This window comes from Brevundimonas sp. (genome assembly GCF_016463485.1).
GTDB lineage: Bacteria > Pseudomonadota > Alphaproteobacteria > Caulobacterales > Caulobacteraceae > Brevundimonas.
Window position 1 is genome coordinate 1 of sequence record NZ_JAEMRD010000005.1, and the last position, 57,671, is coordinate 57,671.

The 57,671-nt window shown below is 67.3% G+C and carries 42 protein-coding genes (1 of these 42 running past the window's edge); 21 read left to right on the top strand and 21 right to left on the bottom strand.

What is annotated here, in order from left to right:
* Window positions 1-81 precede the first annotated feature (81 nt).
* Window positions 82-840: an alpha/beta hydrolase gene (locus JHC99_RS01860; RefSeq protein ID WP_292151773.1), complete on the bottom strand. Its 759-nt coding sequence runs from the start codon at window positions 838-840 to the stop codon at window positions 82-84.
* A 62-nt stretch (window positions 841-902) separates the two neighbouring features.
* On the opposite strand from JHC99_RS01860, the gene JHC99_RS01865 reads away from it, so the two are divergent.
* The 5 genes from JHC99_RS01865 to rplT all read left to right on the top strand — a co-directional run bounded on the left by JHC99_RS01865 (window position 903) and on the right by rplT (window position 5,519).
* A complete protein-coding gene (locus JHC99_RS01865; protein WP_292151774.1) occupies window positions 903-1,877 on the top strand; it encodes a glycosyltransferase family 9 protein in 975 nt (324 codons plus the stop codon).
* A 174-nt stretch (window positions 1,878-2,051) separates the two neighbouring features.
* Complete coding sequence (infC, locus tag JHC99_RS01870) at window positions 2,052-2,573, top strand: translation initiation factor IF-3 (RefSeq protein WP_271146351.1); 522 nt, start codon at window positions 2,052-2,054, stop codon at window positions 2,571-2,573.
* 154 nt (window positions 2,574-2,727) lie between these two features.
* Window positions 2,728-4,656 (top strand): S9 family peptidase, encoded by a 1,929-nt coding sequence (locus JHC99_RS01875; RefSeq protein ID WP_292151775.1) that lies wholly within the window; start codon window positions 2,728-2,730, stop codon window positions 4,654-4,656.
* A 176-nt stretch (window positions 4,657-4,832) separates the two neighbouring features.
* Window positions 4,833-5,030 carry a 50S ribosomal protein L35 gene (gene rpmI, locus JHC99_RS01880; protein WP_131250811.1) on the top strand — a complete coding sequence of 66 codons (198 nt, stop codon included), beginning with the start codon at window positions 4,833-4,835 and terminating at the stop codon, window positions 5,028-5,030.
* A gap of 135 nt (window positions 5,031-5,165) precedes the next feature.
* Window positions 5,166-5,519 (top strand): 50S ribosomal protein L20, encoded by a 354-nt coding sequence (gene rplT, locus JHC99_RS01885; protein ID WP_271146349.1) that lies wholly within the window; start codon window positions 5,166-5,168, stop codon window positions 5,517-5,519.
* Between the two features lie 60 nt (window positions 5,520-5,579).
* Here the strand turns inward: rplT and JHC99_RS01890 are convergent, their stop codons facing one another.
* The 5 genes from JHC99_RS01890 to JHC99_RS01910 all read right to left on the bottom strand — a co-directional run bounded on the left by JHC99_RS01890 (window position 5,580) and on the right by JHC99_RS01910 (window position 9,559).
* Entirely contained in the window at window positions 5,580-7,196 is a 1,617-nt protein-coding gene (locus JHC99_RS01890) for an ATP-binding protein (RefSeq protein ID WP_292151776.1), read from the bottom strand.
* A 115-nt stretch (window positions 7,197-7,311) separates the two neighbouring features.
* Window positions 7,312-7,764 carry a PaaI family thioesterase gene (locus JHC99_RS01895; protein ID WP_292151777.1) on the bottom strand — a complete coding sequence of 151 codons (453 nt, stop codon included), beginning with the start codon at window positions 7,762-7,764 and terminating at the stop codon, window positions 7,312-7,314.
* Window positions 7,765-7,893: 129 nt separating this feature from the next.
* Window positions 7,894-8,469, bottom strand: coding sequence for a DUF3035 domain-containing protein (locus tag JHC99_RS01900; RefSeq protein WP_292151778.1), 576 nt, complete (start codon window positions 8,467-8,469; stop codon window positions 7,894-7,896).
* A gap of 69 nt (window positions 8,470-8,538) precedes the next feature.
* Window positions 8,539-9,096, bottom strand: a complete 558-nt coding sequence (gene lspA, locus JHC99_RS01905; RefSeq protein WP_292151779.1) for a signal peptidase II — start codon at window positions 9,094-9,096, stop codon at window positions 8,539-8,541.
* Window positions 9,097-9,139: 43 nt separating this feature from the next.
* Window positions 9,140-9,559 (bottom strand): hypothetical protein, encoded by a 420-nt coding sequence (locus JHC99_RS01910; RefSeq protein WP_292151780.1) that lies wholly within the window; start codon window positions 9,557-9,559, stop codon window positions 9,140-9,142.
* Between the two features lie 136 nt (window positions 9,560-9,695).
* Here JHC99_RS01910 and JHC99_RS01915 point away from each other — a divergent pair, with 136 nt between their 5' ends.
* A complete protein-coding gene (locus tag JHC99_RS01915) occupies window positions 9,696-12,593 on the top strand; it encodes a pitrilysin family protein (protein ID WP_292151781.1) in 2,898 nt (965 codons plus the stop codon).
* 139 nt (window positions 12,594-12,732) lie between these two features.
* Here the strand turns inward: JHC99_RS01915 and mmsB are convergent, their stop codons facing one another.
* The 4 genes from mmsB to JHC99_RS01935 form a co-directional block, all read right to left on the bottom strand.
* Complete coding sequence (mmsB, locus tag JHC99_RS01920; protein ID WP_292151814.1) at window positions 12,733-13,668, bottom strand: 3-hydroxyisobutyrate dehydrogenase; 936 nt, start codon at window positions 13,666-13,668, stop codon at window positions 12,733-12,735.
* 8 nt (window positions 13,669-13,676) lie between these two features.
* Window positions 13,677-14,003, bottom strand: coding sequence for a hypothetical protein (locus JHC99_RS01925; protein WP_292151782.1), 327 nt, complete (start codon window positions 14,001-14,003; stop codon window positions 13,677-13,679).
* Entirely contained in the window at window positions 14,000-15,139 is a 1,140-nt protein-coding gene (locus JHC99_RS01930; protein ID WP_292151783.1) for an isobutyryl-CoA dehydrogenase, read from the bottom strand. The genes JHC99_RS01925 and JHC99_RS01930 overlap by 4 nt, the downstream gene beginning before the upstream one ends.
* Window positions 15,140-15,315: 176 nt before the next feature.
* Entirely contained in the window at window positions 15,316-16,818 is a 1,503-nt protein-coding gene (locus JHC99_RS01935; RefSeq protein WP_292151784.1) for a CoA-acylating methylmalonate-semialdehyde dehydrogenase, read from the bottom strand.
* Between the two features lie 185 nt (window positions 16,819-17,003).
* On the opposite strand from JHC99_RS01935, the gene JHC99_RS01940 reads away from it, so the two are divergent.
* The 4 genes from JHC99_RS01940 to JHC99_RS01955 all read left to right on the top strand — a co-directional run bounded on the left by JHC99_RS01940 (window position 17,004) and on the right by JHC99_RS01955 (window position 21,574).
* Complete coding sequence (locus JHC99_RS01940) at window positions 17,004-18,104, top strand: DUF2855 family protein (RefSeq protein WP_292151785.1); 1,101 nt, start codon at window positions 17,004-17,006, stop codon at window positions 18,102-18,104.
* A gap of 43 nt (window positions 18,105-18,147) precedes the next feature.
* Window positions 18,148-19,023 carry a LysR family transcriptional regulator gene (locus JHC99_RS01945; RefSeq protein ID WP_292151786.1) on the top strand — a complete coding sequence of 292 codons (876 nt, stop codon included), beginning with the start codon at window positions 18,148-18,150 and terminating at the stop codon, window positions 19,021-19,023.
* Window positions 19,024-19,338: 315 nt separating this feature from the next.
* Window positions 19,339-19,962: a TetR family transcriptional regulator gene (locus JHC99_RS01950; protein ID WP_292151787.1), complete on the top strand. Its 624-nt coding sequence runs from the start codon at window positions 19,339-19,341 to the stop codon at window positions 19,960-19,962.
* A 79-nt stretch (window positions 19,963-20,041) separates the two neighbouring features.
* On the top strand, window positions 20,042-21,574 hold the full coding sequence (locus tag JHC99_RS01955) for an acyl-CoA carboxylase subunit beta (protein WP_292151788.1): 1,533 nt from the start codon (window positions 20,042-20,044) through the stop codon (window positions 21,572-21,574).
* Between the two features lie 194 nt (window positions 21,575-21,768).
* On the opposite strand, the gene JHC99_RS01960 is transcribed toward JHC99_RS01955, so the two are convergent.
* Window positions 21,769-22,185, bottom strand: a complete 417-nt coding sequence (locus tag JHC99_RS01960) for a GIY-YIG nuclease family protein (RefSeq protein ID WP_366927698.1) — start codon at window positions 22,183-22,185, stop codon at window positions 21,769-21,771.
* Between the two features lie 150 nt (window positions 22,186-22,335).
* On the opposite strand from JHC99_RS01960, the gene JHC99_RS01965 reads away from it, so the two are divergent.
* The 4 genes from JHC99_RS01965 to mce all read left to right on the top strand — a co-directional run bounded on the left by JHC99_RS01965 (window position 22,336) and on the right by mce (window position 28,460).
* Window positions 22,336-24,330: an acetyl/propionyl/methylcrotonyl-CoA carboxylase subunit alpha gene (locus JHC99_RS01965; protein ID WP_292151789.1), complete on the top strand. Its 1,995-nt coding sequence runs from the start codon at window positions 22,336-22,338 to the stop codon at window positions 24,328-24,330.
* 172 nt (window positions 24,331-24,502) lie between these two features.
* Complete coding sequence (locus JHC99_RS01970; protein ID WP_292151790.1) at window positions 24,503-25,882, top strand: methylmalonyl-CoA mutase family protein; 1,380 nt, start codon at window positions 24,503-24,505, stop codon at window positions 25,880-25,882.
* Window positions 25,882-28,041, top strand: coding sequence for a methylmalonyl-CoA mutase (gene scpA, locus JHC99_RS01975; protein ID WP_292151791.1), 2,160 nt, complete (start codon window positions 25,882-25,884; stop codon window positions 28,039-28,041). The genes JHC99_RS01970 and scpA overlap by 1 nt, the downstream gene beginning before the upstream one ends.
* Window positions 28,038-28,460 carry a methylmalonyl-CoA epimerase gene (gene mce, locus JHC99_RS01980; RefSeq protein WP_292151792.1) on the top strand — a complete coding sequence of 141 codons (423 nt, stop codon included), beginning with the start codon at window positions 28,038-28,040 and terminating at the stop codon, window positions 28,458-28,460. Before scpA ends, mce begins: the two co-directional genes overlap by 4 nt.
* 164 nt (window positions 28,461-28,624) lie before the next feature.
* Here the strand turns inward: mce and JHC99_RS01985 are convergent, their stop codons facing one another.
* Window positions 28,625-29,407: a LytTR family DNA-binding domain-containing protein gene (locus JHC99_RS01985; protein ID WP_292151793.1), complete on the bottom strand. Its 783-nt coding sequence runs from the start codon at window positions 29,405-29,407 to the stop codon at window positions 28,625-28,627.
* A gap of 68 nt (window positions 29,408-29,475) precedes the next feature.
* Between JHC99_RS01985 and JHC99_RS01990 the strand changes: the two genes are divergently transcribed.
* Both JHC99_RS01990 and polA read left to right on the top strand, forming a co-directional pair.
* A complete protein-coding gene (locus tag JHC99_RS01990; RefSeq protein ID WP_292151794.1) occupies window positions 29,476-30,114 on the top strand; it encodes a DUF2141 domain-containing protein in 639 nt (212 codons plus the stop codon).
* A gap of 40 nt (window positions 30,115-30,154) precedes the next feature.
* Window positions 30,155-33,085 (top strand): DNA polymerase I, encoded by a 2,931-nt coding sequence (gene polA / locus JHC99_RS01995; protein WP_292151795.1) that lies wholly within the window; start codon window positions 30,155-30,157, stop codon window positions 33,083-33,085.
* A 12-nt stretch (window positions 33,086-33,097) separates the two neighbouring features.
* Here the strand turns inward: polA and JHC99_RS02000 are convergent, their stop codons facing one another.
* The 4 genes from JHC99_RS02000 to JHC99_RS02015 form a co-directional block, all read right to left on the bottom strand.
* Window positions 33,098-34,171, bottom strand: coding sequence for a 2OG-Fe(II) oxygenase (locus tag JHC99_RS02000; RefSeq protein WP_292151796.1), 1,074 nt, complete (start codon window positions 34,169-34,171; stop codon window positions 33,098-33,100).
* Window positions 34,172-34,225: 54 nt separating this feature from the next.
* Window positions 34,226-37,522 (bottom strand): calcium-binding protein, encoded by a 3,297-nt coding sequence (locus JHC99_RS02005; RefSeq protein WP_292151797.1) that lies wholly within the window; start codon window positions 37,520-37,522, stop codon window positions 34,226-34,228.
* Window positions 37,523-38,029: 507 nt separating this feature from the next.
* The gene (locus JHC99_RS02010; protein WP_292151798.1) at window positions 38,030-39,388 is read right to left on the bottom strand and encodes an HlyD family type I secretion periplasmic adaptor subunit; all 1,359 of its coding nucleotides are present in this window, start codon (window positions 39,386-39,388) and stop codon (window positions 38,030-38,032) included.
* Entirely contained in the window at window positions 39,385-41,121 is a 1,737-nt protein-coding gene (locus tag JHC99_RS02015; protein ID WP_292151799.1) for a type I secretion system permease/ATPase, read from the bottom strand. Before JHC99_RS02015 ends, JHC99_RS02010 begins: the two co-directional genes overlap by 4 nt.
* Window positions 41,122-41,267: 146 nt before the next feature.
* Here JHC99_RS02015 and JHC99_RS02020 point away from each other — a divergent pair, with 146 nt between their 5' ends.
* Window positions 41,268-41,678 (top strand): hypothetical protein, encoded by a 411-nt coding sequence (locus JHC99_RS02020; protein WP_292151800.1) that lies wholly within the window; start codon window positions 41,268-41,270, stop codon window positions 41,676-41,678.
* An 83-nt stretch (window positions 41,679-41,761) separates the two neighbouring features.
* Entirely contained in the window at window positions 41,762-42,646 is an 885-nt protein-coding gene (gene galU / locus JHC99_RS02025) for a UTP--glucose-1-phosphate uridylyltransferase GalU (protein WP_292151801.1), read from the top strand.
* 84 nt (window positions 42,647-42,730) lie between these two features.
* On the opposite strand, the gene JHC99_RS02030 is transcribed toward galU, so the two are convergent.
* The 5 genes from JHC99_RS02030 to JHC99_RS02050 all read right to left on the bottom strand — a co-directional run bounded on the left by JHC99_RS02030 (window position 42,731) and on the right by JHC99_RS02050 (window position 55,276).
* A complete protein-coding gene (locus tag JHC99_RS02030; RefSeq protein WP_292151802.1) occupies window positions 42,731-47,632 on the bottom strand; it encodes a calcium-binding protein in 4,902 nt (1,633 codons plus the stop codon).
* A gap of 118 nt (window positions 47,633-47,750) precedes the next feature.
* Entirely contained in the window at window positions 47,751-48,512 is a 762-nt protein-coding gene (locus tag JHC99_RS02035; RefSeq protein WP_292151803.1) for a tetratricopeptide repeat protein, read from the bottom strand.
* On the bottom strand, window positions 48,509-49,738 hold the full coding sequence (locus JHC99_RS02040; protein ID WP_292151804.1) for a hypothetical protein: 1,230 nt from the start codon (window positions 49,736-49,738) through the stop codon (window positions 48,509-48,511). Before JHC99_RS02040 ends, JHC99_RS02035 begins: the two co-directional genes overlap by 4 nt.
* A complete protein-coding gene (locus JHC99_RS02045; protein ID WP_292151805.1) occupies window positions 49,735-51,129 on the bottom strand; it encodes a glycosyltransferase family 1 protein in 1,395 nt (464 codons plus the stop codon). Before JHC99_RS02045 ends, JHC99_RS02040 begins: the two co-directional genes overlap by 4 nt.
* Before the next feature lie 112 nt (window positions 51,130-51,241).
* Complete coding sequence (locus JHC99_RS02050) at window positions 51,242-55,276, bottom strand: M10 family metallopeptidase C-terminal domain-containing protein (RefSeq protein ID WP_292151806.1); 4,035 nt, start codon at window positions 55,274-55,276, stop codon at window positions 51,242-51,244.
* Between the two features lie 157 nt (window positions 55,277-55,433).
* On the opposite strand from JHC99_RS02050, the gene argB reads away from it, so the two are divergent.
* The 3 genes in view from argB to dapD are tightly spaced (each overlapping or abutting the next) and all read left to right on the top strand, a layout consistent with a single transcriptional unit that may run on beyond the window.
* Window positions 55,434-56,375 (top strand): acetylglutamate kinase, encoded by a 942-nt coding sequence (argB, locus tag JHC99_RS02055; RefSeq protein ID WP_292151815.1) that lies wholly within the window; start codon window positions 55,434-55,436, stop codon window positions 56,373-56,375.
* The gene (locus tag JHC99_RS02060) at window positions 56,372-57,034 is read left to right on the top strand and encodes a pyrimidine 5'-nucleotidase (RefSeq protein WP_292151807.1); all 663 of its coding nucleotides are present in this window, start codon (window positions 56,372-56,374) and stop codon (window positions 57,032-57,034) included. Before argB ends, JHC99_RS02060 begins: the two co-directional genes overlap by 4 nt.
* A protein-coding gene (gene dapD, locus JHC99_RS02065; RefSeq protein ID WP_292151808.1) for a 2,3,4,5-tetrahydropyridine-2,6-dicarboxylate N-succinyltransferase crosses the window boundary here: on the top strand, window positions 57,031-57,671 show its 5' portion. The gene runs 217 nt beyond the window's last position; the window shows 641 of its 858 coding nt (coding positions 1-641); it begins with the start codon at window positions 57,031-57,033; the stop codon falls past the right edge of the window. Before JHC99_RS02060 ends, dapD begins: the two co-directional genes overlap by 4 nt.

A 57,671-nucleotide genomic window follows, 5' to 3' on the forward strand; every position in this document is an offset into this window, starting at 1 on the left:
ACCCGGTCCCGCCCGAAGAAGCCCTGCTGACCATGCGCGTCATCGACGCCGGCCTTCGCAGCGCCCGCGAGCGGCGCGAAGTCATCCTCGGATAGCGTGGACCGCCTCGACCAGCCGGTCGAGATCGGCGGGCGTGGACAGCCGGTGATCCCCGCCCTCGATCAGGTCCAGCCGCACATCGCCGCCCTTCAGCCGCTCGACAAGTTCGATCGCGTGGGTCCAGGGCACGGTCGCATCCGCCCGGCCCTGAAGGATATGGACCGGCGCCGCGATGCCGATGGGCCCGTCCAGCAACATCCAGCCCTTCGCCTCCTCGAACATGGTCCGGGTCAGGGCATAGGCGCCCAGACCCTCTTCGACCACCACCGTTTCCCCGTCTCTCAGGATCGCCTGCCGTTCATGATCCGCCAGCCCCGGCCACATCAGCCGTTCGGTGAAATCCTGGGCCGGATTGACGAGCACCAGCCCGGCCACCGCGTCCGGCCTCGCCAGCGCCGCCAGCAGGGCGATCCACCCGCCCATCGACGACCCGACCAGCACCACCTGCCCCGGGATGCTGTCGATCACCGCCACCGCGTCCTCGCGCCACCGCCCGATGGTGGCCGCCTTCCAGTCCCCGCTGGACCGGCCATGGGCGAAATGATCGTACCTCAGGAAGGCCCACCCCCGCGCCTTCGCCGCCGCCTCCAGCGCCAGGGCCTTGGTCCCCTCCATGTCCGACCGGAAGCCGCCGATCCAGATCACCGTCGGCCCCTCCCCCGACACCTGCTTGTAGGCCAGCGTCTCGCCGTCCGGCCGGCGGATGAAGCGGTGGGCGTCGTCGTTGTCGGCGTCGGTCAAGTCGGGTCCTGTCCAGTTCGGCGCGGTTGGCGATCCGGTCGCGGCTCGCGTATGAGCGCACCATGCCCGCAACGCCCCGCGCACCGATAGTCCTGTTCGTAACCTCCAACCGCATCGGCGACTGTGTGATCTCGTCCGGGATCATCCGCGAGATCAGCCGCCAGTTGCCGGGCGCCCGGATCACCGTCGCGGCCGGTCGCCCCCCCGCCCCCTTCTTCCGCGCCGCGCCCGGCGTGGTCCGCACCATCGTGCTCGACAAGAAGAAGGCCGCCGGCCACTGGCTGGACCTGTGGAAACAGGTCGTCGGGACCCAGTGGGACCTGGTGATCGACATCCGGGGCTCGGCACTCAGCTATCTGATCCCGGCAAAGCGCCGCGTGATCTACAACCGCTCGTGGGAGACCGGCCTGCGCAAGGTCGAGATGGTCTCGCGCCTTATCGGATCGGACGTGCCGCTCGATCCGGAGATCTGGCTGGACGATCAGGCGCGCGCACAGGCTGCCGCCGTCATCGACCCGCAACGGGCGATGGGCCCAGGGCCGGGCCCGATCCTCGCCCTCGCCCCCATCGCCCATCAACCTGGCAAGAGCTGGCCCGCCGAGCGCTGGGGCCAGCTGGTCGCGCGGTTGATGGCCGAGCCGCGTTTCGACGGCTGGCGCTTCATGCCCGTCGGCGGCCCCGGCGACCGGCCGCCCGCGACCCCGGCCCTCGAGACGGCCGGAGACCGCGCCATCGACTTCGTCGGCAAGGGCGACATACTGGCCTCCGCCGCCGCGATCGACCGGGCGGCCCTGTTCGTCGGCAACGATTCCGGCCTGATGCACGTCGCAGCCGCCCTGGGCCGGCCGACACTGGGTCTGTTCGGTCCGACCGAGTGGTGGCTTTACGGCCCGTGGGGCCCGCGCACCCGCACCGTGGCCTCCAACGAGACGCGCGGCCAGTTCGCCCCGATCGAGGACCTGAGCGTCGATCATGTGTTCGACGCCGTCCTGGCCCTGCACGATGACTTCATCGGCGCGGGCGAAGGCGCGAGGTGAGGCCGATCGCCCACCGGTCCGCCTTGTAAATCGGCGTCTTCAAGCGCATATAGCGCCCCTTGGGGAACGCGGCGCCAGACCGCGCGCTGACCCCTGCACGACCGACTTTCAGACTATTCAGACCTTTCAGACCCTTTTCGTCCACACAAGGAAACGACGCTCATTCGCCGTCCGATGAACCAGCCGCCCGTCAAGGATGGCCCCCCCATGAACCACGATATCCGCGCGCCGCGCGTTCTGCTCATCGATCAGAACGGCGAAAAGCAGGGCGTCATGCCGACGTCCGCAGCGCTGGAAGCCGCCGAAGAGGCAGGCATGGACCTGGTTCAGATCGTGTCCACCTCCGAACCGCCGGTGGCCAAGATCCTCGACTACGGCAAGTTCCGTTTCCAGGAGCAGAAGAAGAAGGCCGAGGCCAGGAAGCGCCAGAAGGTCGTCGAGCTCAAGGAAATCAAGCTGCGTCCCAACATCGACGTTCACGACTATGAGGTGAAGGCCAAGGCCATGCACCGCTTCTTCGACGAGGGCGACAAGGTCAAGGTGACGCTTCGCTTCCGCGGCCGCGAGATGGCCCACCCCGAACTGGGCATGAAGCTGTTGAACAAGGTCCAGGCCGACTTCGACGAGATCGCCAAGGTCGAATATGCACCCCGCATGGAAGGCCGCCAGATGATCATGATCCTGGCCCCGAAGTAGGGCCGGATTACCGTCCGAGACCCCAACGCCCCGGCCCACGCCGGGGCGTTTTTCGTTTGCGGGTCACCCGCCGCGCGTTACGGTTGCGCCCGAGTAGCGGGGGAGTTCGGGGATGATGGGTCGGCTGTCGCGAAGGGCTTCGCTGTGTCTGGCGATGGCAGCGATCCTCGGGGCCGGACCCGTCCTGGCACAGCAGCCTGCGCCTCCACCGCTATCGGCCTATGGGGCCCTGCCGGCGACCGAACTGGTGCAACTGTCGCCGTCCGGCGACCGGCTTGCCTTCATCACCGTGGTCGGGGAAGAGCGCCGCTTGGCCACCATCGATCTGACGACGAACCGCGGCCTGGGCGCTATCAGCGTCGGCGCGGCCAAGGTCCGCGACGTGGAGTGGATCGACGAGGAGCGGGTGCTGATCACCACCTCCAGCACCGAAAGCCTACCCCAGATCGGCCTGGACAAGAACGAGTTGTACATGGGCCAGGTCTTCAACCTGCCCAACCGCCGGGTGGTGCGGATGCTGGCTGCCACCCGCACCCTGTTCCCCGCCCTTCTGAGTGCTGTGCGCATACGACCCGGCGAAGACCGGCCCGACCTTTATGTCCGGGCCCATTCGTTCCAGGCACCGGGCGCGCTGGACCTGTATCGCGTCAATCCGGACACGGGCGGGGCTCGCCTGGCCGAGAGCATGACGCGCGACACCGACGACTTCATCCTGGACGACGGTGGCCGCAGCTTGGCCCGCAGTGTCTACAACGAACGGTCCCGAACCTGGAGCCTGCTGCTGCGCCAGGGCAGCCGGTTCAACGAGACCTGGCGCGTCTCCGCGCCGCTGGATCAGCCCGCCCTGATCGGCTTGGGCCTGACCGGCGAGAGCGTGATCGTCGCCGCAGACCGCCCGGACCTGCACCGCGAAGGCCGCGAGGACGCCGAGTTCTTCGACGTGAACATGGCCACCGGCGCCTGGCGGCCCGTAAGGTTCGAGTTCGATCCGGAAGATCTGCTGTTCCACCCGGTGACGCGGCGAATGATAGGGGCCAGTCGGTTGGAGAACACGGGGCGGCGGTATGTCTTCGCCGACGAGGCCGCCGGGCTGCTGTGGGCCAGTATCGAACAGTCCCTGCCAGGGGTCGCGCCCGAGCTGGTGAGCTGGAGCGACGACCTGCGCACCGCCGTGGTCTACACCAATGGGCCCGGGGATGCCGGGGCCTATCGGCTGATTGACCTGGACACGCGGGAGCTCCGATCGGTGGGCCACGCCTACGTTGACATCGCGCCGGAACAGGTGGCTTCGATCCAGCCGATCCAGTTCAAGGCCGCCGACGGCCTCGACCTCCATGGCTACCTGACCACGCCACCCGGCGGAGCAGCGCGCAACCTGCCCCTGGTCGTGCTCGCCCACGGTGGGCCGGCGAGCCGCGATGTCATGGGATTCGACTGGTGGTCCCAGGCCCTGGCTTCGCGCGGTTATGCGGTGCTTCAGGTCAATTTTCGGGGCTCGACCGGATACGGCCAGGCCTTCATGGAGGCCGGTTACGGCGAATGGGGCCGCAAGATGCAGACCGACCTTTCGGACGGGGTGCGCCATCTCGCCGCCCAGGGGATCATCGATCCAGAGCGCGTCTGCATCGTCGGTGCCAGCTACGGCGGCTATGCGGCGCTGGCCGGGGCCACCCTGGACAAAGGCGTCTATCGCTGCGCCGTTTCGGTGGCGGGGGTGGCGGACCTGCGCGACATGGTCGCCTATGCCGCCGAGCGCGGCGAACGACGCGACAACAGTACCGTGCGCTACTGGAACCGGTTCATGGGCGGCGACGGCCCCGGTGACCGGTCGATGGACGCCCGCTCTCCGGCCCGTCAGGCCGCCTCGGCCGACGCGCCGATCCTGCTGATCCATGGTCGCGACGACGTCGTGGTGCCGATCGCCCAGAGCCGGTCCATGGCCAGCGCCCTGCGTCGCGCAGGCAAGCCGCATGAGTTCATCGAACTGGATGGCGAGGATCACTGGCTTTCGCGCGCCGACACCCGCACCCGGATGCTCACCGAGACTGTTCGGTTCCTGGAGGCGAACAATCCGGCGCGCTAGAAACGGGGCCGTGAGCCAGACTCGGCTTGCCTTTGCGGGTGGTTTCGCCTACTAGCCGCGCCTTCGCCTACGAACCGCCGGGCTAATGGCATGCCTTGGCGGTTCTCGAACCGGGAAACTCAACTTTGGGCTCAAGTAGCCCGAAGGGCGGTAGCCCCCTCAAGATGAGAGTGAAAATGCCGAAACTGAAGACGAAGTCGGGCGCCAAGAAGCGCTTTTCTTTCACTGCGACGGGCAAGGTAAAGTCCGGCGTTGCGGGCAAGCGTCACCGCTTGATCAGCCACAACTCCAAATACATCCGTCAGAACCGCGGCACCAAGGTCATGGCCGACGCCGACGCCAAGAAGATCAAGTCCTACATGCCCTACGCGTAAGCGTAGCGCAGCAGCACTGACCTCCACACCGCATCGTCGCACTGAACAGAAATCAGGCGGCCCTCAAGCAGCAAGCGCCCCGCTTTTCAAGATTTGGGTCGCGCGCATCAGGGCCCCTTCCGAAGGAAAAACATCATGGCTCGCGTAAAAAGGGGCGTCGTATCGCACGCCCGCCACAAGAAGGTTCTCGAACAGGCCAAGGGCTTCTCGGGTCGCCGCAAGAACACCATCCGCACGGCCAAGGCCGCCGTCGACCGCGCGGGGCAATACGCCTATCGCGACCGCCGCACGAACAAGCGCAACTTCCGCGCCCTGTGGATCCAGCGCATCAACGCCGCCGCCCGCCAGGAAGGCTTCACCTACTCGCAGTTCATCCATGGCCTGGGCCTGGCCGGCATCGAGCTGGACCGCAAGGTCCTGGCCGCGATCGCCGCCGATGAAACCGGCTTCAAGGCCATCGCCGACAAGGTCCGCGCCGCCCTGGCGTAAGACTGTTCGGTCTACCGATCTGAAACGCCCGTCCCGGTCTCCGGGGCGGGCGTTTTCGATTCAGGCCGCGACCCTGGCCGTGTCGGAGGCCTCGGCGTCGCGCGACAGCGCCCGTCGCATGGCGTCCAGCAACAGGTCGGGCTGGATCGGCTTCTGGACGACCCCGTCCATGCCGGCCGCAAGATAGGTCGAGGCGTCGCGCTCATCGGCGTTGGCCGTCAGGGCGATGATCGGCACGGACGCGACCGGGCCGCCGAGGCTTCGGATGGCCCGGGTCGCGGCGACCCCGTCCATGACGGGCATCTTGATGTCCATCAGGATCAGATCGAATGCTCCGACCCGGGCCGCCTCGACGGCCTCGCGGCCGTTGTGCGCGGTTTCGGCCGTGGCCCCGAACATCTCCAGCAGGTTGCAGGCGACGAACCGGTTGGTGGCGTTGTCGTCGACGACCAGGACATGGACGGTCTCGTGTGGTGTCGGCTCCGCGCGCTCCTCGCGACCGTCGCGGCGGTCCGGGTCGGCGCGGTTCAGGACGACCACCGCCCGGAAGCGCGCGCCGCCGCCGGGCGCCTCTTCCAGCACGATCGAACCGTCCATCGATTCGGCGATCTGGCGACAGATGGCCAGACCCAGTCCGGCACCGGCTCCCGACCGACTGGCGGCTCCGGTGTTAAAGGGCTGGAAGATGTTGGCGGCGGCGCCTTCGGGCACGCCCGGTCCCGTATCGTCCACCGTCATCTCGACCGCGACGCGGCCCGCGACCGTCCGGCCCGCGATGGACACGGTGACGCCCCCCGCCTCGGTGAACTTGAGCGCATTGCCGATCAGATTGTTGAGCATCTGCTTCAGACGCATCCCGTCGGCAATGATCCAGTCGCAATCCTCGACGTCCGTCAGGACCTGGAACCGCAGCGCCTTCTCCTCGGCCCGCGCGCGCCAGAGGCGATCCAGATCCCCGGCAAGGGCGACCAGATCGACCGGTTCGAGATCCAGCGTCATCATCCCGGCCCCGGCGCGCGACATGTCCAGGGCGTCGGTCAGCAGCCGCAGCAGGGATTCGCCTGAGTCGAGAATGGTGCGGACATAGGGCTGCAGCTCCGCCTGTTCCAGCTTGCGCTCCATCAGGGCCGCGACGCCCAGCACCCCGTTCAGAGGCGTGCGGATTTCATGGCTCATGACCGCCAGAAACTCGGACTTGGCGCGGCTGGACGCGGACGCTTCGGATTCCGCCACGGCGAGGTTGTGGTTCAGGGCCTCCATTTCCGCCGCGCGCTGACGATAGAGGGCCGCGCCGGCCCGCATCAGATGCAGGGCCGACCCGACACCGAGATATCGACCGTCCCGAACCACGATGAAGCCGCCCAGCAGGGCACCCAGCTCGGCGTCGTCCAGGGTCTGGAAGAAGATGTCGGCGCTGGTGTCCGCTTCGGCCACCCGCGCATCGGCGTCCATCAGACTTTGAGCAGGGCGACGCGCGTAGAGGGCGCGGCCGAACTCCGCAGCCATCCTCAAGGTGAAGGCGTTGCGCTCTATGAGGCCCAGGGGCCGGCCTTCCTCATCGACAACGGCGATGGCGAGGGTGTTGGGTTCCGACTGAAAGCGATCGAAGACCAGGGCACCCGGCGCATCGGGCGCGACGGGGGCGATCGCCTCGACGTAGTCCCCAATCCTGGCCATGCACCCTCCCTGTTCCCCCTCAGCCTATGGGCCCCAACTTAATGGCGGCTTTGCCGGAGACGAAGGTTTCGTGGCAGTTCGGTGAAATCGGGCGGGGATCAACCGGGCGAGACGCCTACCGCTCCATGACCAGACAGGTCGAGGTCGCCGTCGCGTACAGCTTGCCGTCCAGGCCGCGCAGGTCGGCTTCGGAAAAGGCGGCGCGGCGGCCCATCTGGACGATGCGGCCGACGGCCCGCACCGGCGTGCCGGCCGTCAGGGCCTTGTGGAAGACGGTCTTGAGTTCCAGCGTCGTATAGGCCTGGGTGGGGCTCAGCATCGAATGCACCACACAGCCGCAGGCCGAATCGAGCACCGTCGCCATCCAGCCGCCGTGGACCGTGCCCAGCGGATTATAGACGGCGCGGGTCGGCGTGGCCTCGAACACGACCCGGCCTTCCTCGACCTCGATCAGCGAGAACCCTACCGTCTCGGCGATTGGCGCGATCTCGCCCTCCCCCGACATCGCCAGACGCAACTGGGCGATCCCCGACAGGGCAGCGATATCGGCTGCAGCGGATTCGGACACGGGCTCGCTCCGGAGAGGAAACGTCAAGTCCGTTTACAATAAGGACGCACCTGCTGGTGGCAAGCGATATCGTGCCAGCCTGCGCTCAAGCCGTGAGACACCGCCGCGCGAACGGTAGCGCCCTGAGGCTTACAAGCCCGGCAGCTTGAACCCGCTGGAGCGGCGCGGCTGGATCGCGATGCCCGACGTGTTGCCGGTCAGGGCCTGGAGCCGGGCGTTCTCGGTGGCGGCGTCGATGGTCACGGCACCGGACGAGGTCTGGGCCGTGGTCGGGGCCTGGGAGGCCGCGTCGTCCTTGCGCCAGAACATGACGCGGTTGGCGAAGCTCTCTTCCTTGTGGGTCAGGTCGCCGAACTCGTCGTCGACGACATAGCGGGCCAGGGGGTCGGCGCGGTCGGCACCGGCGGCGGTGACCAGAGCCTGTTCGCCCGGCGTGCGGGTGATCGACTGGCGCTGACCCAGCAGGATCTGACGCGCGGCGCTCTCGGGGGCCAGTTCCTGGGGCCGGGGCTGGCCGGGCGAGGGCGGGCGCAGGCCATATTCAGGCGGCACGCTGAGCGGGGCGGTCGAGACGGTGACGAACTCGTCGGGCACGACCTTGGTCAGGCCGATCGACTGGCGCATCCCCTGGCAGGCGCCCAGCGACAGGGCGGACACGGCCAGCAGGGACACAATCCCGGTGCGGACGAAGGTTGCGGTGGTCATCATGGTTCGCTTCGGTTCCGGACCCGACTGACGCGGGCTATGCAGATCGAAAAGGCAAAGAGCGGCTGATTACGCCTTTTCGTGGGCCGCGCCAACCGCAGGCGTCTTTCGCTCGGACAGGACGCTGTCGAGGATCAACAGGACGACGCCGACCGTGATGGCGCTGTCGGCGACATTGAACACCCAGGGAAACAGGCCGGTCGACGAGAAGTCGATGAAATCGATGACCCAGCCGAAGCGGATCCGGTCGATCGCATTGCCCAGCGCCCCGCCGATGACCAGGCCGATGGCGGTGATCAGCAACCGCCGGTCCGCCTGGGTCGCCCACCAGGCCAGACCCGCCGCCACCGCGACGGAAAAGACGCTCAGCAGCCAGCGCGCCTCGCCCCCGCCGAACAGGCCGAAGCTGACGCCCTGATTCTGGACGAATGTGAATTTCAGAACGCCCGGGATAACGACCCCGAAAAGATAGCCTTCCGGCACCATACGAATGTCATCGACCCCCGCCGCACCCAGCAGCCAGGCCTTGGTCAGCTGGTCCAGGACGATGACCACCAGGGCAAAACCATAGGCGGCCCAGGCGATGCGGGGGATATTCAGACGCGGGGTCGGGGTCGAAACTGTCATGCGGCGTGCTGGTTAGCAGGGCCGTCGCGGCGCGACCAGACCACTAGCGCCTGGTGAACCGCTTGGCGTCGGCCGCCAGGCTGGAGCCCCAGTCCGACTTTTCCTGCGCCGGCTCGGCATGGAACGGCAGTTCGCCGGCGACACCGCGCAGGGCCAGCGCGAGCGGAAGGGCCAGATGCGGCAAAAGGCGCAGGGGCTTCCTGCGCTTGTCGGTGACGTCCCATCCCTCGGCCTCAAAGGCCTCGGACATGTCCGCGGGCGCAAGGGTCTCGATCCCGTCCCAGTCGTCGGGGCGCACGGTCGCCTCCGCCGCATCCAGCGACAGGCCGAAGATGGCGATGGACAGGGCGTCGATCTCGTCCCGGCCCTCCGGCACATCCGGATCGGCGAAGCGTGGCTTCATCAGCGCCTTGAGCTCGAGATCATCGACGCCGGGCAGGTCTCGCAGTGTTCGCAGGGTCATGCGTCAGGATACCGCTCGATTCCCGGCGAGGCCAGCCGCCCCGAAATCCGTGGCGACATCAAACATTACGGCGACGTAACTTTGCGCGCGGCCCTGCGTTGCTACGGTCGGCGACCGTTGCCTTCGGAGTTCCCCCATGATCCGTCCCGCCCTGTCACGCACGCTCGCCGTGGGTTGCTCCGTCCTCGCGCTGAATCTGGGTTTGGGCCTGGGTCTCGCCGCGCCCGCCCTCGCGCAACAGTCGTCCGCCCGGCTGGAGGCCCTGACGCCGCCGCCGCTGGAATATGCGCACCGGACCCTTGGCAATGGATTGAACGTCTATTCCATGCCCGACCCGACGGCCGGGACCGTCACCATCCAGGTCTGGTACGACGTCGGCGGCAAGGACGATCCGCAAGGCCGTTCGGGCTTCGCCCACCTGTTCGAGCACATCCTCAGCCGCAAGACCGTCAACCTGCCCTACGGCATGATCTCGACCATGGTCGAGAACGCCGGCGGCACCCGCAACGCCTCGACCAGCCAGGACTTCACCAACTACTACGAGACCGTCCCGCCCCAGTATCTGGAGCAGATGCTGTGGACCCACGCCGAGCGCATGGCGCGCCCCGTCGTCGATCAGGCCGTGTTCGAGGCCGAACGGTCGATCGTGAAGGAGGAGCTGCGCCAGAACGTGCTGGCACCCCCCTATGGCCGGTTCGGGCGTTTCGTGATCGGCGACAATTCGTTCGACGACAGCATCTATCGCCGCTCGGTCATCGGCTCGATCGAGGAGCTGGATTCGGCGCAGCTTCCCGACGCCCTGGCTTTCCATGAAGCCTACTACCGGCCCGCGACCGCGACCCTGATCGTGTCCGGCAATTTCGACCCGGCCCAGCTGGACCGTTGGGTCGATCAGTATTTCACCGACATCGACAATCCCGGCCGCCCGGTGCCGCGGTTCGCCCGCCGCCCGGTCGAGCCCCGCACGGCCCCGCGCTCGGTCGTGGCCTATGCGCCCAACGTACCCCTGCCGGCCATCGCCGCGATCTATCAGGGCGTGGCCGACGCCAGCCCCGACACCGCCGCGCTGGAGGTGATGTCGGCGGTCATGTCGCGCGGCGAGAGCTCGCGCCTGTACAAGGCGCTTGTCTATGAAAAGCAGCTCGCGGCCTCCGCCTTCCTCAGCGCCCAGGGCCAGGAAGAGGCCGGATCGATCGTGGCCCAGGTCACGGTGGCGCAAGGCAAGGCCGTCGAGGATGCCGAGGTCGCGCTGAACCTCGAACTGGACCGCATCCGCAACGAACCGATCACGGCCACCGAACTCGCCGAGGCCCAGACCGAGATCCTGGCCTCGGACCTGCGCCAGCGCGAGACCTCGTCCGGCCGTGCCTTCATCCTCGGCCGCGTGCTGATCGCCCAGAACGACCCCAAGGCCGCCGACGAGCGGATCGCCGCTATCAAGGCCGTGACCATCGCCGACGTCCAGCGCGTCGCCCGCACCTATCTGAACGAGAACGCCCGGGTCTCCGCCCGCTATCTGGACCAGAGCCAGGCCCCGGCCGGCACGCCCGCGTTTGACGAACAGACCGGCTGGCGCAACCCGGCCCCCATGCCCGCCTTCCTGACCGTTCCGCCGGCCATCCTGCCGCCCAACGAACTCCTGCCCGAAGGTCAGCGCCAGGCCGCGCCGACGCCCGGCGCCGCGCGGCCGATGGCGGCCCCCGTGATCGCCGAGCGCACCCTGTCCAACGGCCTGCGGGTCATCGTGGCCCGGTCCACCGACCTGCCGATCATGAATGCCCAGCTGGTCGTCAATGGAGGGGCGGCGGGCGATCCCGCCGATCGGCCGGGCCTGGCCTCCATGACCGCCGCCTTGGCGACCCAGGGTGCCGGTGGCCGTACGGCCCCCGAGATCGCCTCGACGCTTGAGGCCCTGGGCGCCAACATCGGCGGCGGGGCGGGCGCGGATTCGACCAGCCTGTTCGTCTCGGCCCCGACTGCCTCGGCCGATGCCGTGGGCGCCGTCCTGGCCGATGTCGTCCAGCGCCCGACCTTCGAGGCGGCAGAGGTCGAACGCTCGCGCACCCGCGCCGTCAACGCCCTGCGCGTCGCCTTGCGCCAGCCCGGCCCGATCGCGTCCCAGGTCCTGGCCCGCGTGGCCTACGGCGACGCCGCCTATGGCGCGCCGTCCGGCGGCACCATCGCCTCGCTGGGTGCCCTGACCCGCGATGAGATCGTGGCCTCGCACCAGCGCTGGTGGCGGCCCGACAACGCTGCCCTGATCATCACCGGCAACATGACCGCAGAGGAGGGCTTCGCCTTCGCCGAGAAAACGCTCGGGTCCTGGGCCAAGCCGTCCGGCGCGGTTCCGACCACTCCGACCCGTGCCGGTGCCCCCCTGCCGCCCCGGGTGATCGTCGTCGATCTGCCCGGTTCGGGTCAGGCGGCGGTCACGGCGGCCGTACCCGGCCCGCGCCGTGGCGACCCGACCTTCTATCCCCTGTCGGTCGCGGGCGCCGTGATCGGAGGCGGCCAGAACGGTCACCTGTTCCAGGAGGTCCGCGCCAAGCGGGGCCTGAGCTACGGCGCCTATGCCTCAGTCGCGGCGCGCCGCGACGGCGGCCTGCTCACCGCCACCACCCAGACCAAGAACGAAAGCGCGTCCGAGGTCGTCGATCTGGTCCTGGCCGAACTCGACCGGCTGGTCACCGAACCGGTCACGGAGACGGCGGTCAAGGATCGCGAGACCTTCCTGACCGGCGGCTTCTCGCGCGGGATCGAGACGACCGGGGGCCTGGGCGGCTTCATCGCCGACGCCGTGACCTACGGCCTGCCGCTCGACGAAAGCACCGCCTACGCCGGCAAGATCGAGGCGACCACGCCGGAAAGCCTTCAGGCGGTGGCGCGCTCCACGCTGGGAGCCGAGCGCGCCTATGTCGTGGTGGTCGGCGAGTCGTCGCTGTTCGTCGACCAGCTGCGCGCCAAACACCCCGACCTGGTGGTCATTCCGTCCTCGCAGCTCGACCTGGGGTCGGCGGGGCTGGGGGTTCAATAAATCTTTCGCTCATCCCGGCGGAAGCCGGGACCCAGTGATTTGGGCGATGATCGCTTCCGGTTGAATACGTCCGCGATCCCGCGCACTGCCTCACGAAAGAACTGGGTCCCGGCTTTCGCCGGGATGAGCGGAGATAGTTTTAGCCCTTCGGCAAGCCCTCGAGCTGCCCGCGCAGCATCTGCAGGATCGCGGAGAAGTCCCGGCCGCCATACCCCTGCCGCTCGAACAACTGGAATAACGCCTCCGACTGCGCCCCCAGCGGGGTCGAGGCCCCCGACTTGGCCGCCGCGTCCTGTGCCAGCTTCAGGTCCTTGAGCATCATGGCCGTGGCGAACCCGCCGTCATAGTTGCGGTTGGACGGCGCCGTCGGCACCGGCCCGGGCCAGGGATAGTAGCTCGACACGCTCCAGCTCTGCCCCGACGACTTCGATGCGATATCGAAGAACTTGACCGGGTCCAGCCCCAGCTTCTCGGCCAAGGCCACGGCCTCGCAGGTGCCGATCATGGTGATGCCCAGGATCATGTTGTTGCAGATCTTGGCCGCCTGCCCCGCGCCGTGGTCGCCCGCACGCATGGTGACCCGGCTCATGGGTTCCAGCGCAGCCTCGATGCGGGCGAACTCGGCCTCGTCGCACCCGACCATGAAGGCCAGGGTCCCGGCGTCGGCCGCCACGGTCCCGCCCGACACCGGCGCGTCGGCGAACACATAGCCCGCCTCGGTCGCCAGGCCCGCGACCTTCCGCGCCGTATCCACGTCGATGGTCGAACAATCCAGCAGCAGGGCCGACGACGGCGCCGCCCCGATGATCTGCTCTGAATAGACCTTCAACACGTGCGGCCCGGCGGGCAGCATGGTGATGACCACCTCGGCATCCCTGACCGCCTCGGCGACCGAGGCGACCGGCGTGCAACCGGCGGCCGACGCACGCTCCAGCGCCGCCTGCGACAGGTCGAACGCGGCGACCTCATGCCCCGCCTTCGCCTGGTTCGCGGCCATACCGCCGCCCATGTTTCCCAGGCCGATGAATGCGATCTTCATGGTGTTCCTCCCGTGGCCGTCTTGGGACGGCGCTATCAGTTGCGTCAGCGGCCCTTGGTTCGGGCGTCTTCCAAATCCTGCACGTTGCTCAAGATCGGCAGGTCGAGAATATCGTCAGGCTCGTAGCGAAATACCGCTGGCTGAGTGAGATACAGGATCGCCGACACCTGCTTCATCGCCAGCAAGAGAGCCCCGGCAGAATCAACTCCCACCCCGTATCCCGTTGTTGCCGTGCCATCAGGCCAGACAATCCGGTGCTCGCAGCGCCAATCACCTCGATCCTGCTGCGGGCGATCCCACGACACCTTGATCGAACGAACGACGCCGTCGATGGTCGTGTTGAACTCGCGCTCGCAGACCACGTCGCTCACTGGCGAAGCATTTCCCGCGCGGTGATGACCCGCATGATCTCGTTGGTGCCTTCTAGGATGCGGTGGACCCGCAAATCCCGCACGATCCGCTCCAGCGGATAGTCCTTCAGGTAGCCGTAACCGCCGTGCAGTTGCAGGGCCTCATCGGCGATCTGGAAACAGGCGTCGGTGGCCAGCCGCTTGGCCATGGCGCACCATTTGGTTTTTTCCGGATGATCGGTGTCGATGGCCCAGGCCCCGCGCAGCACCATCAGACGGGCGGCCTCCAGATCGGTCGCCATGTCGGCCAGCTTGAACTGGGTGTTCTGAAACTCGGCCAGGGCCTTGCCGAACTGTTTGCGGGTCGTGACGTAGTCCTGCGCCGTTTCCAGCGCCAGCCGCGCCCCGCCCAGCGAACAGGCGGCGATGTTCAGCCGTCCACCGTCCAGACCCATCATCGCATAGCGGAACCCGTCGCCCTCCTTGCCCAGCAGATTGGCCGCCGGGATGCGACAGTCGTCGAACTGGACGATGGCGGTCGGCTGGGCGTTCCAGCCCATCTTCTTCTCCTGGGCCCCGAACGACAGACCGGGCGCATCCTTGTCCACGACGAAGGCCGAGATGCCCCTGGGGCCCGGCTCGCCGGTGCGAGCCATGACGACATAGACGTCCGACGTCCCGGCGCCCGAGATGAAGGCCTTTGAGCCGTTCAGGACCCATTCGTCGCCTTGCAGCACCGCGCTGGTCCGCATCGCCGCCGCGTCCGACCCGGAGCCCGGCTCGGTCAGGCAGTAGGAGGCGATGGTCTCCATGGTCGTCAACGACGGGACATAGCGGCCGCGCAGGTCGTCCGACCCGAACCGGTCCACCATCCACGTCGCCATGTTGTGGATCGAGATGAAGGCCGCGACCGACACATCGCCCCGCGCCAGCTCCTCGAAGATGATCGCCGCCTCGACCCGACCCAGCGCCAGACCGCCGTGCTCCTCGCCCGTGTAGATGCCGCAGAACCCCATCTCCGCCGCCTGACGCATGACGTCGACGGGGAAATGTTTGGTCTCGTCCCACTCCGCCGAGTTCGGCAGCAGCAGGTCCTGCGCAAAGGCGCGCGCCGCGTCCTGGATCGCGCGCTGATCGTCGTTGAGGGCGAAGTCCATGTGTCGGTCCTACTCCGTCATTCATTCACCGCCGTCATCCTCGGACTTGATCCGAGGATCGGACCGTCGGCAGGCGGTGAAGCGAAGGGACGCACGATCGTTTGTGCGAACCCGGCAGCTCACCACCCGCACCACGTCCGGCCCTCGGGTCAAGCCCGAGGGTGACGGCGTTTGGTTCAGGCCATCGTCGGAATGACGAACGAACTGTCTGCGTGCTCCAGCTCTGAGTCCGGCCAGCGCGCCGTGACCGTCTTGACCTTGGTCCAGAACTTGAGGCCTTCCATGCCGTGCTGGTTGGTGTCGCCGAAGGCAGACCGCTTCCAGCCGCCGAAGGTGTGATAGGCCACCGGCACCGGGATCGGGACGTTGATGCCGACCATGCCAACGTTGACGCGGGCGGCGAAATCCCGCGCCGCGCGGCCGTTCTGGGTGAAGATGGCGACGCCGTTGCCGTACTGGTGCTTGGAGGGCAGGCTCAGCGCCTCCTCGAAGCTGGCGGCGCGGACGATCTGGAGGACGGGGCCGAAGATCTCCTCCTTGTAGGATTCCATCTCGGTCGTGACGTTGTCGAACAGGGACGGGCCGATGAAGAAGCCTTTCTCGTAGCCTTGCAGCGAGAAATCGCGGCCGTCCACGACCAGTTCGGCGCCCTCGCGCACGCCGGTCTCGATCCAGCCGGCGATCTTGTCGCGGTGGGTCTGGGTGACGACGGGGCCGTAGTGGGCCCCCGCGTCGGTCGAGACGCCGACCCGCATGGTGGGGATCTCTGCGACCATCCGCTCGCGCAGTTCATCAGCGGTCTTCTTGCCGACGGGAACGACGACCGGCAGGGCCATGCAGCGCTCGCCGGCCGAGCCGTAGGCGGCGCCCGACAGGTCCTTGATCACCTGATCCATGTCGGCGTCGGGCAGGACGATGCCGTGGTTCTTGGCCCCGCCCATGGCCTGGACCCGCTTCCCGTTGGCGGCACCCAGCTGGTACACATAATGGGCGATGTCGGACGAGCCGACGAAGCTGACGGCGTGGACCTGGGTGTGTTCCAGGATGGCGTCGACCGCCCCCTTGTCGCCATGGACGACGTTCAGCACGCCCTTGGGCGCCCCCGCCTCCATCATCAGCTCGGCCAGTCGGACCGGCACCGACGGATCGCGCTCGGACGGCTTGAGGATGAAGGTGTTGCCGACCGCGATGGCCACGCCGAACATCCACATCGGGATCATGGCCGGGAAGTTGAACGGGGTGATGCCCGACACCACGCCCAGCGGCTGGCGCATCGAATAGACGTCGATGCCGGGGCCGGCGCCCCAGGTGTATTCGCCCTTCAGCGCATGCGGGATGCCACAGGCGAACTCGATGACCTCCAGCCCCCGCTGGATGTCGCCCTTGGAATCCGCGACCACCTTGCCGTGCTCGGACGACAGCAGTTCGGCCAGCTCCTGCATATTGGCCTCGACCAGCCGCTTGAACTCGAACATCACCCGCGCGCGGCGCTGGGGGTTGGTCGAGGACCAGCCTTCGAACGCGGCCTGGGCCGACTGAACGGCACGGTCCATCTCCGACACCGAGGCCAGCTGCACCCGCGCCTGGACCTCGCCCGTGTTGGGATTGAACACATCCGCGAACCGCCCCGAGGCCCCGATGAAGCTCGCGCCGTCGATGAAGTGGTTGATGTCGCGCATGGCGAGGCTCCCTGAAACCGGTTCTGTTCGTTGGCCTTGGTCTAGCAGGCCGACGACGGCGGCGGCATTGCAAATTTGCAGTGACAGGTCCGCGTAATCGCAGCGATCAGCGTGGCCGATCCTTCTCCTGCGTCACCTGAAATCTTCGCTAGGCTGGTTGCAGAGGAAACGCCCGGAGAGGCCCGATGACCCAGACCGCCCACCGCCTGATGACGCTCAGATCCGATCCGGGTGCCACCCTGATCGACGCCGTCCCGGCCGCCGACCTGGCCGAGGGCGAGGCCGTGCTGGCGCTGGACCGGTTCTCGCTGACAACCAACAACATCACCTATGCGGCCTACGGCGACGCCATCGGCTACTGGAAGGTCTTCCCGACCGGACGCGACGACCATGGCCTGATGCCCGTCTGGGGCTTCGCCGATGTGGTGGCGTCGCGTGCCGAGGGCGTTGAGGTCGGTGCCCGGGTCTTCGGCTATTTCCCGATGGCGGAGACCCTGACGGTCCAGGCCGAAAAGGTCTCGAAGGGCGGATTCGCCGACGCCGCGCCGTGGCGAAAGGCGGTGCCCGACATCTACAACCGCTATGTCCTGTGCGCGGCCGATGCCAACTATGCCGCCGAACTGGAGAACGCCGAGGCGATCTTCCGGCCCCTTTTCATCACCTCCTATACGGCGGTGGATTTCCTCAGGGACCACGACTTCTTCGGCGCGAAACAGGTGGTGGTGTCCAGCGCCTCGTCCAAGACGGCCTACGGATCGGCCCACTGTCTGGTCGAGGACGAGGTGCGATTGATCGGCCTGACCGGTGCGCGCAACCGGGCCTTCGTCGAGGGACTGGGCGCCTATGACGCCGTCTATGGCTATGACGAGATCGAGATGCTGAAGACGGGGGTTCCGACCCTCTATCTCGATCTGGCGGGCGATCCGGGCTTACGGCGTCGCGTCCATGCCCATTTCGGCGCAGACCTGAAATATGACTGCCTCGTCGGTTCGACCCAGAGCGACGATTTCACCGGCGACGATCCCGACCTGGTAGGGCCCCGGCCGGTCTTCTTCTTCGCCGCCACCTGCCTGGACACGCACCGGGAGCGAGGCACGCTGCGGGCCTTCTACGACCGGTTCTTCGCCGACCAGCGCGCCTTCTTCGAGCGGGTCGTCGATCCGGCCTCGCCCTGGATCCGCATCGTCGAACATCACGGTCTGGAGGCGGCGGCCAGGGTCGTGCGCGATCTGGCCGACGGCCGCGCCGATGCGGCCGAGGGCGCGGTCGTCCGCCTCCGCGCCTGACATCAGGCTTGCATTCTCGCAGCAACCCCGCTGCAATCTGACAATGTTCGACTGGGACGACGTCCGCATCTTCATCGCCGCCGCCCGGGCCGGGTCTCTCGGAGGGGCGGCAAGTCGGCTCGGCATCGACGCCGCCACGGTCGGTCGCCGGGTGGCGCGGCTGGAAAGCGCGCTGAAATCGACACTGGTGGTCCGCTCGGCCCAGGGGCTGCAACTGACCGCCGCCGGCGCCCAGCTGCTTCAGGTCGGGCTGGAGGCCGAGACCGCCATGGACGCCGCAGGCCGCATCGCCCAGCCCGATGTCGTGGCCGGCACGGTCCGGATCAGCGCGTCCGAAGGGTTCGGCGGCGTTGTCCTGGCCCCCGCCCTGGCCGGCCTGCACGCCGCCCGCCCGGGACTGCGGATCGAGCTGGCGGCCAGTTCGGGCTTCCTGTCGCCCAGCCGGCGCGAGGTGGACATGGCCATCACCCTTAGCGCACCCGACAGCACCCGCCTGATCGTCGAGCCCCTGACCCCCTATCAGCTGGCCCTCTATGCCGCCCCCGCATACCTGACGCAGCGCGGCGCGCCGAACGGCATCGACGACCTCGGCGGCCACGACATCGTCGGCTATGTCGACGACCTGATCTATGCGCCCGAGCTGCGCTATCTGGACGAGGTCAAGCCCGGCCTGACGCCGCACCTGGCCTCATCCTCCATCCGGGCCCAGAGGGACATCATCGCGGGCGGCGGCGGCGTCGGCGTCCTGCCCTGTTTTCTGGCCGAGGGTCTGGAGCGCGTCCTGCCCGACGTCCTGCTCCAGCGCCGCTTCTGGCTCAGCACCCACCGCGAGGTCCACGACACCGCGCGCCTGCGGGCCGTGCGCGGCTGGGTCAAGGCGCTGTGCGACGCGAATGTGGGACGGCTGTCGCCGTATTGAATCCTCCCCCGCAGGCGATCGCTTCATCGAGAAGGGACCGTCAGAACACCTTCCTTCTCCCCTTGCGGGAGAAGGTGGCAGGCGGAGCCTGACGGATGAGGGGTGACGCCCGGTGTCCGACAGGAGGGCGAAATCCCACTGATCTGTCTGGCGTCTTCGTACCCCTCATCCGTCTCGCTCCGCGAGCCACCTTCTCCCGCAAGGGGAGAAGGATTCCTTTTTGGGCTCGCCCGTCTTTCAAGTTCAAGCGATGGCCTTGCTCTCGATCGTCGGTGCGGTGGAGGATTGAGACAAGCCATGCTACCCATCTGACCCATGAGTAGTGTTTCCACCCTCAACGACGATCCCTGGACTGGAGGCCGCGCCCGCGACCCGGACGCCAAGCGCGAGGCCGTGCTGTCGGCCGCCGCCTCTGCCTTCGTCCAGGACGGTTATGGCGCGACCTCGATCGACGACATCGCCGCGCGCCTCGGCGTGTCAAAGCCCACGGTCTACTACTATGCGGGCGGCAAACAGGCCCTGCTGGGTGCCTGTTTCACCCTAGCGCTCGACGCCTATTCGGAAGCGGTCGAGGAGAGCGCGGTCACCGGCATCGACGGCCGCGAGCGCCTGCATCAGGTGGTCCAGAAATACGTCGAAATCACCACCACGGTCTTTGGCCGCTGCCTGCACCGCGTCCCCGATGTGGAGCTGACCCCCGACGTCCGCGACCGGCTGCGCGCGGTCAAGCGCAAGGTGGACGCCCGCATCCGCGACCTGCTGCGCGAAGGGGTCCGCGACGGTAGCTTGCGCACCGCCGACGTGCGGATGTCCACCTTCGCCATCTCGGGCGCGATGAACTCGATCGCCCAGTGGTACGCCCCGGACGGCAAGCTGACGCCCCAGGAGATCGCCGAACGCCTGTGGGACAGTTTCTCCGAAGGGGTGCGTCCTCGATAGGGTGGGCCCGATAGGCCGCGACAGATTGACCGCAGGCCGCCGTTCCGCCAATAAGTCTACTCCAAAGTAGGAAAACCTGATGCAGTCCATCCTCGAACAGCTCGACCAGCGCCGCGCGGCCGCGAAACTCGGTGGCGGCGAGGCCCGCATCCAGGCCCAGCACGCCAAGGGCAAGCTGTCGGCGCGCGAGCGGATCGACGTCCTGCTGGACGAAGGCTCGTTCGAGGAAACCGACATGTTCGTCGAGCACCGCTCGACCCAGTTCGGCATGGACAAGCAGCGCATCCCCGGGGACGGCGTGGTGACGGGGCGCGGCACCATCGGCGGCCGTCTGGTCTATGTCTTCTCCAAGGATTTCACCGTCTTCGGCGGCTCCCTGTCGGGCGCCCACGCGGCCAAGATCGTCAAGCTTCAGAAGATGGCCCTGACCACCGGCGCGCCGATTATCGGCCTGTTTGACGCTGGCGGGGCGCGGATTCAGGAGGGGGTCGAGGCCCTGGCCGGATACGCCGACATCTTCCTGCAGAACACATTGGCCAGCGGCGTCATCCCCCAGATCAGCGTCATCATGGGCCCCTGCGCGGGGGGCGACGTCTATTCGCCGGCCATCACCGACTTCATCTTTATGGTGAAGGACACCTCCTACATGTACGTGACCGGCCCCGACGTGGTGAAGACGGTCACCAACGAGGTCGTCAGCCACGAGGATCTGGGCGGCGCCAAGGTCCATGCGGGCAGGTCCGGCGTCGCCGACGGCGCCTTCGAGAACGATCTGGAGGCCCTGTCCGAAGTCCGCCGCCTGATCGGCTTCCTGCCGCTGTCGAACCGCGAGAAGCCGCCGGTGCGCGACAGCTACGACACGCCCGACCGCGACGAGGCCTCCCTCGACACCCTGATCCCGGCCAATCCGAACCAGCCCTATGACATGAAGGAGCTGATCCTGAAGACGGTGGACGAAGCCGACTTCTTCGAGATCGGGGCCGATTTCGCCCGGAACATCGTCTGCGGTTTCGGCCGCCTGGACGGCCAGCCGGTCGGCATCGTCGCCAACCAGCCCCAGGTCCTGGCGGGCGTTCTCGATATCGATTCCAGCCGAAAGGCCGCGCGGTTCGTCCGCTTCTGCGACGCCTTCGGCATCCCGCTCGTGACCTTCGTCGACGTGCCGGGCTTCATGCCGGGGACCAAGCAGGAGTACGGGGCCCTCATCAAGCACGGGGCCAAGCTGCTGTTCGCCTATGCCGAGGCGACGGTGCCCAAACTGACCCTGATCACGCGCAAGGCCTATGGCGGCGCCTATGACGTGATGAGCTCCAAACACCTGCGCGGCGACGTCAACTACGCCTGGCCCACCGCCGAGATCGCGGTCATGGGCGCCAAGGGCGCGGTCGAGATCATCTTCCGCAAGGAGGCCGGCGACCCCGAGGCGCTCGCCGCCCGCGAGGCCGAATACAAAGAAAAGTTCGCCAACCCCTTCGTCGCGGCCGGCCTCGGCTACATCGATGACGTCATCATGCCCCACGGGACCCGGCGGCGGCTGATCCGCGCGCTGCGGACGCTGAAGAACAAGGTCCAGGACAATCCCTGGAAGAAGCACGACAACATTCCGCTGTAGGCATGTCGCGCTCTCACCCTCATTCACCGTCATCCTCGGGCTTGTCCCGAGGATCCAGAGACACCGTCGAGGACGGTGGGTCACGGGCGACACCGGGAGTCTGGACCCTAGGCACAAGCTTGCCCTTGGGCGGGCCGCGCAAGCGGCGCGGTCCCGAGGGGCCTAGGGTGACGGCGTGTGGGGTCGATGGAGCCTCACTCTTCGTCGGACGTCGGCCAGTCCTTGGGCAGCGGGCGCGGCTTGGGCGGCTCGGCCTCTTTCGGCGTCCAGTCACGGTACAGGTCCGGGTCGGGCGGCACAGCCACGCCCCCGGTGACCAAGCTGTTGTACAGGTCCGACCAGTCCGGGTTCATCCGCTCGATCAGGTTGCACTTCCAATCGCGCTCGTAGCGTTTCAACGACTTCTCCCGCTGGATCGCCACCGTCATCAACTCGAACGGTTGATACCAGACCAGGCGCTTGAGCCCATATTTGCTGGTGTGCCGACTGCCGCGCCCCTCCCGATGCTGGCCAATGCGAGCAATGAGATCGCCGCTCACGCCGATGTAGATCGAGCCGTGCATCTGGTTGGACATCATGTAGCAGGCGATAATTCCGTCGCGAGTGACCATCAGCTTCTCACCCCTCCATCGTCATCCTCGGGCCTGTCCCGAGGATCCAGAAACACCGTCGGCGACGGTAACCCACGATCCATACCGAGAGTCTGGATCCTAGGCACAAGGCCTAGGATGACGGCGATCTGTAAAGCCTAGGACCGCCCCATGTTCTCCAAAATCCTCATCGCCAACCGGGGCGAGATCGCCGTTCGGATCATCAAGACCGCGCGCAAGATGGGCATCCAGACGGTGCTCGTTCACTCCGACGCCGACACCGGGTCCAAGGCCTGGGAGATGGCCGACGAGACGATCCATATCGGGCCGTCGCCGGCGGCCCAGTCCTATCTGATCCAGGACAAGATCGTCGACGCGGTGCGGAAATCGGGTGCCGAGGCCGTGCATCCCGGCTTCGGCTTCCTGTCGGAAAACCCGGTGTTCGCGCGCAGGCTCGAGGCCGAGGGGATCACCTTCATCGGCCCGAACCCCTATGCGATCGAGGCGATGGGCGACAAGATCACGTCCAAGAAGTTCGCGGCCGAAGCCGGCGTCTCGACCGTGCCCGGCTACATGGGTCTGATCGAAAGCCCCGAGCATTCGGTCCAGATCGCCGCCGAGATCGGTTATCCGGTCATGATCAAGGCCTCGGCGGGCGGCGGCGGCAAGGGCATCCGCGTCGCCCATTCGGAAACCGACATGGCCGAGGGGTTCGCCGCGGTGAAGGCCGAGGCCCTGACCGCGTTCGGCGACGACCGGGTGTTCCTGGAGAAATTCATCGTCAATCCGCGCCACATCGAGATCCAGGTGCTGGGCGACAAACACGGCAACATCGTCAGCCTGTTTGACCGCGAATGCTCGATACAGCGTCGCAACCAGAAGGTCATCGAGGAGGCGCCCTCGCCCCTGCTCGACGACGCGACGCGCAAGCTGATGGGCGATCAGGCCATCGCCCTGGCCCGCGCCGTGAACTACGATTCCGCCGGCACGGTCGAGTTCGTGGCGGGTCAGGACCGCAGCTTCTACTTCCTGGAAATGAACACCCGGCTGCAGGTCGAGCATCCGGTGACCGAGCTAATCACCGGCGTCGATCTGGTCGAACAGATGATCCGCTCGGCGGCGGGCGAGACCATGGCCTTCGGTCAGGACGACCTGAAGATCAACGGCTGGGCCATCGAGAGCCGCATCTATGCCGAGGACCCCTATCGCGGCTTCCTGCCCTCCATCGGACGCCTGGTCCGCTACGAAACGGCCGAGGAGGGCGAGCATGAATCCCCGATTGGTCCGTACACGGTGCGTAACGATTCCGGCGTCCGCGAGGGCGACGAGATCAGCATGTTCTACGACCCCATGATCTCCAAGCTGTGCGCCTGGGCCCCAACCCGTGCCGGTGCCGTCGAAGGCATGGCCCGCGCGCTGGAGGACACCCATCTGAACGGCGTCGGCCACAACGTCCCCTTCCTGGCGGCGGTGATGGATCAGAAGCGTTTCCGGTCCGGCAATCTGTCGACCAGCTATATCGTCGACGAGTTCCCCGACGGCTTCCACGGCCTGCCCGCCGGTCCGCTCCAGCGCGACATCATGGTCGCCAGCGCCGTCGCCATGCATGAAATCCTTTCCGAACAGGCGGGCGATCCGTCGGACCGCACCGACTGGGTCGTCATGATCGATCGCGACCCCATCGGCGTCAGCCTGTCCTATGACGACGACGAGGCCCTGAGGCTGGAGCTGTCCGGCGAGGACCGCGCCCTGAGCCTGTCCGACATCGACTGGCGGCCCGGCCAGGCCCAGTTCCGCGCCGTCCTCGACGACACGCCCTTCACCGCCGAGGTCCGCCGCGTCGCCGACGGCTTCGAGATTCGCAGCCGCGCCACCAAGGCTCGCGTCCGCGTCCTGACCCCGCGCCTCGCCGAACTGTTCGCCCGCCTGCCGGAAAAGGTCGCCGCCGACACCTCCAAACTGATCCAGTCCCCCATGCCCGGCCTGGTCGTCGCCATCCCCGTCTCGCCCGGCCAGGAGGTCAAGACCGGCGAAACCGTCGCCATCATCGAAGCCATGAAGATGCAGAACATCATGAAGGCCGAGCGCGACGGCGTCGTCAAACTGGTCGGCGCCAAGGCGGGTGATCCCGTCGCCGCCGACGACGTTTTGGTCGAGTTTGAATGATGACCTATCCCTCCCCTCCGTCACCCTCGGGCTTGACCCGAGGGCCGGACCCTCGGCAGGCAGTGCAGCAGGGCGAGCCGCGTTCCGTGCTTCATTCAACGATCGGTCTCGCCCCACGTCCGGCCCTCGGGTCAAGCCCGCGGGTGACGGCGTCTGGATGGAGCGCCTCCGCATGACCTTCCCAGTCCCCACCCCCGAGCAATGGCGCGACTCGGCGACCAAGGCGCTCAAGGACAAACCCCTCGACTCCCTGCTCTATCTCGACGCCGACCACCTCGCGATCCGGCCGCTCTATGCCGCCGCCACCGGCGTCACCCCCCTGTTCGCGCCGCGCCCCTCCGACGCCGAAGGCCGCGCCTGGGACGTGCGCACCCTGGTCGAGGGCGAAGACCCGGAGACCGTCAACGCCGCCGTCCTGACCGATCTCGAGGGTGGGGCTGCCAGCGTGATCCTGTCCGGCGGCGTCCTGTCCGACTCCGAACCGCTGGCGAAATCCCTGGCCAATGTGGCGCTGGAACTGGCCGCCGTCGGCCTCGACGCCGGGATCGACGGCCCCGACGCCGCCAATGCCCTGGCGGTCGTGGCCAAGGGCTCGCCGCGCGCCAAACTGATGTTCCACATGGACCCGATCTCGGCCTTCGCCCAGGCCGGAGGCTCCCCCCGCGCCATCGCCGAACACCTGTCCCTCGCCGCCAACACCGCCGACCGCCACGCCGGGGCCTATCCCGAAGCGACCTTCTTCCTCGCCACGGGCCGGGTCGTGCATGAGGCGGGCGGTTCGATCGGCCAGGAACTCGGCTTCGCCCTCGCCAGCGCCGTCGCCTATGTGAAGGCCGCCGTCGAGGTCGGGATGAGCCCGGAAGGGGCCTTGCGCGGCACGGTCCTCGGTGTCTCCGTGGACGCAGAATATTTCGACAGCCTGGCAAAGGTCCGTGCCCTGAGGATCCTCTGGGCCTCGGTGACCAGGGCCTTTGGGCTCGACATCCCCGCCAATATCGAGGCCCGCTCGTCACGCCGGATGCTGGCCGCCCGCGACCCTTGGCCCAACCTGCTCCGGCTCACCGCCGCCGGGTTCGCCGGCGCCGTCGGCGGGGCCGATGCCGTGGTCCTGGACGGCTTCACCCGCGCCAGCGGTCGCCCCGACGCCTCCGCCCGGCGTCAGGCCCGCAACACCCAGCTCGTCCTGATGGAGGAGGCCAACCTCGGCCGGGTGGACGATCCCGCCGCCGGCTCCTGGTTCCTCGACAGCCGCACCCATGACCTCGCCACCGCCGCCTGGGCCGAGTTCCAGCGCATCGAACGCGAGGGCGGCGTGGTCGCCTCGCTCAAGGGCGGTGCCATCCAGATGCGGGTGGCCGGCTGCCGCGCAGGTCTGCAAGCCGCCTTCGACCACGGTGCCAAACAGATCATCGGCGTCACTAAATTCGTCGACAAGGAGGTCCGCCCGGCCCCCGTCGAGCCCTCACCCACGCCCGCGCCCGCCGCCCACGCCGACACCTGCGAACCGCTGACCCCCATCCGCTTCGCCGCCGCCTTCGAGGGGGCCAACTGATGACTTTTCCCGATTTCACCAGGGCCGAGCTCGACCTGTCCGCCACCGGAACCGGCCCCGCCCGCGACCCCTGGCTGACGCCCGAGGGCATCGAGATTGCCACCGCCTACGATGCCTCGGCCATCGACGGCAATGAATCCGTACACGGACTACCCGGCTTCGCACCCTTCCTGCGCGGTCCCTATCCGACCATGTACGCGGGCAATCCCTGGACCATCCGCCAGTACGCGGGCTTCTCGACGGCCGACGAATCCAACGCCTTCTATCGTCGCAACCTCGCCGCCGGTCAGAAGGGGCTCTCGATCGCCTTCGACCTGGCCACCCACCGGGGCTACGATTCCGACCATCCGCGGGTGAAGGGCGACGTCGGCATGGCGGGGGTCGCCATCGACTCCATCCTTGACATGCGCACCCTGTTCGACGGCATCCCGCTGGACCAGATGTCGGTCTCGATGACCATGAACGGTGCCGTCCTGCCGATCCTGGCCCTCTATGTCGTCGCCGCCGAGGAACAGGGCGTCCCCCACGCCAAGCTGACCGGGACCATCCAGAACGACATCCTCAAGGAGTTCATGGTCCGCAACACCTACATCTATCCGCCCACACCGAGCATGCGGATCATCGCCGACATCTTCGCCTGGACGGCGAAGGAAACGCCCAAGTTCAACTCCATCTCCATCTCCGGCTATCACATGCAGGAGGCGGGGGCCTCGGCCGACATCGAGCTGGCCTACACCCTGGCGGACGGCATCGATTATCTCCGAGCGGGCGTCGCGGCGGGCATGAGCGTGGACGCCTTCGCACCGCGCCTGTCGTTCTTCTGGGCCATCGGCATGAACTACTTCATGGAGGTGGCCAAGATGCGGGCCGGCCGCCTGTTGTGGGCCGAAGCCGTGCGGCGCGAGGGCGGGGTCGATCCCAAGTCCCTGTCCCTGCGCGCCCACTGCCAGACCTCGGGCTGGAGCCTCGCGGCGCAGGACGTGTTCAACAACGTGCCCCGGACGATGGTCGAGGCCATGGCGGCGGCGGGCGGCCAGACCCAGTCACTGCACACCAATGCGCTCGACGAGGCACTTGCTCTGCCCACGGACTTTTCGGCCCGGATCGCGCGCAACACCCAGATCCTGCTCCAGACCGAGACCGGCCTGACCCGCACCATCGACCCCTGGGGCGGCAGCTATTACGTCGAACGGCTGACCCACGAACTGGCCGAAAAGGCCCGCGCCCACATGGCCGAGGTCGAGGCCCTGGGTGGCATGGCCAAGGCCATCGAGGCCGGCATCCCCAAGCTGCGCATCGAGGAGTCGGCTGCGAAGACCCAGGCGCGGATCGACACCGGCAAACAGACCGTGGTCGGGGTGAACCGCTATCTGAACGACACCCCCGACGACATCCCGATGCTGAAGGTCGACAATGCGGCGGTGCTGGCGGCCCAGATCGACAAGCTGAAACGCTTGCGCGCCGAACGCGACGAAACCGCCGTTCAGGCCGCGCTGACCGCCCTGACCGAAGGCGCCAGGGGTACCGCCAACCTGCTGGAACTGTCGGTCCAGGCTGCCCGCGCCCACGCCACGGTCGGCGAGATTTCGGACGCGCTGGAGGCCGCGTTCGGCCGCCACGTCGCCTCGGTGAAGACGGTTTCGGGCGTCTATTCGAAAGAGGCCGGAAAAGACGCGCGGTTCGCGTGTGCCCGCGATATGGTCGCCACCTTCGTCGAGAACGACGGCGGCCCGCCCCGCATCCTGATCGCCAAACTGGGCCAGGACGGTCACGACCGGGGCCAGAAGGTGATCGCCACTGGATACGGCGACCTTGGCCTCGACGTCACGGCCGGCTCACTGTTCCAGACCCCGGCCGAGGCCGCGCGCGACGCGGTGGCGAAGAATGTCCACGCGGTCGGCGCCTCGTCCCTTGCGGCGGGCCACCTGACCCTGGTACCCGAATTGCGCGCCGAACTGGAGCGTCTCGGGCGGCCCGACATCATGATCGTGGTCGGCGGGGTCATTCCTCCGTCCGACGTCCAGCCCCTGATCGACATGGGCGCCGCCGCCGTATACCCGCCCGGTTCGACCGTGGCCGACACGGCCGTGGACCTGATCGAGAAGCTGAACCAGCGCCTCGGCTACGCCCAGCCCGTCCCGCAGAAAGAGTCCGCATGATCGGCAATCTCAACCACGTCGGGGTCGCCACCCCGTCGATCGCCGAGTCGATCAAGCTCTATCGCGACATCCTGGGCGCCACCCGGATCGGCGAGCCGTTCGACCTGCCGGCGCAGGGCGTGAAGGTCTGCTTCATCGACACCGCGACGGCCCAGATCGAGCTGATCGAACCCTATGACGAGACCAGTCCCATCGTCGGCTTCCTCGCCAGGAACCCGTCCGGCGGCCAGCACCACGTCTGTTTCGAGGTCGCCGACATCCACGCCGCCGTCGCCGAGATGCGGTCAAAGGGCATCACCATCCTGGGCACCGGCGAACCCCGCATCGGCGCCCACGGCACCCCGGTCGTCTTCCTGCATCCCAAACAGATGGGCGGCGTCCTGATCGAGCTGATGGAAACGCCCAAGGCTGGCCACTGAACCTGCGCGGACCGCGGTCTATCCACTTTTCCGCTCATCCCGGCGAAAGCCGGGACCCAGTTCTGTTGTGAGGCAGGGTGTCTGGGATGGGGGTCTCCGCTTATCGTAAGCGATGATCGCCCAAAGCACTGGGTCCCGGCTTTCGTCGGGATGAGCGGAAGAAACTAATACCAACCCGCATCCCGCAACGCCTTCGCATACCGCCGACTGACCGGAGCCGTCACCCCGCCGGCCAGCGCCAGAGTCGCGCGGCCGTCGCCCCGGCTGACGTCGCGCACGGCGTCGCGCGCCACCCACCAGCTCCGATGCGTCTGAGCCCCCTCCAGCCCCTCCAACTCGTCCAATGCATCCGACAGCCGCATCAGGATGAGGTCCGAGCCCCGATCGGTGTGGATGCGCAGATAGTGATCCTCGGCCTGAACCGCGCGGATCACGGCGCCCCGCAGCTTCGGCGGCAAGCGATCTGGAAAGCGGGCGGGCGCGGCCCCGACAGGGGCAGCATGGGTCTGGACCGGCTGGGCCTTGGCCAGGAAGACGTTGATCGCGCTCATCGTCAGGGTGATCAGCGCCACCGGCCCGACCATCAACGGCAGGGCCCTCAGCGGATAGACATGGCCATCGAACACCAGCCCGGTCACCAGCCAGACCAGCACCGACACGGGCCCCGAGATCGACAGGGTGAGGGCCGCCACGGTCAGCCACGGCTTCTCGTCCAGGTCGATCCACCGCTGGACCAGCCAGGAACACAGCTGCCCCCACAGCGCCCCGGCCAACATGACCGGCACCCAATAGACCAGCCGCATCCACAACGGTGCCTCCACCGTCCCGAAGGCACCGGAAAACGCCAGCACACCCCCCGCCGCTGCCGCCACCAAAAGGCCGCGCACCAGTCCGAGGGTTACGGGCCGCGCCGCCACGCTCTGTTGGGGAATCGGGTTGTGAGTCATTGCAATCGGGGGCGCTTGGTCGTCATGGTTGGGGGAGTAAGGCTTTGAGACCACGAAACGGCCCCGGAATGAAGCGCATCCTCGCCCTCGTCGCAATCGCCCTCGCCGCCGCGTCGGGCGTCGCCCCCTCTGGCATCGCCTGGGCGCAGCAGACCGGGCGCGTCCCCGTGCCGCCGCCGACGCGCCCCGGCGGCAATCCCGTCGTCGCCCCCGGACCGGGCCCCGTGGGTCCCGCCGTCACCGCGCCGTCTGGCGGATCGACCCGTCCCTCGGCCGTGCCCATGCCCAGCCAGCGCCCGCCCTCGACTGGTCGCCCGGCCCAGACCTCCTTGCTGCTGGAATTCGAGACGCCCCAGCCCACGGGCCGGGTCGCGGTCGCCATCTATCGCGACGCCGACAGCTTCCGCCGCAACCGCAGCCCCATTCGCACCCTGATGCTGACCCGCAACCGCAGCGGCCAGATCACGGCCTTCGTCCAGGGGCTACAGCCCGGCCGGTATGCCATTGCCGCCTTCCAGGACGTCGACGGCGACGGCGAACTGGGCAAGGGCGCGTTCGGCCTGCCGCGCGAGCCGTTCGGCTTCTCCAACAACGCCCGCGCCCGCTTGGGCCCGCCATCGTTCGACAGCGCTGCCTTCGCGGTCGGGACCACCGGCGCGACCCAGCGCATCATCCTGCGCAACCCGATGAACGCCATCCTGCGCTGAGGCGGGTGACGGGGGCGAGCTCGGGCCCTATGTTGCCGGGATGTCCGACACGACCGCCGAAGCGACCGAAACCGACCGCCCCCTGACCCAGGACGGGCCGCCGCTGCGGCTCTATCTGATCGACGCCTCGGCCTATATCTTCCGGGCCTATCACGCCCTGCCGCCCCTGACGCGCAAGTCGGACGGCCTGCCGGTCGGAGCGGTCCAGGGCTATTGCAACATGCTGTGGAAGCTGTTGCAGGACATGAAGGGCGCGGACGGCCCCACTCACCTGGCCGCCATCTTCGACCATTCCGAAAAGACGTTCCGGAACGAGCTCTACGACCAGTACAAGGCCAACCGCTCGGCTCCCCCTGAGGACCTGATCCCCCAGTTCCCCCTGGTGCGCGAGGCGACCGCGGCCTTCGGCGTCCACTGCGTCGAACTTCCGGGCTATGAGGCCGACGACCTGATCGCCACCTATGCCTGCAAGGCGCGCGACGCGGGCGGCGAGGCCGTCATCGTCTCGTCCGACAAGGACCTGATGCAGCTGATCGGGCGCGGCGTCGTCATGTACGACCCGATGAAGGACCGCCGTCTGGCCGAAGAGGCCGTGATGGAGAAGTTCGGCGTCACGCCGGACAAGATGGTCGATCTTCAGGCCCTGATCGGCGACAGCGTCGATAACGTCCCCGGCGCCCCCGGTATCGGCCCCAAGACGGCGGCCCAACTGCTGGACGAGTACGGCGACCTCGACACGCTTCTGGAGCGCGCAGGAGAAATAAAGCAGCCCAAGCGCCGCGAGACATTGATCAATTTCAGGGACCAGATCCTGCTCAGCCGCGAACTGGTCCGCCTGACCTGCGACGCCCCTGCGCCCGAGGCGATCGAGGATTTCGCCGTGCGCGATCCCGATCCGGCGACCCTGTCGGCCTTTCTGGAAGCGATGGAGTTCCGTTCCCTGCTGCGCCGCGTCGGCGACGGCAAGACGGCGGCCCACGACGGCCAGGCCTTCACCGCGCCCCAGAACCGCCCGGCCCCGCGCGTCCCGTCCGCCCCGGTCATCTCGCCGCGCTACGCGCCCCAGGCCGTCAATGCCGATGTCGAGGCCCAGACGTTCGATCACGACTCATACCAGTGCATCCAGACGCTGGAGGCGCTCGACGCCTTCATCGCCCGCGCGACCGAGGCCGGCGTCGTCGGCTTCGACACCGAGACCGACGCCCTGTCCGCCACCCATGCGGGTCTGTGCGGCGTCTCCCTGGCCATTGGGCCGAACGACGCAGCCTACATCCCCCTGACGCACGAGCATCCGCCGATGGCCGGTGCCGGGGGGCTCGACTTCGGCGATACGCCCGACACCCGCGAGCCCCTGACCCAGTTGGACAAGTCCACCACCCTGGCTCGACTGAAAGTCCTGCTGGAGGACCCGGGCGTCCTCAAGGTCACCCAGAACGGCAAGTACGACATGGCCGTCATGGCCCGGCGCGGCATCCGGGTCGCCCCCATCGACGACACCATGCTGATCTCCTACGTCCTGGAGGGCGGCCTGCACGGCCACGGCATGGACGAGCTGGCCCGGCTGCACCTCGGCCACGACCCCATCCCGTTCAAACAGGTCGCCGGGACCGGCAAGGCCCAGAAATCGTTCAAGCACGTCGAGCTGAAACCCGCGACCGCCTATGCCGCCGAGGACGCCGACGTCACCCTGCGGCTCTGGCGCATCCTCAAGCCCCGGCTGGCCAAGGCCGGCCTGATGACCGTCTACGAGACGCTGGAGCGCGGCATGCCCGCCGTCCTGGCCCGGATGGAACTGGAGGGCATCCGCGTCGATCCCGACCGCCTGCGCCGCCTGTCGTCCGAGTTCGGCATCCGCATGGCCGAGCTGGAGATCCAGGCCCACGAGATCGCCGGCCGCCCCTTCTCGATCGGCAGCCCCAAACAGATCGGCGAGCTTCTGTTCGGCGAACTGAACCTGACCGGCGGCAAGAAGACCGCCTCGGGCCAGTGGGAGACCGGTGCCGCGACGCTTGAGGCGCTCGCCGAAACCCACCCCCTGCCCCGCGCCATCCTCGACTGGCGCCAGCTGTCCAAGCTCAAGGGCACCTATACCGACGCCCTGGTCGCGGCGATGGACGAGGCCACGAACCGGGTCCACACCTCCTATCAACTGGCCGCCGCCACCACCGGCCGCCTCGCCTCGTCGGACCCCAACCTCCAGAACATCCCGGTCCGGAACGAGATCGGCCGCCAGATCCGCCAGGCCTTCATCGCCGCCCCCGGCAACGTCTTGATCAGCGCCGATTATTCCCAGATCGAACTGCGCCTGCTGGCCCACATCGGCGACATCCCCGAGCTGAAGCGCGCCTTCAAGGCCGGGCTCGACATCCATGCGGCCACCGCGTCCGAGATGTTCGGCGTCCCCGTCGAGGGCATGCCCGCCGAGACCCGCCGCCGCGCCAAGGCGATCAATTTCGGCATCGTCTATGGCATCTCGGCCTTCGGTCTGGCGGCCCAGCTGGGCATCGATCAGGGCGAGGCCGGGGCCTATATCAAGACCTATTTCGAGCGCTTCCCCGGCATCCGAGACTATATGGACAAGACCCGCGCCGAGGTCCGCACCGCCGGATACGTCTCCACCCTGTTCGGCCGCAAGATCCATATCCCGGCCATCCACTCCAAGTCGGGCGCCGAGCGTCAGTTCGGCGAACGCGCCGCCATCAACGCCCCGATCCAGGGTGCCGCCGCCGACATCATCCGCCGCGCCATGATGCGGATGCACGCGGCCCTCGCCGACGCCGGCCTGTCGGAAGTGAAGATGCTGCTCCAGGTCCACGACGAACTCGTGTTCGAGGCCCCCGAACCCCTGGCCGAACGCGCCATGACCGTCATCCGCCGCGTGATGGAGACCGCCGACGAGCCCGCGATCAAGCTCAGCGTCCCCCTGGTCGTCGACGCCCGCGCCGCCCTCAACTGGGACGAGGCGCACTGAGGTCTGGCGGCATCACTCGGCGGGAACAGGCGTGCCCTGCCGCAGTCCCGTCGGATCGAGGAATTTCAGGTTCTCCTCGCGCACCTTCGCCGCCGCCTCGTCATAGAGAAAGGGCAGGAACGCATAGCGCCGCCCCCGCGTCACCGGCGTCGCCTCGTGCAGCAGCGAGCAGGAGAACACCACCGCCCCGCCCGGCGGCGGCCTCAGCGTCGTCGCCCCATACTCGGGAAACCTCAGGTCGCCGCCGTCGAAATCGTGGTTCAGGTTGATGGAGACCGCGAACCGCCGATGCGCCGTGCCCTTGGTCGTGTTGTCCCGGTGCGGCCGGAAATAGCCCCCGGTCGCCGCGTCATAGGTGGCCACCAGATAGCGTTCGATCCGCGTCGCCTCATACTGGAACGCCTTCTTGATCTCGGGCACCAGCCGCCGCGCGATCCGGGCCCGCGCGGCCGTAACCAGCGACTGATCCTCGATCAGCACGTCGGAGCGCTTCTTGTGATTGGGGTCGGTCATCAGCTTGGTGACCCCGTCGACCTCGCGCATGAAGCCCGATTCCTGGCCCCCCACCCTGTCGTAGTGATCGATCAGCACCTGACAGAAACCGGGCTCGAAGATGCGCGGCAGGATCAGCACCGGGGCATGGGACGCCACTCCCGCATGCCGGTCCGGCGGTGGCAGGTGGTCCAGCCCGGCCAGCAGTTCCTCCGCCCGGTCCGGCCCGGCACAGGCCAGGACCCGCATCGACGGATCGATCACGATCCACTGCGGCGGCCCATCCGGCACCTGGGCCAAGTCCCGCACCGCCCCGGAATCATAGAGCCACCGCACCCCCGGCATCGCATCCGGCAACCGACCGCGCCACTCGGGCCGATCGGGCAACAGGCCGAAGAAGCTGCGGCTGTCGTCATCGAATTTCGCCCGGTGCCGGGCGGCCAGCGCCGTCGCGGCCTCGATCTCGGCGTCGCTCGCCCCGCTGAGCACGGCCAGCACCAGATACCGCCCGGCGGCGGAATCGAACGCATAGTTCGGATTGGAATTCCCCGGCGCACGAAAGCTGGGGAAGGGATCACCGGTCAACAAGGCCATGGTCAGACCGTGCGGCACCGCGCCCGGCGGTTCAAGCCGTAACGACAGAGCTCCCTAGAGATACCAGTCATGCCCGCGCCCCGACGCCGACCCCCCGTCGTCGAGGAACAGCATTCCGTCATCGTGCAGTGGGACCATCCCGGTCCACCAACCCTCGACGTCGTCCGACACCAGCAGCACCTCGGGCCCCGCATCCTTGACCACCGGCTCCAGATCGCCGGCACTCGCGCTCCATCGGATGTCCGACGCCACCAGCGTCGTCCCGGCCAGCTGGATCAGCATGTCATTGGTCCCGTTCCCACCCAGATCGACGAACAGGAAGCTGCCGCCGTTCAGATACGCGATGCCAAAGGTGTCGCTGGCCCCTGTGCGGACAGCGGTCAGGTCGATCCGGTCCGTTCCAGAGACGAAATCGGTGATGACGTCCGCCCCGGCCAGGGTCGAATCCGAACTCGCAAGATAGACAAAGGTGTCCGCCCCCCCTTCGCCGGACAGGGTGTCGGCCGCACGGCCGCCGATGATCGTGTCGTTGCCCGCGCCCGCGACAACCGCATCGCCATAGATGCCGCCGATCAGGGTGTCGGCGCGAGACGATCCCCGCATCGAGACACCCTCGGCATAGCCGATATCGAGGTCGGTCACGTTGATGTCCCGGCCGAGCGCGGTCATCGTGATGGAGCTCGCAGCGACGTTGTTGAGACGATACCCGCCGGAGACCTGGCTCGACCCGTCCTCCTGGCGGATGATGGTGATGCTGCGTGCGCTTCCCATGCCGAGGCGGTCTACGCCCGTCTCGAAGTCGTCGATCGCCAACAGGTGACCGGCAATGTTCGGGCGGTAGGTAAAGAGGTCCGCGCCGGCCCCGCCGGAAACAAGGTCGGTGTTAGGGTTGACCAGAACGAAACTCGCGGCCACGCTGATGATGGTGTCGTTTCCGTCACCGCCGACGATGCGGTCCCGGCCGACGGACCCGACCAGCGTATCGTTGCCCGCAGAGCCGAGGATGAAGACATTGGTGTCGAGACCGACGCCCACGTCACTGCCCTGAACCTCACCCGCGGCGGCGATCGCCAGCATCCCGCCGGCTGTCGGCGCATAGACGAAACTGGCCCCGCCCAGACGCACGATGCTGAGCGTCCCGGTCAGGATACCTCCAAGGGATATCACGTCGGTTCCGGACGTGAAGTCGGTCAGCAGGTCCATCGCGGCCTCGGTCGAGTCCGTCGCCGCCGTATAGACGAAGGTGTCCCTTCCCGCCCCGCCGGTCAGCACGTCCGCCCCACCTCCACCGGTCAAGGTGTCATTTTCCGCACCCCCGTTGATGGTGTCGCCCAGGCTCGATCCGGTCAGCGTGTCCGACCCGTCCGATCCCACCAGGTTGGTGCGGATCGCCTGACCGCCGGCACCGACCACGTCGCCCGCCTGGATCGTGCCGTTGACGCCGATCACCGTCTGGGCCCCCGACGCATAGTCCGCGAAGACCAGGGTCGCGCCGCTGCCGACCCGAACCAGGCTCAGTCCCGTGACCGTCCCTTCCAGCACGATCCGATCCGACCCGGTCTGAAAATCGGCGACGGAGTCGATGGCGGACCCGGTCGAGTCGCCCGCGGCGAATATGAAGCTGTCCGCCCCGGCCTCGCCCGTCAGCTGGTCCAGTCCCTGGCCACCGCGCAGGCTGTCGGCTCCCGCTCCGCCCATCAGGACGTCCGCTCCAGCGCCGCCGGAGATCACATCATCGGCGACGCTGCCGATCAGGACGTCTGCGCCGGCTGTGCCATTCATGTAGACGGGAATGTTGGTCCGGCCGGCAAGCAGGAAGTCAGAACCCTGAACCCTGCCCGTCACCAGGATCGCAAGATCACTTCCAGGCTGATATTGCAGGCTTGTGCCATAGATCGCGTAAACCTGCGTATCTCCATTCGCCATATCGATCCGGAGCGCGGCCGGAAGAATGGCATTCAGATTGATCAAGTCGACGCCGGTCTGGAAATCCGTGATCCGATCGGTCGCCCCGGTCGTCGCCCGGCTCTCGCCGACGGCGTTGTAAATGAACTGATCGGCGCCCGCGCCGCCGGTAAGGAAGTCGCTCCCCAACCCTCCCGTCAGAAAATCGTCTCCAGCGCCGCCATTCACGATGTCATTGGACCGGGAGCCGATCAGGGTGTCGGCATTTTCCGACCCCAACATGATCGCCGCCAGGACCTGACCGCCCGAGCCCAGGATATCGCCGGCTTGAATGGCACCGTTCACTCCGATGACCGTCTGGGGTCCCGAGATATGGCTACCGAAGACAACCGTGCCGCCGGTGCTGGTCTGCACGAGACTCAGTCCACTGATCGAAATGCCCTCGATCACGATCCGGTCCGATCCGGTCTGGAAGTCCGCGATGGAATCGATGGCCGTCCCCGTCGAATCCCCCGCTGCGAAGACGAAGGCATCCGCGCCCGCGCCGCCGGTCAGCTGGTCCAGGCCGCCGCCGCCGCGCAGGCTGTCGTTCCCGGCACCGCCGTTCAGCAGATCGTCGCCGTCCGTCCCGAGCAGGGTGTCATTCCCGTCGCCGCCGTAAACGACCGCGCCAGACAGGGTGTCATTGCCGGGCGTACCGAAGACATAGACGGGGGTCGTCGCCAGATGGGGGGTCGCGCCGGCGTTGTTCAGATAGGACGAGACCGGGATGGTCGCCGCGTCCACATTGATCAGGCGAGCGAAAACCTTGTCGATGTTGTCGGCAGAGAAGAAGATCGTATCGGCACCTTGCTGCCCGACCAGGACGCGACCGGTCGGGCCCGTGCCGCCTTCAAAGTTCCAGATGAACGACTGTGAAAAATCCAGACGATCTGTCCCAATCTGGAAATCCGTGATCACGGCCGTGCCGATTGGATTGGCGATGACGAAGGTATCCGCGCCGGCCCCGCCCGTCAGCCGCACGGTCGTGTCGGTTCCGAGGGGGATGACGAAACCCCGACCCGCCGAACCCGCACCGAAACCCCTGCCGACCTGGATTATGTCGTCGCCTTCGCCTCCGTCGATCAGCGCGTGGGTGACAGCGGTCAGCGTGTCGGCTCCGCCACCGCCGTTGATCTGAACCGCCTGACCATCGACCAACACCGCCGGCGCATTGAGTGACGGGAAGAATGTCGCGGACCAATCGACTGTGATGATGTCGTCACCATCCTCACCGTTGAAGGTGGATCCGTTCGACACGCCTTGAAACGCAATTCGGTCGGCCCCCGCACCTGCGTTCACGACGTAGTTCGAATTGAACAGGCTGTATCCCATGTTCGACGAGCTCGTCGCCCGAGAGCCCGTATCAATCACATCGTCACCCGCGGTTCCGGTGAAGGTGGGCATGGGGAAAGCTCCTGTTACAACGGCAGCCTATGTGGGACTTGTGACGACTTCAACTCACGATAGCGGCGTCCGCGGAAGCCTTCGCGCCCAGTCATGACCGCCAATGGGCGAGGCTTCGCACCGGGGTCTAGCGATGCCCGACTCTCCAACTTCGGCCGTCCAATCCCTTGCGCCAAAAGGGATTGGCCGATTTTCGAGCCTATCGACCTGGCGCCCCTCCCAGCCGTGGTAGACTGCGGCCTCGCGCCTGGTCTTTGAAAATCAACGCGCGTTCGCCTCGGAAGGAACAGGAGTCCGGACTCTCCGGACTCCTCGGACTCCTCGGACTCCTCGGACTCTGTTTTTCGAGTCCGGACAGTCCGCAAACGTCAAGCTTGCCTGACATTTTCAGACAATTCAGACCTTTCGGACTCTGTTTTTCGCAGCGCGCACCTCCCGTGGTACCCGTGAGCCTGGATACCGAAGTCCACGCCGCCACCGTCACCCTGGGAGCAGCTGGGACCGCCCCTACTGCTCCGAGCCCGACCGCCACAGGCTGCGGGTCAGGGGCTCGAGGAGGTACTGAAGCGCCGTACGGTCCTTGAGCAGGACCACCACCTCGACCGGCATCCCCGGCCGGATATGGGTCGCTGCGGTGCCCAGCTTGGTCATCTCCGACGGCGGAATCACCACCTCGGCGCGATAGAAGCTGCGCTTGGTGGCCTCGTCGGTGAAGGTGTCGGCGGAGATCAGGGTGACGGTTCCGTGCAGGATCGGGGTCGAGCGGTCGCGCAGGCCCGGAAACTTGATCTCGGTCGACAGCCCGACCCTCAGGTCGTCGATGTCGACGGGATCGATCGAGGCGATGATGACCTGATCGGCGCGGTCGGGCAGGACCTCCATCAGGGTCTGGCCCGGCTGGATCACCCCGCCGGGCGTGAAGATGGTCAGGCCGACGACCTGGCCGGTCGAGGGGCTGCGGATCTGGGCGCGGGCGATCTGGTTGCGCAGCTCGGTCTGTTTGGGACGCAGGTCGTTCAGGTCAACCTCGACCTGACGCAGCCGGTCGGCGACGTCCTCGTCCAGCCGGGTGGTGACGCCCAGCGATTGCAGCCGGGTCTCGCCCATGGCCTCGCGCGCCCGCGCCACCTGGGCCCGCAGCGACCCCAGCTCACCGTCCAGGGCGGCGGCGTTGCGCTCCAGCGCCCGCACCCGGTTCTGGGGGGCGAAACCCTGGGCCGCCAGGCTGCGCATCCCGTCCAGCTCCTCGCCGATCAGGCGGCGCTGTTCGATGTTCGACTCGATCTGGCGCTGGAAGCCCGCGATCTGCTGGTTCAGCTGCTCGCCGCGCTGGCTGAGGACGCCCGTCTCGGTCGAGCGGCCCGAGCGGCGGGCGGAGTACTGCAGCCGCTGCAACCGCATCGCCTCGTCGGCCAGTTGGCGGTCCTCGGCCGACAGGGCCGCGAACTCGGCGGGCTCGGGCACCGAGCCCAGCCGGTCGCGCTCGGCGATCATCCGCGACCGCTGGGCCAGAAGGGCGATGATCTGGCCGGTGACCCCGCGCTCGCTGGCGCTCAGCTCGCCGGTGGACAGTTCCAGCAGCACCTGCCCCTGGGTGACGCGATCGCCCTCCTTGACGTGCAGGACGCTGACGGTGCCGCCCTCGCGGTGCTGGACCGCCTGACGGTTGCCGAGCACCGCCACCTGCCCCTGGGCATAGGCCCCGGCCGCCAGGGGCGCGAACGCCGCCCAGCCCAGGAACAGGACGAAGAAGACGAAGATGATGACCCCGCCGATGATCAGCTCGCGACGCGGCGAGTCGGTGACCTCGACCGGGGCGGGTGCCTTGGCCGGGGTGCCCGACGACGGCATGGGCGAGGCGGTCATTGCGGGCGGGCTCCGACGGGCGGGGCGGCGGCGCGCATCTTGGCCAGTACGTCCTCTCGCGGACCTTCCAGCTGGACCGCACCGTCCTTCATGGTCAGCAGCCGATCGACGCGCTGCAGCACCCCGGCCCGGTGGGCGATGATGACCACGGCGGCCCCCCGCGCGGCGGCTTGCAGGATGGCGTTCATCAGGGCGACCTCGCCCTCCTGGTCCAGGGCCGAGTTGGGCTCGTCGAGCACCAGCAGGGCCGGCGACCCGTACAGGGCCCGCGCCAGGGCGATGCGTTGGCCCTGCCCCGCCGACACCCCCTGGCCGAACGGCCCCAGCATGGTGTCATAGCCGTTGGGCAGGCGCAGGATCAGCTCATGCACCCCCGCCGCCTGCGCCGCCGCCACCGCACCTGCGTCCACCGCCTCGGCGCTGACCCCGATCGACGAGGCGAAGCGCGAGATATTGTCCTTGATCGAGCCGGCGAACAGGTTCGGGTTCTGCGGCAGATAGCCGATGTGGCGGGCCAGATCGTCGGAGTCGCGCGCCGAATACTCGGCCCCGTCCAGCCGTACCGTGCCGATCGTCGGCGACTGGGCCCCCGCCAGCACGCGCGCCAGGGTGGTCTTGCCCGATCCGCTGGGCCCGACGACGCCCAGGGTCTGGCCGGGATTGAGGGTCAGGCTGACGCCCTTCAGCTGGGGCTGTTCGGTACCGGGCAGGCGCACGGCGATCCCCTCGACCTGAAGCAAGCCCCTGGGGGCAGGCAGGGCGGTGCGCGGCTTGTCGACGCCGGCGGTGGAGGCGAACAGCTCCTGCAGGGTGGTCCAGCTGGCGCGCGCCTGAACCAGGCTGGGCCAGGCGCCGACCAGGGCCTCGATCGGCGCGACCGCCCGGCTGAGCAGGACCGAGGCGGCGATGATCGCCCCCGCCGACATCTCGCCCTTGACCGCCAGATAGGCGGCCAGCCCCAGAGAGGCCGATTGCAGCGCGAGGCGCAGGAACTTGATCGCGCCCGAATACTTGCCGCCGCTGAACTGGGCGTCCGCATACTGGCTGGTGGCCGAGTGACGCTGATGAAGCTGGCGGTTGATGCTGGCCTGACGCATGCCCAGGGCCCGGACGATCTCGGTCTGGCCGGTCATGCCGTCCTGGCTGGCATAGGCGGCGTTGGACGACTGGATGGCCCGCTTCAGCCGGGGCCGGCTGTCACGCTCGTTCAGCCAGGCCAGCAGAAACAGCACCGCCCCGCCCACCAGGGTCAGCACACCGATCGCCGGGTGCAGCAGGAAGCAGAAGACCAGATACAGCGGCGTCCACGGCGCATCGAACAGGGCCATGACGCCCTGGCCCGAGACGGCGGTCCGCACATTGTCGAACTCGCGCAGCGCCTGGGTCGATTGCGGCTTGCCTTGGGCATCGACCACACGGGCCATGATGGCCGGGGCCAGCATCTTGTCCATCCGCAGGCCGGCCCGCACCAGCAGCCGCGTCCTCAGCCAGTCCAGCGCCGCCAGCGTCCCGAGCGCCAGCATGGCCACGATGGTGATGAGCACCAGGGTCGTGATCCCGCCCGTCGGCACGACCCGGTCATAGACCTGCATCATGTAGATGGTCGGTGCCAGGTACAGCAGATTGACCAGGGCGCTGAACACCGCAGCCCAGATGAAATGGGTCCGACAGGCGCGGATGGCGGCGGCCAAAGGCTCGGCGCCGGCCTTGGGTGCAGTCAGGGATTTGAACACGCGACCATTTTCGACCTTTGATGACCCAGCCTTATACGCGTTTGAGATGAATGGAGATAGTCTGTGGAATTACACAGGTCTGGAAACGGGAGCTTGTCGCATCCTCCCTGTCGGAGGATAGTCATTGCGGGCTCTGGAGCATCGAAATGACCGGTCGTCGTCTTGCCCTCATCGGGTCTGCCCTGATCCTTTCGGCTGCAGCCTGTCGCGCCGAGGAGCTTGCCATGACGCCGCCTGACCCTGCTGCCTCCGATGGGGCCTCGGACCGTGTCCTCGCGACGGAGGAGGTCTTCGGCCTGTATGGCCTCAGGCGCGCCGGGGGCGAGGGCACCTGCCGGATCGCCCTGAACCGCGTCCCGACCGACGGCGGCTTCGGCGTCGTGATCGGCCGGTGCGATCTTGAGGTGGTACGCGGTGCCAAGGCCTGGAAGACGGTTCAGGGCGGCTTCGAGCTTCTGCGGGAGACCGGCGGACCCTTGCGCTTCCGCCAGACCGGTGTCGATAATTTCGAGACGATCGACGGCACCTATCGCCTGAGCCGCGCACCCATGGTCTGATCGGCGGGGGAACCGGGGAACCGCTTGAATGTTCTGGCCGGGCCGGTCACACAGACCCTTCCGCCCTTATCGCAAGGCTTCTCATGCGTTCTTCCTCAACCCGGCTGCGCAAGGCAGTCCTGCCGGTCGCAGGCCTCGGAACCCGCGTTCTGCCGGGCACGAAGACCACGCCCAAGGAGCTGCTCAACGTCGTCGATCGGCCGATCCTGAGCTATATCGTCGAAGAGGCCCGCGAGGCCGGGATCGAGCATATCGTCTTCGTCACCGGCCGCTCCAAGGGCGCCATCGAGGACTATTTCGACCACCAGATCGAGCTCGAGGCCCAGCTGCTCGCCAAGGGCAAGACCGACATCCTCGACGCCATGAACGCCGAACTGGCGACCGCCGGCGAGATGAGCTTCACCCGCCAGATGCAGCCCCTGGGACTTGGCCACGCCGTCTGGTGCGCGCGCGACATCATCGGCCATGAGCCGTTCGCGGTGCTGCTGCCCGACGTCATCGTCGATGCGGCTCCCGGTGCCCTGAAGCAACTGACCGCGGCTTACGACGAGCTGGGCGGCAACATCATCGGCGTCGAGGCCGTGCCCGCCGAGGACACCCACAAATACGGCATCGTCGATCCGCTCGAGCGCGACGGCCGCCGGATCGCCATGCGGGGCATGGTCGAGAAGCCGGCCCAGGGGACCGCCCCTTCGAACCTGTCGATCGCCGGCCGCTATATCCTTCAGCCCGAGATCTTCGACATCCTCCAGACCCAGCCGCGCGGCGCGGGCGGCGAGATCCAGCTGACCGACGCCATGGCCACCCTGATGAAGACCCAGGGCTTCACGGCTGTGGAATATGAAGGCGTGACCCACGATTGCGGCGACAAGATCGGCCTGCTGCGCGCCAACGTCGCCCTGGCGTTGAAGCGACCCGACCTGGGCATGGCGGCCCGGGCGGCACTGACACCCTACTTCAACGACTGATCGCGGGCTTGCCGGCGTCAGGATACAGAAAGGCCCCGGACGTCGCCGTCCGGGGCCTTTTGTCGTGACCGCCCTGGGTCGCGCTTACAGATACCAGTCCTGACCGTGGTAGAAGCCGGTCCCGACATTGGGGTCCAGGTCCAGCATGAACCGGCCGGTGTGCGGCGCGAACCCGTCGAAGGTCGCGTCGTCCGCACCGAAGTCCAGACCCTCTACCGGCAGCACTTCCGGCCCCGGGACCTTGACCGTGTCCTCCAGCGCCGCGCCGCCGGCCGTCCACAGAATGTCGGAGGCGACGATGTTGGTGTTGGTGATCTGGATGACCAGGTCGTTCGAGCCGTTGTTGCCGAGGTCCACGAACAGGGTCGAGATGCCCCCGGTGTTGACGATGTTGAACACGTCCGACGCGCCGGTGCGCACGGAGCGCAGGTCGATCTTGTCGACGCCCGACTGGAAGTCCTGCAGCACGTCCTGGCCCGTCACCGGCGAGTCGCCGCCGTAGAAGACGAAGATGTCGGCCCCCGTGCCCCCGATCAGGGTGTCGGCGCCGCCGAAGCCGACGATCAGGTCGTTGCCGGCACCGCCGACGATCGTGTCGGACCGCTGCGACCCGATCAGGAAGTCCGCCCCGTCCGAGCCTTGCATGAAGACCCCGTGGTTGATGCCGACCAGGTCGTTGCCGTTGATGTTGCGCAGGGCGCCCGAGGTCACGAACTGGCCGGCCGCCGTGTCGGCGAAGACGAAGGTCGAACCGTCGGCCGAACGAATGATGGTCGCTGCCGTCGTGTTGATCGCCGTCAGATCGATCCGGTCGACGCCGCTCTCGAAGTCATAGAGATTGTCCAGGCTGCCCTGAACCGAGTCCGCGCGCGACTGATAGACGAACAGGTCCGCGCCGGCCCCGCCCGAGATGGCGTCCGCGCCCGTGCCACCGATCAGGATGTCGTTGCCGCCATTGCCGACGATCGGGTCGGACCGCTGCGACCCGATCAGGAAGTCCGCCCCGTCCGAGCCTTGCATGAAGACCCCGTGGTTGATGCCGACCAGGTCGTTGCCGTTGATGTTGCGCAGGGCGCCCGAGGTCACGAACTGGCCGGCCGCCGTGTCGGCGAAGACGAAGGTCGAACCGTCGGCCGAACGAATGATGGTCGCTGCCGTCGTGTTGATCGCCGTCAGATCGATCCGGTCGACGCCGCTCTCGAAGTCATAGAGATTGTCCAGGCTGCCCTGAACCGAGTCCGCGCGCGACTGATAGACGAACAGGTCCGCGCCGGCCCCGCCCGAGATGGCGTCCGCGCCCGTGCCACCGATCAGGATGTCGTTGCCGCCATTGCCGACGATCGGGTCGGCCAGGCTTCCGCCGATCAGGGTCTCGCCGACGTTGGAGCCTAGCAAGAAGATGACGTGGCTGTTGTTGTAGAGGAAGTCCGTGCCCTGGATCGCCCGATAGGCGGCCGAGGTCAGGAACGATCCGGCGAAGCTTTCGGCGAACACGAAGCTGGAGCCGTCCTCGCCGCGCACCACGCTGATCGACACCGTGTTCAGCGCCCGCAGGTCGATGAGGTCGATGCCCGTCTCGAAGTCGTACAGGTTGTCGAGGTTGCCCAGACCTGAGTCCGAACCCGTCAGATAGACGAAGATATCGCGTCCCGCACCGCCGGAGATGGCGTCGCCGCCGGCCCCACCGGTCAGGATGTCATCGCCCGCGAAACCCACGATGGGATCGGGGCGCAGGGTGCCGACCATGGTGTCCGCGCCGGACGAGCCGATCATGAAGACGCCGAAGCCGCCGTTGTAGAGGAAGTCCGAGCCCTGGAGATTGGCACCGGCGGCGAACAGCTGGAAGGCTCCGCCGGGGGTCTCGGCATAGACCACGGTGCCGCCGCCGGCGAGCCGGGCCATCGACACCGAGGTCGGATTGATCGCCGACAGGTCGATGCGATCGATGCCGGTCTGGAAGTCGGTGATGACGTCCTGGTTGGCGGCCGTCGAGTCCGACGTCGCCGTATAGCGGAAGGTGTCGGCCCCGCCGCCGCCGGTCAGGGTGTCGCCGCCACCGCCGCCGATGAGGGTGTCACCGCCGCCCGTGCCGATCAGGTTGTCGGCCCCGGCACCGCCGGTGATGGCCGAGCCGGTCGCGGTGGTAATGATGTCGCTGCTGTTGACCGCCCCGCGCACGCGCACGGTGAAGGTGCCGCTGGCCGAGGTGGCGATCACGGTGTTGTAGACGCCGTCGGTGCCGAACGACACCGACGTCGGGCTGAAGCCCGAGATGTCGATCTTGTCGATGCCGGTCTGGAAGTCGTCGATGATGTCCGACACGACCTGAAGCGTCGCCTGGCTCTCGGCGACGGTCTCGAACACGAAGGTATCGGCCCCGGCCTCGCCCAGCATGATGTCTGTGCCGAGCCCGGCGATGATGATGTCGTTACCCGCGCCGGCAGCGATCAGATCGGCGCCGTCACCGGTGCGGATGGTGTCGTTGCCTCCGCCTGCCTGGACGGTATTGGCGTTACCGTCACCCGTGATGATATCGTCAAAGTTCGAGCCGACGACGCCCTCGATCGAGTCATAGATGTCGCCTGCGGAGTCGCCTTCTCCGGCACCGCCGGCCAGGTTGACGACGACCCGGGCGCCAGCGCCCGCATACACCGCATAATCGAAGCCGCTGCCACCGCGCAGTTGATCGGCGCCGGCACCGCCTTCGAGCTGATCGTCGCCCGCGCCGCCTTCCAGCGTGTCATTGCCGGCCAGGCCGAGCAGGTAGTTGACGTTTCCATCCCCGATGATGGTGTCGGCGAAGTTGGAACCCGCGACGTTCTCGATGCTGTTGTAGATGTCCCCAGCGGCATCGCCGTTCGCTCCGCCGCCGACCAGCGACACCGATACGCCCGAGGCGGACGTCACATAGCTGGCCAAGTCGGTGCCGCCGCCGCCGTTGATGACGTCGGCGCCGGCACCGCCGAGCAGGACGTCGTCGAACGCGCCACCGTTCAGGGTGTCGTTGCCTTCATCGCCGTTCAGCTGGGTCGCGCCAAGCGCGTTCAGGGTGTCGTTACCACCCAGACCACGCAGGATGCTGCCGGCACCGGCCGCGCCCGTCAGAGTGTCGCCGGACGCGGTGCCGTTGATCTGCTGGATGTTTTCGTAGGTGTCGCCCTGGGCGTCGCCGGTATTGACGCCACTGTTGGCCAGAGAGGCCGTCACGCCGGCCGCCGAGGACGCATAGCTGGCGATATTGAAGCCCGCTCCGCCGTTCAACCGGTCCGCGCCCGCGCCGCCGTCGAGGGTGTCGTCCCCGCCCGCGCCGATGAGGAAGTCGTTCCCCAGTTCGCCGCGAAGCGTATTGGCCGCTTCGTCACCTGAGAGAATGTCGGCGAACGCAGACCCCAGAATGCCTTCGATCCCGAAGTAGGTGTCACCGACCGCGACCGCGCCGACATTGGTGCTCGGCAGCGCCAGGTTGACGGTCACGCCGCCTTCCGTCGCATCCGAATAGGTCGCGAAATCCAGGTCGGCGCCGCCGATCAGGATGTCCGCCCCCAGCCCGCCAACCAGAAGGTCTTCGCCCCCCTCGCCCTGGAGGGTGTCGTTGCCGTCACGACCCAGCAGCGAGTTGTTGAAATTGTCGCCGCCCAAGGTGTCGTTGAAGCGAGACCCGATCAGGGCCTCGACGGCGATATAGGTGTCGCCGGCCGCGTCGCCGGTATTGCCGCCGGGGTTGCCGAGGAAGGCACCGACGCCGGCCAGGGCGCTGGTGTAGGCTGCGGCGTCGAAGCCTTGGCCGCCGTCCAGGCGGTCGCCGCGCGGGCCGCCGTCCAGGGTGTCGTTGCCGTCACGGCCATACAACTCGTCCACGCCGTTGACACCGTTATAGGCGATCTGGTCCGGATCGCCGATGATGTTGTTGTTGCCGGCGTCGCCGTACAAGCGGTCGTTGAACGTCGAACCGGCCAGGTCGCGGCCGAACAGGTTCTCGTAAACGTCACCCGCCGCGTCACCGGTGTTGAGAGCCTGATCCTGCATATCGGCGACGACGTCGCCGCGGGCGGTTTCGTAGTCGATGAGGTGAAGGGTGTTGTTGAAGCCGACCAGCCGGTCCGCGCCGATGCCCCCGATCAGCACCGTGTAGGCGGCTCCGCCGCTATAGATGGTGTCGTTGCCGCTCTGGCCCTGGAGCTGGTTGATGAGCGGATCGGCGTTGCCGTAGATGATGTCGTTGAACTCGGAGCCGATGACGTCTTCGATGCTGGTGAAGGTGTCGCCGGCGGCCCAGCCGGTGTTCTCTCCCGCCGGGTTGCGCAGCGAGATCGTCAGGCCCGTCGGCGACAGCAGATAGCTGACAGTGTCCTCGCCCGCCTCGCCGTCCAGTCGATCGAGGCCCATGCCCCCCAGCAGCAGATCGATGTCGTCACCGCCGTAAAGGAAGTCGATCTCGGTCGTGGAGGTCGCGAAGCCGTACAGGTCGTCCATGCCGCCGCCGCCGCGGATCACGTTGTTGAGGTTGTTTCCCCACAAAAAGTCGGCGAACGCCGAACCGTTCATGTTCTCAATCGAGAGGTAGACGTCCCCGACCCCATCGCCGTAGGGCGCGCCTCCGCCCGACAGGTAGGCACCGACGCCGGCCGTCGCGGTGGAGAAGTCGACGGTGTCGTTGCCGTCGCCGCCATCCAGGACGTCGGGGCCGCCGAGTCCTCGCAGGATATCGTCGCCTCCCAGTCCGGTCAGGGTGTCCGCGCCATCCGTCCCCACCAAGGTGTCGGGGCCCGCCCCGCCGGTCAGAATGACGTCGCTGGGTCCGTCAATCGGACGGGCCGCCGTCGGCGTATCCGTGGGAATGGCCAGGACGGGCGACCCCGGGCCTGCGGTCCCACTGGCCGCCGCGGACCGCCGCGCGGCGGCCAGGGCCGGCAGATAGTCTTCGGTCTCGAGGGCGCTGGCGAAGCTGAAGCGCAGGTTGCCGTGGCGGTTGGCGATGACAGTCATGGCGGGTACCCCTCGTCGATCCATCGAGCTGGATGATCCGACCTCCCATGGCCGACCACCGGTTAACGACCCGTGTGTCGGCCCGTCACCCCGCCATGGCTAGCAATTCGAACAGGAATCATCCACCGCTGTTTTGTAAAGTGTTCGCGATCACGATGCCCCGCTCACGCAGCAGGGCCAGGGTCGAGGGGTTGTCGGGCTGCAGGTCGATCAGCGCCCTGGCGAACCGTTCCGCCTCGCCGCGCTCGCCGGCCACCACGGCGGCACTGGTCAACTCGTACAGGATGGAAAAATCCTGCGGATACCGCCGGTGCGCATTGAGCAACACACGATAGGCCGCCCTGACGTCGTCCTTGGCCAGAAGCCGGCCTCGCATCAGCGACGCTGCGGCGGACCGGCGGATCGACGGTTCCAACGCCATGGCCAGCACCAGGTCGCGCTCCGCTCCGGCGGCGTCAGCGATGAGTTCGCGCGCCAGGGCGCACTGCAGCAACACCTCGGCCGGTGACATGGACCAGGTCGAACGAACGTTCGGATCGACTGCCTCATCCTCGCCCATCGCTTCGAGAGCGGCATCCCAGCGGGACAGGGCCTCGGACCACTCCGCCTTACGCACCGAGACACGCGCCATGCCGATCCGCGCGTCGAGGCGGTATTCGGGAATCTGCGCGGCCTCGTGATAGGCGGTCTCAGCTTGTCCGTACTGGCCCAGTTCGGCATGCATGTTGGCGATCGGCAACAGCACGGAACGGTTCTGGGGGTTGATGGCCTCGACCCGCTTGAAGTTGGCCAGGGCCTCGGCCCAGGCACCCCTGGCCATGGCCTTTCGCGCGGCGTCGCGGAAGGGGCGGGCGATGCGGCGGCGCAGGACCTGGCTCATGCCGGTTCTCCCCCGGCCGTCGCTGCATCGAGCGAAAGGACACGGTCGGCCAGGCCACTGTCGTCGAACACCCGGTCCCAGAACAGGCCTTCGCGCTGGGTGCGCTGCTTGGCCGTGAGGCTGAGCGGCTTGCCATAGACGACGTCAAGCATTGCCTGCTGGAACTCGCGCGGACTGGAGGCCACGATGACGCCGGCGTCGCCCTGATGATCCTCGAACGAGCGCATGGCGACCGAGGTCGCGACCACCCACTTGCCCGAACTCAGGGCCTCGGCGGTCTTCAGGTTGCTGCCGCCACCCGCGCCGATCGGCAGCAGTATGCCCTTGGCATTCTCGCGCAGCCAGCTGAGCTCGGCGTCCGACGGATGGGGGAAAAAGTGGGTCCGGTCGCCGTAGGCCTCGGCATGCGGCTGATACAGGCCCGACTGGTAGATGCCGTCCGAAGCCCCGCCGCAGATCGCAAACATCTTTTCCGGTGGGAAGCCGTAGAGACCGCCGCTGAGGACGTATTTCTCGAACCCCTGGATGTTCGGCGGATAAGCGCTGCCGACGAAATAGAGGTACTCGTTGGCCTTGAAAACAGCTCCGTGGGGCGGGCGCTTGGCTTTACCGGGACGCTCGCTGCCATTGCGCACCACCAGCGGCTTGCAGGCGGGATTCAGGCCGCGATACGATTGGGCATCGGCCGCCGACACGCAGAACAGCAGGTCGGCCTGCTCGGCCAGTTCGGTCTCGATGTCCAGGACCATGGTCTCGACGCGATTGACCAGCTTGCGATCCACTCCGACCCCTTCGAGGATGTCGCGCTTCAGCGGCGCCTCGAAATTGTGCGACGAATAGATCAGCGAGGTGTCGGTCAGAACGCCTTCCTCGCGCAGTTTGCGCACCAGCGGCCACATGAAAGGCTGCTCGATCTGAACGGCGTCTGGCTGGAAGCATTCTATCAGGGACCGGAAATGCCGATACGGGCCGCTCTGGCTCGCCGCGAAGGCTCCGCTGCCCATGTCCTCGATAAACGGAACGTCCGAATAGATCCCGCCGATCGATGAATAGGGATAGTCCCGCTCGGTCACCTTTTCGGGGCTGTAGGTCGTCGCGGAATAGACCGAGGCGTACAGATACTGGATGCCCGCCCGCTCGTAACACAGGCCGATCTGGGTCGTGCGCCGCTGACCGCCGTGGACCGGCAGACGAATGGGATAGGTGCCGAGCGACAGGACTTTCATCGGGCCGCCTCCACCCAGCGATTGAGGATACCGTAGAACAGGTCGGCCGAGTCGTCCCAGGTCACAGGCTTGTATTCCGTGAGGGAACGCTTCTCGAGGTCGGCGATCATGGCGTCGTCGGTAAAGACAGAGATCAGGGTGTCGGTCCATTTCCGCAGATCGACCGGATCGATGTAGAGCGGTGCCGTACCACCGACCTCGCGCAGCGATCCCGCTTCACTGCTGAGGCAGGCCTTGCCCAGCGCCATCGCCTCGACCAGCGACAGGCCGTAGCCTTCGTACTTCGACGGGAAGACCACGAACCGGGCCCTGCGATACAGTTCCGTCAGATCCTCGTCCGGGATTCCTGACAGGATCAGGACCCGGTCGGCGATCAGGGGATTGGTGCGGATTTCCTGGACCAGGTTGTCGGTATTCCAGCCCACCCGACCGACGAACACGCACATGGCGTCGTCCGGGATCGCACCGGACCGGACGCCATACTCGAACGCATCGACGATGGTCCTGTGGCTCTTCCTGGGCTCGATGGTCGAGACGTAGAGCAGGTATCGCTTGCCCGCGAGGGCGGTCGGGAAACCCGGCTGGGTCCCGGCGGCGGCTTCCACGATGTCACTGCCGAGAGGCCAGGCCTCCAGCGGCATGGACGGCAGTCGCCATTCCGAAAGATGACGCGCGACATCGGCCTTGGTCGTCTCGGAGATGCAGAAGGCGTAGTCAGCCGTCCAGAACAGCTCGCCGAAATACTTCTTCAGCAGATCCACATAGAAGGGCACCACGTACTGGGGATACAGCAGTGGAATGATGTCGTAGATGATGGCCAGGTATTTGAAGCCGGTCTTCTTGCGGATCTTGCGCATCCCGCGGACGTTCTTGTGTTCCCAGTCCAGACCGCCGTTGATGATCCAGGTCTTGGCATTCATCGGGACCGGGCCGGACACCACCTGGCTGACGCTGACCAGGTTGCGGCGACCGTCGGCGTTGACGTTTACGAAGCGGTTCTCTTCGCGCAGTTGCAACAGGTCGGCCAGGGGCAGATCGGCCAGGCGGGATCGCAGCGCCAGAACCGCCTCGGCTCCCGTCATGTCCGTCGGCATGTCATCGAGGATATTGCCGCGCTCCGAAATCGATCGGTCCAGCCGCAGGCCGCGCATGTCGTCCAGTGCGATCCAGCATTCGCCGGCCAGGACCCGCTCGGCGAAGGCCGGCTGGATCACATAGTAACGCTGGGTCGCCTGGTGGAAGAAACAGTACCGGACCGGCGAGGCGCAGCGGCCCTCGGCGCGACGGGCGATCTCTCGCTCGACCCGGGTGATGCCGACCGGAGCGCCCCCCCAGGAGATGGACGTCGTGATGTCGAAATAGATCGTCGTCATCGCGGGAGCGGACACCATCGGTCGTCGGTCATGTGAAAGCGCGGGCGTAGCGACGGCAATCCCCCCGGCCGGCCCGCGCTGCATGCCTAACGATCAATGACCTTGCTGGCAATCGCCGCCGACGACGATCCTAAAGCAGCCAGTCGCCGGGCTGGCCGACGGCCGGATGGAAGTAGGGATCGATCACGACAAGGTCCGGGTCGCTGGGCAGGGTCAGGGCCGACGATGTCCAGTAGGCCCCCTTCAGCGAGGCGGCGTCCATCGGGTCCGTGTCGAAGGCGTCGAAGGCCATCGGCGAGGCGTCGGGGCCCATATCCAGCTCGGTCGGCCAGATGAAGACGTCCGCCTGCGGCAGGGTCTCGATCACGGACTTGGCGACCGGCTCCAGCGCAGCGGCCCCGGCCGTCCACAGGATGTCGCTGGCGGTGATCGTGGCCCCCGCGACCTGGATCAGCATGTCGTTCGTGCCGTTGCCGCCGATGTCCACAAAGATGAACGAGCTGCCGCCGGTGTAGGCGATGCTGAAGACGTCCGTACCACTAGCGCGCACGGAGCGCAGGTCGATCTTGTCGGAGCCGACCGTGAAGCCGAACAGGGTGTCGGCGGCCGACACGCTCGAATCCGACGCGGCGAAATACAGGAAGGTGTCCGCCCCCGCCTCGCCGAACAGCACATCCGCGCCGCCGCCGCCAACCAGGATGTCATTCCCGGCACCGCCATAGATCGGATCCGCCAGACTGGACCCGACCAGGACATCGGCATTGCCCGAGCCGATCATGTAGATGCCGTGGGTATTGCCGTACAGGATGTCGCGCCCGTTGACGGCCAGGTTGGCGGCGGTGGTCAGGAACGCGCCTGTCGGGGTCTCTGCGAAGACGAAGGTCGAGCCGTTGTCGGTGCGGATCAGGCTGATGGAGGTGGTGCCCAGTTCCCTCAGGTCGATGAAGTCGGTGCCGGTCTGGAAATCGTACAGGTTATCGAAGCCGGTCGTCTGGTTGGAATCCGAGGCGAGGCGGTATTCGAAGATGTCCGCGCCTGTCCCGCCCGAGATGGCGTCGGCCCCACGGCCCCCGATCAGGATGTCGTTGCCGCCGTTGCCGACCAGCGGATCGGCAAAGCCGGTCCCGACCATGGTCTCGCCGGCCTCGGACCCAATCATGAAGACGCCGTGCGTGGTCGCGTAATTCAAATCCGAGCCGTTGATCTCGCGTCCGATGGCCGCCAACTGGAAGGCACCCGCCGGGGTCTCGGCAAACAACACGCTGGAGCCGTTGATGCGGGCGATGCTGACCGAGGTGGTGTTCAGGGCGTTCAGATCGATACGGTCGACCCCGGTCTGGAAGTCCGCAAGGTTGTCCTGGGCCGCCGCAGTGGAATCGCTGGTGGCCTCGTAGACGAAATAGTCGACGCCGCCGCCTCCGATCAGGGTGTCGGCGCCGCCACGGCCGGTGATGTAGTTGACGCCCGAAGTGCCTGTAAGGGTTTCGCCGGCAGCCGTGCCGAACAGATTGGTCGGCGTCGAACCGGGCGTCACGAGCAGTATGTCGGACTGGCTCACCGCCCCCTGGACCCGCACCGAGAACAGCCCGGCCGCGGTCGTGCCTGTGACGATGTTGTAGATGCCAGAGGCGGTGATCGCCACGCTGGTCAGGTTCAGCGCGATCAGGTCGATCTTGTCGATCCCCGTCTGGAAATCGCTGATGACGTCGTCGGCGACGCCCGTGTCGATGTAGGAATCTGCGCGCGATCCGAAGCGGAAGGTGTCGGCCCCCGCGCCCCCGGTCAGCAGGTCGTTGCCGCCGCCGCCGATCACGGTGTCGTCGCCCGCTCCGCCGATCAGCCAGTCGGTGCCCGCCCCGCCGGTCAGGATGTCATTGCCGTCGCCGCCGTCCAGCGTCGAGCCGCCCAGGGTCGGCGTGACCACGGCATGGCCCGGCACGGACACGTGCAGCGCATAGGTCGATCCCGCCGTCATGGCGCCGCTGGTGAAGGTGTTGTTGCCGTTGGTCAGCCACAGGGCCACCTGGATGTAATAGGTCCCGGCCGTGGTAAAGGTGTAGCTGATGGCGGAGTTGGTCGACTCTTCGCCGACGTCGGCAGCGTCATCGTTCTGGGCCAGTTCGGTTCCGCCCCCGTCGAACAGCCGCAGGGTCGAGTCGAACGAAGCCCCGTCGATATCGAACCGCACCGTCTGCCCGGCTCCCACGGTCACCGCATAGTATTCGACGCCGGCATGGGCCGTGGCGACAACCGTGGCGTGGGGCGTGGTCGTCGGATTGGTCACGCCGTCGCGGGCCAGAAGGTCGAAGCCACCGTCCAGCGACACGGCGGTCGCGATGGTGTTGTTGGCCTCACTGGCAGCCTTGATGATGTCGGGTGCCCCGCCGCTGGTTCCGGGTGCCCCTGCGGTCAGGACGTCGTTGCCGCCCAGGCCGAAGATCGTGTCGATCCCGCCGCCGCCCTGAATGTTGTTGGCCACGGCGTCGCCGGTCAGGGTGTCGTTGAAGGTCGAACCCGCCAGGTTCTCGATCGAGACCAGGGTGTCGGCCCCGTCCGCGCCCGTGGCCGTCCCGTTGGTCAGATTGACCACCACGCCACCGCTCGCTGCGCCGTAGTTGGCCGTGTCTGACCCTGCACCGCCGTCGATCACGTCGTTGCCGAGCCCGCCTGAGATCAGGTCCGCGCCGTTGCCGCCGGCCAGGGAGTCATTGCCCAGACCGCCTTCGATGATGTCGTTGCCGTCCCCACCCACGATGGCGTCGTTACCGCCCAGCCCTCGCAGGATGTCGTTGAACACCGTGCCCACGATGGAGTTGGCGGTGATGTCGCCGATTGCCGTGATCCCGGCTGCAGGCGCAGGGGCCGTGACGCTCTGGTCCGAAAAGCGCAGCACCTCGACGTTCGAGATCGTGTCGGTGCCCTCCGGCCCCACGACCGTCGCGGTCGTGCCGTTCCAGGTGATCGTATAGGCGGAGCGCAGGCCGCTGAAGACCGCTGTGTCGTTGCCCAGACCGCCGTCGATGACGTCGTTGCCGTCGCCACCGGTCAGCAGGTTGTCACCCGCGTTGCCGAAGATGGTGTCGGCCCCCGCTCCCCCGATGGCGATCTCGATCGAGGCCCCCACGGCGATCGAGACATTGCCTGTCAGGCCGCCGACATTGGAGAAGCTGCCCTGGCGCAGGTCGATGATCTGGGTCTCGCCGTAGCCCGAGAAGTCAAGCGTGTCGGTCCCGCCTGCATCCCAGACGCAAAACACCAGCCGGCTCGCGCCCGACGTCGCCGAATAGTAGGCACGGCCCGAGTTGGAGTTGAAGCCATAGACGGTGTCGCCCGTCCGCGTCGTCATGTTCGCGCCGTACAGCCGCTGGGCTGCCGCGATGTCGTCCATCAACGGTGCCGAGGCATAGGTGCTGGTTCCGAACGACCCACCTGTATTGCTCTCGCTGAAGTAGCTCATCACCGTGTATTGGCGAGAGTCCTCGTAATAGGTCGCGTCATTAGCATAGGTGATCGTCACCCCGTCCGAGGCATTGTAGTCGGCCGGATGGTGCAGGCCGATCGCGTGGCCGATCTCGTGCGTCAGGGTGTGCTGGCCATAGTTGAGACCCAGCGGATTCGGGTTGGCCGCGACCGAGATGTTGACCCAGACGTCGCCGGCGTTCGACGTCGTCGCCGTGCTGCCGGGCCCGTAGGCGAAGGCAGCCGAACCCGCAGATCCTGCCCCATAGTTGCCGAACAGGATCGAGGCGCTGTCCGAATAGCCGGTCCCGGCGTCCTGGCGCACGAAGGTGATGTTGGCCACATCGGACCAGGCGGCCAGCGCCACCAGGGTCGCGGCGATCTGGGCCGTGTTGAACTGGCTGAAGATCGAGGTGTCGCTCGGCATGGTCGTCGGGGCCGTAGCCCGGAACGCATAGGTCACGGTCGCGGCGGTTCCCAGGGCACCAGAGCCCCAGTGCAGGTTGTTGCGCGTGATCTGGACCCCGGCGGCATCGGTGGTCAGAGACGGCCTCGACCCCACCAGTCCGCCGCGGTCGTCGGCGTTCAGGAAGGACAGGGGATCATCGCCCGGGACGACGGTCAGACCGCCGAATTCCCAGCCCTCGACGGGAAACGGGTCCATGTCCACCGAGGGTTCAGTGACGTCGGCGAGCGGATCGGCCATGGATTCCTCGAGGGCTCGGACTGAAAACTGGCATTAGACTAGCGACCGCAGCGGCCACGACAAGCGAGAAAGCCGGAGGCCCCATCACGATGCCGAGGCGGGCCCGTCCCGATTGACCGTGACAGCGGCGCTTCCCGCCGCTATCAGCCCGCGCGTGATGGAAGACACCGACCGGCAATCCGACGATCAGGCGCGCGACGCCCAGGCCTGGGCGACGGCCAAGACCCTGGCCGAGGCCCTGCCCTACATCCAGATCTACGATCGCGAGACCGTCGTCATCAAATACGGCGGCCATGCCATGGGCGAGACCGCCGTGGCCAAACAGTTCGCCGCCGATGTCGTCCTGTTGAAGCTGATGGGCGTCAACCCGGTGGTGGTCCACGGCGGCGGACCCCAGATCAGCGCCATGCTGGAAAAGGCGGGGGTGAAGTCGAACTTCATCGACGGCCTGCGGGTCACCGATCGTGACACCATGGCGGTCGCCGAGATGGTCCTGTCCGGCGCGGTCAACAAGGAAATCGCGCACTGGATCTCGGTCGCCGGCAAGGAGGCCGATGTGCGTGGCGTAGGCCTGTCGGGCAAGGACGCCGGCCTGCTGACGGTCGAGAAGACCACCCGCACGCGCCGCGACCCCGACAGCCTGATCGAGCACGAGGTCGATCTGGGCTTCGTTGGCGAGCCGACCAAGGTCGACCCCAAGCTGATCGCCGGCCTGATCGCGTCGGAGACCGACGACTGGGTGCCCGTCATCGCCCCGATCGGTGTCGCCGAGGACGGCCAGACCTATAACGTCAACGCCGACACGGTCGCCGGCGCCGTGGCCGGATCGCTGAACGCCAAGCGGATGCTGCTGCTGACTGACGTCAAGGGCGTGCTGGACGCAGACGGCAACCTCATTCGCCAGATGTCGGTGGCCGAGGCGCAAGGGTTGATCGACACCGGCGTCGCCACCGGGGGCATGATCCCCAAGCTGCTGACCGCCATCGAGGCTGTATGCTCCGGCGTCGAGGCCGTCGTCATCCTGGACGGCCGCCGCCCCCACGCCATGCTGGTCGAGCTGTTTACCGAGCACGGGGCCGGGACGCTGGTGACGGCGTGACGCTGGACCTGTCGCACATCGACACCTGGGTCTTCGACCTCGACGACACCCTGTATCCGCGCGAGCAGGGGGTGATGGGTCTGGTCCAGGCCCGGATCAACGCCTTCATGGTGGACGCGGTCGGCCTGCCCGCCGACGAGGCGAAGGTGCTTCAGAAACAGTTCCTGACCGAATACGGCACCTCACTGGCCGGACTGATGGCCAACTATGCGGTCGATCCGGCCAAATTCCTGCGCGAGGTGCATGACGTACCTCTGGATAGCCTGGAACCCAATCCGCGTCTGGCAGATGTGCTGGCCGGACTGCCGGGCCGCAAATTCGTCCTGACCAACGGCGCACGCTTTCATGCCGCCCGCGTCATGGAGCGGATCGGGATCACCGACCTGTTCGACGGGGTCTTCGCGATCGAGGACATGGACCTGACGCCCAAGCCCGCCCCCTCGACCTATCGTCACTTCGTCGAACGCTTCGCCATCGATGCCCACCGCGCCGTCTTCTTCGAGGACACGCCGCGCAATCTCCAGCCGGCCAGGTCGCTCGGCATGGCCACCGTCCTGATCGGCGACGGACACGGCCACGAGATCGGGCCATGGGTCGATGCGACCGCCCCCGACCTGCTCGACTTCCTGACCCCCTACGCACTCAAGGCCGCCGCATGACCGACCTCGCCCATCTGGAAGCCGTCATCGAAGCGGCCTGGGAGGACCGTGCCGACGTCTCACCCGCGACCCACGGCGATGTTCGCCATGCCGTCGAAAAGGCCCTGGCCCTGCTGGATTCCGGCCAGGCGCGGGTCGCCACGCGTGGCGACGACGGCATCTGGACCACCCATCAGTGGCTCAAGAAGGCCGTGCTGCTGTCGTTCCGCCTGAACGAGAACGTCATCATGCGCACGGGCGATCGCGGCCCGACCTCGCACGCGCCCGGCGTCGGCCCCTACTGGGACAAGGTGCCCAACAAGTTCGGCGACTGGGCGGCCGCCGACTATCAGGCCGCCGGCTTCCGCTCGGTGCCCGGTGCCATCGTCCGCCACGGCGCCCACATCGCCAGGAACGTCGTCCTGATGCCGTCCTTCGTGAACATCGGCGCCTTCGTCGACGAGGGCTCGATGGTCGACGCCTGGGCCACGGTCGGCTCCTGCGCCCAGATCGGCAAGAACGTCCACCTGTCGGGCGGTGCCGGCATCGGCGGCGTACTTGAGCCGCTCCAGGCCAATCCCACCATCATCGAGGACGGCTGCTTCATCGGGGCCCGCGCCGAGGTCGCCGAGGGTGTCATCGTCCGCGAGGGCGCGGT

Excerpts from the sequence above, each read along its gene's own strand:
- JHC99_RS01900 (WP_292151778.1), bottom strand. The coding sequence starts at position 8,469 with ATGACCACCGCAACCTTCGTCCGCACCGGGATTGTGTCCCTGCTGGCC.
- JHC99_RS02035 (WP_292151803.1), bottom strand. The coding sequence starts at position 48,512 with ATGAGCCAGGTCCTGCGCCGCCGCATCGCCCGCCCCTTCCGCGACGCC.
- rplT (WP_271146349.1), top strand. The coding sequence starts at position 5,166 with ATGGCTCGCGTAAAAAGGGGCGTCGTATCGCACGCCCGCCACAAGAAG.
- argB (WP_292151815.1), top strand. The coding sequence starts at position 55,434 with ATGGAAGACACCGACCGGCAATCCGACGATCAGGCGCGCGACGCCCAG.
- scpA (WP_292151791.1), top strand. The coding sequence starts at position 25,882 with ATGACTTTTCCCGATTTCACCAGGGCCGAGCTCGACCTGTCCGCCACC.
- JHC99_RS02045 (WP_292151805.1), bottom strand. The coding sequence starts at position 51,129 with ATGGTGTCCGCTCCCGCGATGACGACGATCTATTTCGACATCACGACG.
- JHC99_RS01940 (WP_292151785.1), top strand. The coding sequence starts at position 17,004 with ATGACCCAGACCGCCCACCGCCTGATGACGCTCAGATCCGATCCGGGT.
- JHC99_RS01950 (WP_292151787.1), top strand. The coding sequence starts at position 19,339 with ATGAGTAGTGTTTCCACCCTCAACGACGATCCCTGGACTGGAGGCCGC.
- JHC99_RS01985 (WP_292151793.1), bottom strand. The coding sequence starts at position 29,407 with ATGACTCACAACCCGATTCCCCAACAGAGCGTGGCGGCGCGGCCCGTA.
- JHC99_RS02050 (WP_292151806.1), bottom strand. The coding sequence starts at position 55,276 with ATGGCCGATCCGCTCGCCGACGTCACTGAACCCTCGGTGGACATGGAC.
- JHC99_RS01970 (WP_292151790.1), top strand. The coding sequence starts at position 24,503 with ATGACCTTCCCAGTCCCCACCCCCGAGCAATGGCGCGACTCGGCGACC.
- JHC99_RS02000 (WP_292151796.1), bottom strand. The coding sequence starts at position 34,171 with ATGGCCTTGTTGACCGGTGATCCCTTCCCCAGCTTTCGTGCGCCGGGG.
- galU (WP_292151801.1), top strand. The coding sequence starts at position 41,762 with ATGCGTTCTTCCTCAACCCGGCTGCGCAAGGCAGTCCTGCCGGTCGCA.
- JHC99_RS01945 (WP_292151786.1), top strand. The coding sequence starts at position 18,148 with ATGTTCGACTGGGACGACGTCCGCATCTTCATCGCCGCCGCCCGGGCC.
- JHC99_RS01955 (WP_292151788.1), top strand. The coding sequence starts at position 20,042 with ATGCAGTCCATCCTCGAACAGCTCGACCAGCGCCGCGCGGCCGCGAAA.
- infC (WP_271146351.1), top strand. The coding sequence starts at position 2,052 with ATGAACCAGCCGCCCGTCAAGGATGGCCCCCCCATGAACCACGATATC.
- JHC99_RS01935 (WP_292151784.1), bottom strand. The coding sequence starts at position 16,818 with ATGCGCGACATCAACCACTTCATCGACGGCGCGAGCTTCATCGGGGCC.
- lspA (WP_292151779.1), bottom strand. The coding sequence starts at position 9,096 with ATGACAGTTTCGACCCCGACCCCGCGTCTGAATATCCCCCGCATCGCC.
- JHC99_RS02005 (WP_292151797.1), bottom strand. The coding sequence starts at position 37,522 with ATGCCCACCTTCACCGGAACCGCGGGTGACGATGTGATTGATACGGGC.
- JHC99_RS01915 (WP_292151781.1), top strand. The coding sequence starts at position 9,696 with ATGATCCGTCCCGCCCTGTCACGCACGCTCGCCGTGGGTTGCTCCGTC.
- JHC99_RS01910 (WP_292151780.1), bottom strand. The coding sequence starts at position 9,559 with ATGACCCTGCGAACACTGCGAGACCTGCCCGGCGTCGATGATCTCGAG.
- JHC99_RS02030 (WP_292151802.1), bottom strand. The coding sequence starts at position 47,632 with ATGACTGTCATCGCCAACCGCCACGGCAACCTGCGCTTCAGCTTCGCC.
- JHC99_RS02010 (WP_292151798.1), bottom strand. The coding sequence starts at position 39,388 with ATGACCGCCTCGCCCATGCCGTCGTCGGGCACCCCGGCCAAGGCACCC.
- JHC99_RS02020 (WP_292151800.1), top strand. The coding sequence starts at position 41,268 with ATGACCGGTCGTCGTCTTGCCCTCATCGGGTCTGCCCTGATCCTTTCG.
- JHC99_RS02040 (WP_292151804.1), bottom strand. The coding sequence starts at position 49,738 with ATGAAAGTCCTGTCGCTCGGCACCTATCCCATTCGTCTGCCGGTCCAC.
- mce (WP_292151792.1), top strand. The coding sequence starts at position 28,038 with ATGATCGGCAATCTCAACCACGTCGGGGTCGCCACCCCGTCGATCGCC.
- JHC99_RS01990 (WP_292151794.1), top strand. The coding sequence starts at position 29,476 with ATGAAGCGCATCCTCGCCCTCGTCGCAATCGCCCTCGCCGCCGCGTCG.
- rpmI (WP_131250811.1), top strand. The coding sequence starts at position 4,833 with ATGCCGAAACTGAAGACGAAGTCGGGCGCCAAGAAGCGCTTTTCTTTC.
- JHC99_RS01865 (WP_292151774.1), top strand. The coding sequence starts at position 903 with ATGCCCGCAACGCCCCGCGCACCGATAGTCCTGTTCGTAACCTCCAAC.
- JHC99_RS01930 (WP_292151783.1), bottom strand. The coding sequence starts at position 15,139 with ATGGACTTCGCCCTCAACGACGATCAGCGCGCGATCCAGGACGCGGCG.
- polA (WP_292151795.1), top strand. The coding sequence starts at position 30,155 with ATGTCCGACACGACCGCCGAAGCGACCGAAACCGACCGCCCCCTGACC.
- JHC99_RS01960 (WP_366927698.1), bottom strand. The coding sequence starts at position 22,185 with ATGGTCACTCGCGACGGAATTATCGCCTGCTACATGATGTCCAACCAG.
- JHC99_RS01875 (WP_292151775.1), top strand. The coding sequence starts at position 2,728 with ATGGCAGCGATCCTCGGGGCCGGACCCGTCCTGGCACAGCAGCCTGCG.
- JHC99_RS01965 (WP_292151789.1), top strand. The coding sequence starts at position 22,336 with ATGTTCTCCAAAATCCTCATCGCCAACCGGGGCGAGATCGCCGTTCGG.
- JHC99_RS01890 (WP_292151776.1), bottom strand. The coding sequence starts at position 7,196 with ATGGCCAGGATTGGGGACTACGTCGAGGCGATCGCCCCCGTCGCGCCC.